The following is a 54770-nucleotide window of genomic DNA, read 5'->3' on the forward strand; positions in this document are numbered from 1 at the left end:
ATCGTGCGCGGCTTCATCGAGCCGATCGCCCGCGAGCTGCCGATGGAGTATGCGCTCGAGCTGAACCGCCTGATTGAACTGCAGATGGAAGGGTCCGTAGGTTAATGACTGAAATGACTGAGAAGGCACGCATTGGTGCCCCGTCAGCCGCGCCTGTGATCGACGGATTCACCGAAGAAGGCGAAAACCTCTCCCCGTTGACCGACAACTCGCATCGGGGGCCGTTGGCCGGCGACAGCGCCAAGGGCCACAGCCACGGCGGCGGCGTCGGTGTGCCGGACAGCTCGCGTGCCGGCCGGCTGACCTCCTACCGGCTGGCCGACTTCGCCCCGCTGACCGGGCGCGAAGAGGACTGGCGGTTCACCCCGCTCAAGCGGCTGCGCGGCCTGCACACGGACGCACTCACCGGCGCTGCCCCGACAGTGGCCGTGGCCGGGCCGGAGGGCACCGCGCTTCCGGCCGGCGTCCGCGTGGAGACCGTGGGCCGCGAGGACGGCCGCATCGGTGTCGCCGGCATCCCGGAGGACCGGGTCGCCGCCGCGGCTTGGGAGGCCTTCACCGAGGCCACCGTGATCACCATCCCGGCAGAGCTGCAGGCCGCTTCGGGCATCATCGTGTCGATCACCGGCGCCGGCCGCGAGGCCGCCGCCCAGCACACCGTGATCGTCGCGGAGAAGTTCTCCAAGGCCGTCGTCGTGCTGGACCACCGGGGTTCGGCGACGCTGGCGCAGAACGTCGAGGTGGACATCCAGGACGGCGCCGAACTGACGCTGGTGACGGTACAGGAATGGGACGACGACGCCGTGCACGCTTCGGCACAGGCGGCGAAGATCGGCCGCGATGCCAAGTTCAAGCACGTGGCCGTGAACCTGGGCGGGGACCTGGTCCGCATCACCCCGACCTCGAGGTTCACCCAGCCAGGCGGCGACGTGGAAATGTACGGCCTGTACTTCGCCGACGCCGGCCAGCACCTGGAGCAGCGCCTCTTCGTGGACCACGCCGTGCCCAACTGCAAGTCCCGCGTGCTGTACAAGGGCGCGCTGCAGGGCAAGGACGCGCACACCGTCTGGGTGGGCGACGTGCTGATCCGCAAGGAGGCCGAGGGCACCGATACCTACGAGGTCAACCGCAACCTGGTGCTCACCGACGGCGCGCGTGCCGATTCGGTGCCGAACCTGGAAATCGAGACCGGCCTGATCGAGGGCGCCGGCCATGCCAGTGCCACCGGCCGTTTCGACGACGAGCAGCTGTTCTACCTGATGGCCCGCGGTATTCCCGAAGAGACCGCGCGGCGCCTGGTGGTCCGCGGCTTCCTGCACGAGATCATCCAGCACGTCAAGGTGCCCGAACTCGAGGCGCGGCTGACCGACGCCGTCGAGCGCGAACTGGCGGCGGGCAACAACTGATGACCGCAACCCCGCAGGGCAGGCCGGTATGCGCCGCCGAGGACGTCAAGGTCAAGCACGCCGTCCGCGTGCTGGTCGATGACTACCCGGTAGCGGTGGTGCGCGATTCCGACGGCGAACTGCACGCGCTCGGCGATACCTGCTCGCACGAGGACTACTCCCTCGCCGAGGGAGACGTCGAAGACTGCACGATCGAGTGCTGGGGCCATGGCTCCCAGTTCGATCTGCGCAGCGGCGAGCCGCTGAGCCTGCCGGCCTTCGAGCCGGTCCCGGTTTTTGCCCTCGCGGTGCACGACGGGGAGGTCTACGTGGACATCTCCACCGTGCTCAACGGGGCGCCTGCCCCGGGCACCAACTAACACTTCACCAACTTCAAGGCGCGCACCGCCGGCCGCGGTTCGCAAAGGAGAAAGCAGACAGTATGTCGACTCTGGAAATCAAGGACCTGCACGTCAGCATCGAGACGGAGCAGGGTGCCAAGGAGATCCTCAAGGGCGTGTCCCTGACCATCAATACCGGCCAGATCCACGCGATCATGGGTCCCAACGGCTCGGGCAAGTCCACCCTCGCCTCCACCATCGCCGGCCACCCGCGCTACATCGTGGACTCCGGCTCGATCACCCTGGACGGCGAAGACGTGCTGGCGATGAGCGTGGACGAGCGCGCCCGTGCCGGTCTCTTCCTGGCGATGCAGTACCCGGTGGAGGTCCCCGGGGTGACCATGACCAACTTCCTGCGCACCGCCAAGACCGCCCTGGACGGCGAGGCTCCGAGCCTGCGGACCTGGACCAAGTCGGTCAAGGAAGCCATGGCCGAGCTGCGCATCGACGCCGACTTTGCCCAGCGCAATGTCAACGAAGGTTTCTCCGGCGGCGAAAAGAAGCGCGTGGAGATCCTGCAGCTCGAACTGTTCAAGCCGAGGTTCGCCATCATGGACGAAACCGACTCCGGCCTGGACGTCGACGCCCTCAAGGTCGTTTCCGAGGGCCACAACCGCGAGTTCTCCCGCGGTGCGATGGGTACCCTGCTCATCACCCACTACACCCGCATCCTGCGCTACATCAAGCCGGACTTCGTACACGTGTTCGTGGACGGCAAGATCGCCGAGGAGGGCGGGCCTGAGCTGGCCGACCGTCTGGAAGAAGAGGGCTACGACCGCTACCTGACTCCTGCAAAGGCATGAGCATGACTGAAACCAATGTTCCGCAGACGTCGCTGGAGGACGTCGAGGAAGCGCTCAAGGACGTCATCGATCCGGAACTGGGCGTCAATGTGGTGGACCTCGGCCTGCTGTACGGGCTGAGGTACGCCGAGGACGGCGCGTTGCTGATCGACATGACGCTGACGACCGCCGCCTGCCCGCTCACCGACGTGATCGAGGAGCAGACCGGCCAGGCGCTGGACGGGGTCGTGGACGAATGGCGGCTGAACTGGGTCTGGATGCCGCCGTGGGGTCCGGAGAAGATCACTGACGACGGCCGCGACCAGATGCGTGCCCTGGGCTTCAACATCTGACCAGCACGTTCCCGCCTCGGCTGCGCGGGTAAAAGAGCCGGCCACCGGAGACGGTGGCCGGCTCTTTCGTTGCCCCTCCTGTGCCGGCGAGGCACTAGCATCTGTCTATGAGCGAACCCCTGGCACCGGCCGCCGGCACCCGCCCCGCCGCGGGCCGCTACAACGAGATCTTCGTCGCGCGTCTGTTCCACGCGCTGACCGCGCTGGCGGCACTGGCCGGCCTGGTGCTGGAGGCGGTGGCCATGCTGGCCTCCCCGGTGTATGGGGCGGCCCCGGGGCATGCGTGGTGGAACTTCCTGAGTTATTTCAGTGTGCAGGCAGGTGTGCTGGTCTTTGCCGTGTCAGTGAGCCTGGCGGCGGACTCGGCACGTACCGGCGGCCGTTTCTGGCGGGCGGCGCGGCTGGCGGCTTTGGTGGCCGCCGTGCTGGTCTTCTGGCTGCAGTTCACGCCGTACCGCGGCCTGGCCGAATTTACCGGGCTCAATGCCGCCACCGTCTGGGGCGACCGGGTGCTTCACTATGCCCTGCCGGTCCTGGTCCTGGCCTGCTGGCTGATCTTTGGCCCGCGGCCCCGGATCCGGCCCGCGGCGGCGCTGTGGAGCCTGGCCTTTCCGGTGTTCTGGCTGCTTTGGACCATCATCCGCGGTGCCGTCACCGGCTGGTACCCGTATCCTCCGGTTGATGCCGCCGCCGGGACCGGACCTATGCTGGCCGGCGGGGTCTTCATCCTGCTGGGCTGGCTGGGCACCGCGTTCCTGTACTTGCTGCTGGACAGGCGGATGGGCCGGGAGCCGGACGGGTACCTGCCCGGTTTCGGTCCGGACGGCCGCTGAGCCTGACGCGTGGCTAGGGGTTGTTTAGGTCGCGTGAGCTGAACGTGTCGCATTGGGCAGGGTCGCCGGTGTTGTAGCCCTGGGCGAACCAGGCCTGCCGCTGGGCGCTGGTGCCGTGGGTGAAGGTATGCGGATTGGCATAGCCCCGGCTGGCTTCCTGGATGCGGTCATCGCCCACCGCGGCTGCCGCGGACAGCGCCACCTGCAGATCCCGGTCCGAGAACGGCTTCATGAACGGCTTTCCGGTGGATGGGTCTGCCTGGTCGGTGGCATTGCGCGCCCAGACTCCGGCATAGCAGTCTGCCTGGAGCTCAACCCGGACCGCACCTGATCCGGCGCCCTGAGGGTCCTGCTGGGAGTTGTTGATGGCACCGGTCAGGTTCTGGATGTGGTGGCCGAATTCATGGGCCACCACATATTCCTCCGCGAGCGGCCCCTCCGCGGCGCCGAGCTGGCCGGTGAGCTGGTCGAAGAAGCCCGTGTCGAAATAGGCCGTCCGGTCCACTGGACAGTAGAAGGGACCTACGGCGCTGGATGCCTGGCCGCAGCCGGTGCTGACCCCGCCGGCGAACAGGACGGTCTTGGGCACCGGGTACTGGATGTTGTACCGGGGCAGCTCGGCGGCCCAGTAGCGGTTGAGGCTGTTCACCGTGCCGACAATCCGGCAGTCGCGGCGGGCGTTGGCGTCCGCGCCGGTGCGGCATACCTGCGCGATGCTGCCGGTTCCCGAGGCTTCCTGCTCGGTGGACTGGTCGGTTCCGAGGCCCAGGCCCTGCAGCAGCTGAGGTGGAATGCCCAGCAGGCTGGCAATCAGCAGGATCAGCCCGGCCCCGCCGATGGCGATCTTCCCGCCGGTGCCGCCCCGCCGGTCCGAGACCTGCGAGGTGTCCAACTGCGAGCCCTCATTGAAACTCATGGTGCCAGAATAGCCTCCGACGGGCGCGCAGGCCCGGCAGCGTCGGGCCGGACGGACCGGCCCTGCACGTAGAATGGGCTGGTCCGGCGTGCCTGCGCCGGGGCCGGGCAGCAGGCCGGGCCGCAGCTGATGAGGACGTCGGAGGAAGAACGGATGCCCTTTGTGGACCGGTTGGTCGAATGGGCCGCCCGCTTTCCGGACCGCGATGCCGTGGTCATCGACGCACAGCGGCTCAGTTATGCGGAACTCGCCGGGCGGGCCGCACGGCTGCGCCTGCCGGACCCGGCGACTGCCGCCGGGGAACAACAGCTGGTGGCCCTCGACCTGGGCAGCACCCTTGACTTCATTGTGGCCCTCACCGCTGTCGTCGGCCGCGGCGGCATCGCCGCAGTGCTGGATCCTGCCTGGCCGGCCTCGGTCCGGACGGCGGCACTGGAGCAGCTGGAACCGGCCGCGGTTCTCACCGCCGATGCTGCAGCCCGGCCTGACGACGGCGGAGGCAGCCCGGCCGTACTGGCCGACGGCGGGCCCGACCGGATTTTCTACTGCGGCTTCACCTCCGGCACCACCCGGTTGCCGAAGGCCTTTGTCCGAACCGTGGGCTCCTGGCAGCGGTCCTTGGAACGCAGCACCTCATATTTCGGCACCGCCGCCGGGGATAAGGTGCTGGTTCCCGGCCCGCTGTCCGCGAGCCTGAGCCTGTATGCCCTGGCCGAGTGCCTCTATGCGGGTGCCACGTTCTACGGCCAGTCCGCCCCGGACACCGCTGCGGCCCTGGACCTGCTCGCCGACGGGGGAATCACGCAGTTGGTTGGCGTGCCGAGCCAGCTGCGGCTGCTCGCGCACCGGGCCCGGGACTCGTGGTCCACGGTGCGGACCATCGTGTCCGGCGGCGCCAAGCTGGGGGAGGAGGAAGCCGCTGCCTTGCACCGGGCTGCCCCGCGCGCGGCGGTCCACGAGTACTACGGCGCCTCCGAGCTCAGCTTCGTGGCGGCCCGGCTGGCGCATCCGGGGGCCGGACCGCACCTGGTCGGCCGGCCGTTCCCCGGGGTCGGCGTGCGGATCGGCTCCCCGGAAGACGGCGCCGGCAATGCTGGCGGTCCCGCCGCGGCGGGCACCATCTGGGTGCGCAGCGACATGGTGTGCGCGGGCTACCTCAGCGGCGATGACGGCCTCGCCTTCCGCCGGGAGGGGGAATGGGCCACCGTGGGGGACCGCGGCTGGCTGGATTCGGACGGAGGACTCCATCTGGCGGGCAGGTCCGCCGACATGATCGTCACCGGCGGGTTCAACGTCTATCCGCACGAGGTCGAGGAGGTGCTGCGGTCGCTCGGCTGCGAGGCCGTCGTCGTCGGGCTGCCGGACGGGCCGCGGGGCCGCTGCGTGGCGGCGGTGCTCCGCAGTGATGGGCCGCCGCCGCTGGCCGCGGGGGAGTTGCGCCGGCTCTGTGCCGAAGAGCTGGCTCCGTTCAAGGTGCCGCGGCGGTTCTACTGGGCACGGGAGTGGCCGCAGGGATACGGCGGCAAGACGGCGCGGCCGGTGCTGGTCCGAGCCATCGAGGCGGGAGAGGCCAGTGTCCATGTGCTCGGCTAGCCCCCATCCGGAGCGGGATCCCGTCGTCGTGCTGGGCCGGCGCAGTGCCTTCGGCCGGCTGAACGGGATCTGGGCCCGCACCACCGCCGGCGCGCTGCTCGCTCCGGTGCTGTCCGCCGTGGTCCGCGACGCCGGCCTGCCGCCGGCGGAGATCGACGACGTCGTTATTGGCAACGCCGTGGGCGGCGGCGGCAACGTGGCCCGGCTGGCCTTGCTGGACGCGGGGCTGCCGGAGACCGTCCCGGGCATGACGGTGGACCGCCAGTGCGGCTCGGGGCTCGATGCCGTTGTCCTGGCCTGCCGGCTGGTGGCTGCCGGCGCCGGGCAGCTGTACCTGGCTGGCGGGGTCGAAAGCTGCAGCACCGCGCCGCTGCGGGCCCACCGTCTGACCTCCACGCCCGGCGCCCCGGATTTCTACGGCAGGGCACCGTTTGCGCCGCAGTCCCTCGGGGATCCGGACATGGGCGTTGCCGCCGAGGCTGTGGCGGCACGCTGGAACGTCAGCCGGGCGGACCAGGATGCCTTCGCCCTGCGGAGCCACCAGCGGGCGCTGGCCGCCGCCGCGGAAGGGGCATTCGACGAGGAGATCGTGCCCGTCGGCGGTGCCGCCGTCGGGGACGAGGGTCCGCGGAAGACAATCGGACCCGCGCTGCTGGGCCGGTTCCCCGCGGCCTTTGTGCCCTCGGGAACGGTCACCGCCGGCAATTCCTGTGCGGACGCCGACGGTGCTGCGGTGGTCCTGGTGGCCAGCCGGGCAGCCGCCGGGCGGCTCGGCTTCGGCGGCGGGCTCGGGTTCCGGGGCGCTGCAACCGCCGGCACCGATCCGAACCTGCCCGGCATCGGAGGCGGCCGCGCGGGCGCCCGGCTGCTGGCGGAACAGGGGTTGCACGGCACGGATCTGGGCAGGGTGGAGTTCAACGAGGCTTTCGCCGCGCAGGCGCTGGCCTCGCTCCGGATGCTGGGAGTGGCACCGGAGCGGGCCAACCGTCAGGGCGGGGCGCTGGCCTTCGGGCACCCGTACGGAGCCTCCGGGGCGTTCCTGGTGCTGCGGTTGCTGCAGCAGGAACGCAGTGCGGACCGGGACCGGCGGCCTGCGCTGGCCGCAGCGAGCATCGCCGGCGGCATGGGCACCGCGGCCCTGTTCGGCTGGACGGATCCGCGCTAGTTCCGCGGGGGCGGGCCGCCGTCGTCCCTGTCACCCAGGCCGCGGGCGGCCAGCGCATCGCCGGTCTGCCGTGCATAGGCGACCGCATTGATCAGCACCGGCAGGACCACCGCGCGCGGATTCCGCTCCAGGCCCCTGGCCTTGGCCGCCTCCCGCACATCGCTGAACGAGCCGACCAGGAACGGGATGCTGCGCAGCATCAGTCCGACCGCCAGCGCGAAGCGTTCCGGATCGGCGCCAAAGCGCGTCAGCGGACGGACCGCTGCTGCCAGCGCGTCGAGCAGGCGCTGTACCGGTGTGGTGGCGAGCAGGATATTGGCTGCATAGACGCAGGCCAGCAGGCCGCAGAGGATCCGCCAGGCGGCCAGGGGGCCGTTCTGCCAGCTCTGGTAGGCCAGCAGAACCAGCACGAACAACCACATCGGCTTCAGCGCGGTCAGCAGCTGCCGGACACTTCCGCCGGCGGCAAAATGCAGGACCAGCACCACCACGAGTACCAGCGTGCGCACGGCAGCACCCTGGAACGCGAGGGCGGCCGCTCCCAGTCCCAGCAGCACGGGCAACTTGATCCGCAGCGGCGTCCGGTGCACCAGCGAGGATCCCGGACGGTAGGCGCCGACCAAGGAGGCGTGGCCTCTCATGGCGCACCGTTACCGGCCGGCAAGCTGCGGCCTGGCCGCTGCCCCGGGGCCGGCGGCCAGGCCGTATCGTCGGCACAGAGCTGGCGGTAGAAGGCGACGGCGTCGCCGGCGTTGCCGTCGAAGACGGCCTGCCCGGCGTGGATGACCAGGGCACGGTCGAACTCCGCGGCAAAGTCCAGGTCGTGGGTGGCCATGATCAGCTGCTGGCTTAGCGTTTCGAAGATCCTGTGCAGCAACTGCGTGTTGCGCAGGTCCAGGAGTGTGGACGGTTCGTCCAAGACGAGGATGGCGGGATTGACCGCCAGCACCGTGGCCAGGGCAGCGAGCTGGCGTTCCCCGCCGGAGAGCTCGTAGATGCTGTTGTCGGCCAGTGCTGCCAGGCCATAGGCCGCCAGGATCTCCTCGGCTGTCCGCCGCCGGTCGGCGGACCGGCGGTGGACACGGCGCAGCGAGAGCTCAACGTCTTCGCGGGGGGTGGGCATCACCAGCTGGGACAGCGGATCGGTGAAGACGAAGCCAACCTGCCGCCTGACCTTGCCGCCCTCGGTCGACGGATTCAGGCCGTTGACCCGGACCTGCCCGCTGGTCGGACGCGCGAGCCCGTTGACCAGGCGCAGCAGGGTGGATTTTCCGGAGCCGTTGCCGCCGATGACCGCCACCCGCTGTTCGGTCAGTTCCGCGCTGATCCCACGCAGGATGGACCGCGGCTGCGCACCTGCGTCAGGGTCCCGCCCCGGGGCGGGACCGGCTGCTGGCACGGACACTTCTACCTTGGTGAAACTGACCCGACCGGCCGATAGGGACATCACCGGGTGCGGCGCACCAGCACGTCGGGAAAAGCCCGGTGGACACTGAGGGCCACCAGGACGGCCAGCGCATTCTTGAGGATGTCGCCGGGGATGAACGGCAGGTCGGCAGCCAGCGCCGCCGGCAGTGCCAGTTGGCCGTTGACCATCATGCCGCCGATGCCCAGCAGGTGGGTAGTGGCCAGGCCGCCGAACGTCGCGGCGAAGAGCCAGATTCCGCGTCGCCTCAGGTTCCGGCGAAGCACCAGCTGGGCGAGGAGCCCGACGACGAGGGCCGCCAGCGGGAAGGAGAGGATGTAGCCGGCCGAACCGCCGGCCAGGACGCCCAGACCGCCGCGGAAGGCGCTGAAGATCGGCAGCCCGGCCAGGCCGACCAGCACGTAGAGGCCCATCGCAGCGGCTCCGCGGCCGGCGCCGAGCACCAGTCCTGCCAAGGTGACCACCGCGGTCTGGATGGTAATGGGCACCCCGAGGACGTTGCCGGCGGGAATCGGCGGAACGGCGATTGAGGCCGCCATCAGGGCCGCGAAGACCGCTATCAGGGAGATGTCGCGGCTGCCCCAGCCCATACGAGGCGGGCGGGATGCCGGCGGAACGGCCGGCGCGGAGGATGTGGTCCTGGGTGAATCCATGCTATCGAGGATAGTGGGGAGCACCACGGAAGCGGACATCCTGCGCAGGCTTCGGTAACATAGAGAGGTTGCCATTGCCGCAATCTTCCACTTTCCCCCTGTATTTGCCCCGCGAAAGGCGCCTCTCCAGTGATCTCCGTTAATAATCTCGAGTTGCGCGCCGGTGCCCGCCTGCTGATGGAGGCGGTCAACTTCCGCGTGGACAAGGGGGACAAGATCGGGCTGGTGGGCCGCAATGGTGCCGGCAAGACCACCCTGACCAAGGTGCTGGCCGGCGAGGGACTGCCTGCCGCCGGAGAGGTGCTGCGCAACGGAGAGGTCGGCTACCTGCCGCAGGACCCGCGGACTCCGGACATGGAACAGCTCGCCCGGGACCGGATCCTCTCCGCCCGCGGCCTCGACGTTGTCGTGGGCAGGCTGCGCAAGGCGCAGGTGGAGATGGCCAGCGAGGATCCGGACGTCCATGCCCGGGCGATGCGCCGCTATGACCGGCTGGAGGCGGAATTCCTCGCCGGCGGCGGCTATGCCGCCGAGGCGGAGGCCGCCGCGATCTCGTCGAACCTGGCGCTGCCCGAACGGATCCTGAACCAGCCGCTGAAGACGCTTTCCGGCGGCCAGCGGCGGCGCGTGGAACTGGCCCGGATCCTCTATTCGGGGGCCGAAACGATGCTCCTGGACGAGCCGACCAACCACTTGGACGCGGACTCGATCAGCTGGCTGCGCGACTTCCTGCAGAGCCATTCGGGTGGGCTGATCGTGATCAGCCACGACACCGACCTGCTGGAGGCCACCGTTAACAAGGTCTTCCACCTCGACGCCAACCGCGCCGTGGTGGACATCTACAACATGGGCTGGAAGCGGTACCTGCTCCAGCGCGAGACCGATGAGCGCGCCCGCCGGCGGGAGCGGGCCAATGCCGAGAAGAAGGCGCAGGTGCTGCTGGACCAGGCGAACAAGATGCGGGCCAAGGCCACCAAGGCCGTGGCGGCCCAGAATATGGCCAAGCGCGCCGAGCGCCTGCTCGGCGGGCTGGAATCCGTGCGGGCCCAGGACAAGGTGGCGGCGCTGCGTTTCCCGGATCCGGCACCCTGCGGCAAGACACCGATGACGGCGTCCGGCCTGAGCAAGTCCTACGGCTCGCTGGAAATCTTCACGGATGTCGACCTGGCCATCGACCGGGGTTCCCGGGTGGTGATCCTGGGCCTGAACGGCGCGGGCAAGACGACCCTGCTGCGGATGCTGGCCGGGGTGGACCAGCCGGACACCGGTGAAGTGGTGCCCGGACACGGGTTGAAGGTCGGCTACTACGCCCAGGAACACGACACACTGGATACGTCGCGGACCGTCCTGGAGAATATGCGCACCGCGGCCCCGGACCTGCGCGACACCGAGGTGCGCAACATCCTGGGTTCCTTCCTCTTTTCCGGCGACGACGTGGACAAGCCGGCCGGCGTGCTCTCCGGCGGGGAGAAGACGCGGCTGGCGCTGGCAACCATCGTGGCGTCTTCGGCGAATGTCCTGCTGCTGGACGAACCGACCAACAACCTGGATCCGGCCAGCCGCGCCGAGATCCTGGGTGCGCTGCGCAACTACAGCGGGGCAGTGGTGATGGTCAGCCACGACGAGGGCGCGGTGCAGGCGCTGAACCCGGAGCGGGTGGTATTGCTGCCGGACGGCGTCGAGGACCTGTGGAGCGAGGACTACCTGGACCTGGTCACCCTCGCCTGAGGCGGGGAGCTACTCGCGGCCGCCCATGAGCGTGCCGTCGGTGCGGAAGCCCTGGGCATCCAGCGCAGCGTCCTCTTCCTCCTCGGCCGTCGGCCGCTTGCGGGCCCGCTGCGGACGGGACGGCCGCGGCGCCGGGTTCGCCTCGTGGAACCCGCTGTCCTCCTCCTCGAGGGACGCCCCGAGTGCGTGCTGCCGGGCGGCGTAACCGTAGCCGACGAAGAGCAGCAGGCCGAAGGCGAACCACTGCATGGCATAGGACAGATGCGGCCCTTCGTCCAGGGCGGGCTTGGGCAGCGCCGCCGGGGCGGCCGCAGGCTCGGGGGATTCCGCCGCCATCAGGCCATAGCTGCCGGTCAGCAGCGGATAGTCGAGCTCGGCGGCATACTTGTCCAGTTCGATCGAGGCCAGCTGGCCCGCCGGGGCGCCGCGGTCCACGGCCGCCTCGCCCGGCTTGATCCGCGCGACCACGGTGACCTCGCCCTTGGGCGCCGCCGGAATCTCGTCCGGCCGCCCGGTCTCCTTGTTGCCGATGGGCAGCCAGCCACGGTCAATGATCACGGCCTCGCCGCCGGCCAGCCGCAGGGGCACCAGCACTTCATAGCCGGGCTGGCCGTTCAGCGGCCGGTTGCGCACAATCCGCTGCCCGGATGCGTCATAGGTACCGCGCAGCACTGTCGGCGTCCATTCGTCGCCCGCGTCGTAGCTGGCAAATGTGCCGCGCACCGACTCGAACGGGACGGGCTTGCGGTCATAGTTTGTCTCGACGGCGGAGACTGCTCCGCGCGCATGGTCGCGGCGGTCCAACTGCCAGTTGGCCAGCGCAACACAGACGGCGGCCCCGAGGACCGCCAGCAGGAACCAGCCGGTCCACTTGCTGCTGAGGAGGAACCGGTACATGCCTAGTTGTTTCCTTCCGTGCCGGCTCCATCAGCCAGGTCCGGGCAGGCGACCGTCTGGCGCCACAGACCGCGCAGCTTCAGGTAGTCCTCCAGCCATGCGCGGTGCTCGGCGCAGGCGAGCCAGATTTTCCGCCGTTCCGGGGTGTGGATGCGGGGATTGTTCCAGAGCAACTGCCAGGCGGCGGAGCTGCGGCAGCCTTTGCGGGAACAGATGCGGGCAGACGGATGGGGCTCTTCCGCGCGGGAGGGCCCGCCGGAGAGCTGGTCGAAAATACTCATGCGGCGGTCCGGCCGTCCTGTCCGCCGGGTGGATCCTGAGGCTGGTCCTCGTCCTCGACCACCTCGCCGGGGAGGATCTCCACCTCGTCCTGCCCGGGGATGGATTCGGCCGAGGGCAGTTCGTCCAGCGGAGCCTGGTCCAGCAGGGCGTCGCTGGCTTTGATCCGATTCTGGTCCGCGCCGCCGTTGGCAATGACCACGGCGATCCACGGCAGGAAGACGGCACCGGCCACGAACAGCCAGCGCGGCCAGCCCGGAATGAAGAAGAACAGCAGCAGGCAGGCCAAGCGGATGGACATGGCGATTGTGTACTTGACCATCCGGCGGTGCATCTCATCCGTATGGCTTTCGTGGGCGTCCGTAATATTCAGGACTTCCCCGTTGTTATCCGACCGCGCGCTCATCACTCTCCCAAGGACCTGATCAATTGTCCCATGTCCGGCAGGTGCTGCCAAAGCTGCCAGGCAGCGGCGAACGTTAGGATTCTCTAGAAGCACCGCTAGGAACCATGGAGGTATCAGTGCAGAACGAACAGCAGGGCCGCAGCGTCCTCGTGACCGGAGGGAACCGGGGGATCGGGCTGGCCATTGCCCGCGCCTTCGAGGCCAACGGCGACAAGGTGGCGGTTACCTACCGCAGCGGAGAGGCACCTGAGGGCCTGCTCGGGGTCAAGGCGGACGTCACCGATGCCGCGTCCGTGGACGCGGCCTTTACCGAGGTCGAGGCCGCCCACGGGCCGGTGGAAGTGCTGGTGGCCAATGCGGGCATCACCAAGGACACACTGCTGCTGCGCATGAGCGAGGAAGATTTCACCTCCGTGGTGGACACCAACCTCGCCGGCGCCTTCCGCGTGCTCAAGCGCGCTTCCAAGGGCATGATCCGGCTGCGGAAGGGCCGGGTGGTCCTGATCTCCTCGGTGGTGGGCCTCTACGGCTCGCCAGGCCAGATCAACTATGCCGCGTCCAAGGCCGGTCTGGTGGGCATCGCCCGGTCGCTGACCCGGGAACTGGGCTCGCGCGGCATTACCGCCAACGTGGTGGCCCCAGGCTTCATCAATACGGACATGACGGCGGCGCTGCCCGAGGAGACGCAGAAGAGCTACCTGGGCAGCATCCCGGCCGGCCGCTTCGCCGAGCCGGAGGAAGTGGCCAAGGTAGTCCGCTGGATTGCCAGCGACGAGGCCGCATACATTTCCGGCGCGGTAATTCCCGTGGACGGCGGGCTGGGCATGGGCCACTAGCGGGATTGTAGGTTAGCTACAACCGATCCGGCGCGACGCGCTGGCAAGATGGTTCCCGGAGCCGTTTTCGTTAAGCATTCCCTACAAGGGAGTGCGTTTCCCACTTGAAGGAGCAGCCATGGGCGTACTCGCCGGCAAGACAGCAATCGTGACGGGATCCTCCCGCGGCATTGGAGCCGAGGTGGCCAAGCTGCTGGCGGCGGAGGGTGCCGCCGTCGTCGTCAACTACCGTCAGAAGGCGCCGCGGGCCAACAAGGTGGTGGCCGGGATCGAGGCAGCCGGCGGCCGCGCGGTGGCTGTGGGCGCCGACCTGACCGCCGCGGAGGGGGCCCGCGCGCTGGTGGACGCCGCGACCGGGACTTTCGGCGGGCTGGACATCCTGGTGCTGAACGCCTCGGGCGGGATGGAATCCGGCCTGGGCGAGGACTATGCCATGCGGCTGAACCGGGACGCGCAGCTGAACATGCTCGAGGCTGCCGTCGAGGCCATGCCCGCCGGTTCCCGCGTGGTGTTCGTCACCAGCCACCAGGCGCACTTCATCGAGTCGGTGCCCACCATGCCCGAATACGAGCCCGTGGCCCGCAGCAAGCGCGCCGGCGAGGACGCCCTGCGCGCCCAACTGCCGGCCTTGGACGCCAAGGGGATTTCGCTGGTCGTCGTCTCCGGCGACATGATCGAGGGAACGGTCACCGCGACCCTGCTGGACCGTGCCCGCCCCGGCGCCATCGAGGCACGCCGGGTGGAGGCAGGCAAGCTGTACTCGGTGGAGGAGTTCGCCGCAGAGGTGGCCGGTATGGTCACCGCCGAAGTGCCCTCCGGCCACACCGAACTGGTCGGCGGGGCGGACAGCTTCCTGAAGCAGGCCCAACCCGAAGGCTGAGCCTGCTTCCGCGACCTGGCCAGGCGCGGTCAGACGCCGGCGAAGTACCGGGCCACGTCCAGGTACCCGATGGTGATGGCGGCGTCGGCCGCTTCGCGGACGGCCGGCTTGGCGTTGAAGGCAACGCCCAGGCCGGCCGCCGCGAGCATGTCCAGGTCGTTGGCGCCGTCGCCGATGGCAATGGTGTGGGCCAGGTCGATGCCCTCGGCCGCGGCCCACTCGCGCAGCGAGGCCTCCTTGACGGCCCGGTCCACCACCGCGCCGACGACGGTGCCGGTGAGCCTGCCGTCCTCGACGCCGAGCAGGTTTGCACGCCAGTAGGTCAGCTGCAGTCCCTCGGCCAGCGGGTCCAGGATCTGGGCGAAGCCGCCGGAGACCACTGCGACCGCGTGCCCCTTGGACAGGAAGGCCTCGACCAGTTCCGCGGCCCCATCGGTCAACTCCACCGCTCCGCGGACCTTGTCGATAACCTCGGCCGGCAACTGTTCGAGGGTGGCCACCCGGTCATGCAGGCTCTGGGCAAAATCCAGCTCGCCGCGCATTGCCGCCTCGGTCACAGCGGTAACCTCGGCGAGCTGGCCGGCATGCTCGGCCAGCAGCTCGATCACCTCCTGCTGGATCAGCGTGGAGTCCACATCCATGATCAGCAGCTTGCGTTCCGGTCCGGCCAGGGCAGCGGGCACGACGGCGGTGCCCACCTCGTCGCCGAAGCGTGCGGCCAACGCGGCCACCGCATCCCGCAGCCCGGACAGGCCGGCCTCCGCGGCGCCGTCGTAAGCCACCGGCAGTACCGCCACCTCGAACCGACCGTTGGCCGAACGCTCCGGCGCCTCCGCTGTGCCGCCGGCACCGGTGACGGCCAGCTGTACTGCGTCCAGGTAGCCGTCGGGCAGGGCACATCCGTAGGAAACGACGCGGAAGTGGGAAAGCATGTGGGGGTCCTTTGCAAGGTTTGGCCGGCCTGCCGGTCATTCATCCGGCATGCGGTGCAGCGTTTGGCGGATATTACACGTTTTAGCTTAGTGTCTATTGATATGAGTGAAGTTCTTGAATTTGCCGGGGTCAGCGTTGTCCGCGGGCATAAAATCCTGCTCGATGGCGTGGACTGGCAGGTCAGGGACGGGGAGCGCTGGGTCGTCCTCGGACCGAACGGCGCCGGCAAAACCACCCTGCTGCAAATTGCCGGAGCACGGCTGCATCCCACCCGTGGGGTGGCCGGCATCCTCGACGAGGTCATGGGCCGGGTGGACGTCTTCGAGTTGCGGCCCCGGATCGGCCTGGCCTCGGCCGCGCTGGTGAACCAGATTCCCGAACATGAAACAGTGCTCAACGTGGTGGTCACCGCTGCGTACGGAGTCACCGGGCGCTGGCGGGAGAAGTACGAACGGATGGATGAACGCCGGGCCTTCCGGCTGCTCGATGCCTGGGGCATGTCCACGTTCCTGAACCGCACCTTCGCCTCGCTGAGCGAGGGCGAACGCAAGCGGGTGCAGATTGCCCGGGCGCTGATGTCCGATCCGGAACTGCTGCTGCTGGATGAGCCCGGCGCCGGCCTGGACCTGGCCGGCCGCGAGGAACTGGTGCACAGCCTGAGCCAATTGGCCGCGGACGAAGAGGCACCGGCCCTGGTGCTGGTCACCCATCATCTGGAGGAAGTGCCGCCGGGCTTCACCCACGCCTTGCTGCTGCGTGACGGTGCCGTCGTTGCCCAGGGCCCGATCGCCGATGTGCTGACCGAGGAGCACCTCAGCGAGACCTTCGGACTGCCGCTGGAGGTCCGGTCCAGCGACGGCCGGTACACTGCCGTAGCCCGCCGCGCCTAGGCGCACCGGCCTGTGGAGCCGTTCAACGCTGCCCTCATCGCGCTCGGCGGTCTGTGGGCGGGAGCCATCAACAGCATCGTCGGCTCCGGCACGCTGGTCACCTTCCCGATCCTGGTGGCCCTGGGCTACCCTCCGGTGACGGCGACCATCTCCAATGCGATCGGCCTGATCGCAGGCAACGTCGGGGGAGTCTACGGCTTCCGCCGGGAACTGGCCGGGCTCAGGCGCACCCTGGCGGCGCTGTTACCGGCGTCCCTGCTGGGTGGTCTCACCGGTGCGTGGCTGCTGCTGCACCTGCCCGAAAGCGTTTTCGCTGTCGTGGCGCCGTTCCTGATCCTGGTGGCCCTGGGCTTCGTGGTCTTCCAGCCCCGGCTGCAGGCCTGGGTCCGCGACCGCCAGGCGGCGCAGGCCCGGGAGCGGCCCCACCCGTGGCTGCTGCTGGTGCTGGTGTACGGGGCGGGCGTCTACGGCGGCTACTTCGTCGCCGCCCAGGGGGTGCTCCTGCTGGGCATCCTCGGCGTCTTCCTGCACGGCAGCATGCAGCAGGCCAATGCCGTCAAGAACGTGCTGGTGCTGGGTGTGAACGTGATTGCCGCGGCGTCCTACATGCTGTTCGCCTTCGACCGGATCAACTGGCCGGTGGTGCTCGTGATCGCCGTCAGTTCGCTGGTCGGTGCGCTGGCCGGGTCGGCCGTCGGCCGCGGGCTGAAGCCGGTGGTGCTGCGCGGCATCATTGTGACGCTCGGGCTGGTGGCACTGTGGACCATGACCGCAAAACTGATAGGGGCGTGAAGCCGGTGAACCTGCAATACCTGACCGACGCCGCGGACCCGCGGGTGGCGGACTACACGCAGTTGACCGATACCGCCCTCCGCCGGCGGCGCGAACCTGCCGAGGGCCTGTACATTGCCGAAAGTTCCAAGGTGCTGCGCCGCGCCATCCGGGCCGGCCACCGGCCGCGGTCCTTCTTCCTGACAGAGAAGTGGCTGCCGGACCTGCAGGACGAGATTGCGCAGTTTCCCCAGGTGCCGGTCTTCGTCGGGACACCGGAAGTGCTCGAAGCCATCACCGGCTTCCACCTGCACCGCGGCGCACTGGCCGCCATGCACCGGCCCGAGCCGCTGCCGGTGGCCCAGGTGCTCGACGGCGCGCGGCGGGTGGCGGTGCTGGAGGACATCGTGGACCACACCAATGTGGGGGCGATCTTCCGTTCGGCGGCCGCGATGGGCATGGACGCCGTGCTGGTCAGTCCGCGCTGCGCCGATCCGCTCTACCGGCGCAGCATCCGGGTGAGCATGGGCACCGTTTTCCAGATTCCCTGGGCCCGGCTGGATGATTGGCCGGGGCAGATCGGGACCCTGCGGTCGGCGGGCTTCACCACGGCGGCGCTGGAACTGACCGAGGACGCCATCACCCTGGACGAGCTGGAACGGCGCAGCTTCGACCGGCTGGCACTGGTGCTGGGAACCGAAGGGGCGGGCATGCTGCCCGGGACCTTGGACCAGGTGGACCTGAAGGTGATGATTCCGATGCGCGAGGGCGTGGATTCGCTCAATGTGGCGGCGGCCAGCGCGGTGGCTTTCTGGGCCTGCCGCAGGCCCTGACCGGATTTCCGGGCGGTCGCGGGGATGCGGTAAAGTGATGTGCTGGCCCGTTGACGGGCCGGACCAACATTCCTTAATGCCGCTGGCAAAATCCAGTGGCGAGAATCAAAGGTGCAACTATGAAGTCTGACATCCACCCGGCGTACAACCCGGTTGTCTTCCGCGATCTGGCCTCCGGCGTTTCCTTCCTGACCCGGTCGACCGCTTCCTCCGACAAGACGGTCGAGTGGGAAGACGGCAACACCTACCCGCTGATCGAGGTTGAAATCTCCTCGGAATCGCACCCGTTCTACACCGGCAAGCAGCGCATCCTGGACAGCGCCGGCCGGGTGGAGCGCTTCAACGCCCGCTTCAAGGGCTTCGGCAAGAAGTAGCCTGCCGTCCCGCACGCAAGTGCCCGCACCATTCGGTGCGGGCACTTGCGTTTAACTTGGGGTCCGCGCCTCTGCCTGCGAGGCACCGCCGGGCGGCGCCAGGCAATGAAAAGGCCGGCAACTTCGGGAAAGTTGGGGGGAATTACCCGAAGTTGCCGGCCATCGCCGGTAGCCAGCCGGCTATTCTTCACTCGCACCTTTATGAGGTGATTTAGACATTAGTGGCGCAGGCTGGGCACAGCCTCCGGATAACCTGAGAAAATGCTGGGATTGTGGAAGCGGCCTTGCCGGGTCCCCGTTCAGCAGGTGCACCCGGCGGCGTGATAGTACTGGAAACGGGCCAGGTTTCCGGCCCGGACGAGGCCGGTAAGGAGCATGAATGACCGCACATCACCACGGTGAATACAAGGTGCACGGCGGCAAGCTGGTGGTGGCGGACCTGGAGGTGGCCGACGGCCGCCTCGGCCAGGTTTCCATCAGCGGGGACTTCTTCCTCGAACCGGATGAGGCACTGGAGTACATCAACTCCGCCCTGGAGGGCATGTCCGCCGACAGCACCCATGCGCAGTTCTCCGCCGCCATCGCGCAGACCCTGCCGGCGGATGCGGTCCTCTTCGGGTTTTCGCCGGAGGCCGTGGCGGTGGCCGTGCGCCGTGCCCTGGCCAAGGCCACCGGCTGGCTGGATCACAACTGGCAGATCATCCCGCCCACCCCGCTGCCCACGCACATGCACGTGGCGATGGACGAGGTGCTCGCGCGCGAAGTGGGGGCCGGGCGCCGGCCACCGACCTTGCGCTTCTGGGACTGGGAAGCACCCTCGGTAGTGATCGGCAGCTTCCAGTCGCTGCGGAACGAGGTGGACCCGGAAGGGGTCAAGCGTCACGGAATTACCGTAGTGCGCCGGATCAGCGGCGGCGGCGCCATGTTCATGGAGCACGGCAACGCGATCACCTATTCGCTCTACCTGCCGCAGACCCTCGTCGACGGCCTGACCTTCGAGGCGTCCTATGCCTTCCTGGATACCTGGGTGATGGCTTCGCTCGAGAAGCTGGGGATCAAGGCTTTCTACCAGCCGCTGAACGACATCGCCACGCCCGAGGGCAAGATCGGCGGTGCAGCCCAGAAGCGTCTGGCCAATGGTGGCATGCTCCACCACGTGACCATGTCCTACGACATCGATGCGGACAAGATGATGGACGTGCTGCGGATCGGCAAGGAGAAGATCTCCGACAAGGGCATCGCCAGCGCCAAGAAGCGGGTGGATCCGCTGCGGCGGCAGACCGGGCGCACCCGCGAGGAAATCATCGAGGTCATGATGGAGACCTTCAAGGACCGCTACGGTGCGGTGGAGGCGGGGTTCAGCCCGGCCGAACTGGCGGCTGCGCGGCAGCTGGTGGTGACCAAGTTCGCCACGGAACAGTGGCAGCACCGGGTTCCGTAGCGGTTTCCGGCGCCCGGCGGAAGAGGGTAACAAATCGATAACGGAGCGGCTATAGTAGGTGGGCACTAGGGGAGCGCCCAGGAGGTAGACAGTGTCCCGCAACCAGACAATCCGAATCCTTGCCACGCTGGCTTTGGCCGGCACATCCGCCTTCGCCGGCACCGGCGCCGCCGTCGCCGTGACCCCGGCCGAGCCCGCGCCGGCCGAAAACCTGCAGGCGGACATCGCGACGGCGCAGGCCGCCACCAACACGTACTGGGCAACCCACTGGAACGAGTTCTTCGACGGCAGCTATACGCCGCCGACCGTCGTGGGCCTCTATGACGGGACCAATCCGGCCACCGCGCCCGTCTGCGGCGGCCAGCCGCTCGGCCCGGGCAATGCCTACTATTGCCCGGAGGGCGATTATGTCGCCTGGGACGCCGGACTGATGACCAATGGCTATCAGTCCGGGGATGCCTGGCCGTATCTGGTCGTGGCGCATGAGTGGGGCCACGCGATCCAGAACCGGCTGCCCCAGTCGCTGATCACCCCGGCACCCGAGCTGCAGGCCGACTGCCTGGCCGGTGCGGCCCTGTTCGGGGCGGCAGCGGACGGGACGCTGGTGTTCGAAGACGGGGACCAGCAGGAACTGGTAGCGGCCCTGAGCGCGCTGGCCGACCAGACCCCGTGGACCAAGTCCGGCGACCACGGGGACGCCCTCGAGCGCGTCAACGCCTTCTCCAGCGGCCGCCAGGGTGGCGTCGAGGCCTGCCTGCCCCAGGAACAGTAGCGGTCGGGCGCTGCCGCTACTTCCGGCCGGCCGCCTGCGCGGTGAGGGCCCGGACCAGATGGTCGCGCTGCTCGACGACGATCCGCCGCAGCGCAGCCGGTGACTGCCGGTGCGCCTCGAGCCACTGGTCGGTGCGCACGACGACGTCCTGCTCCGCCGGGTCCAGACCCTGCGGCAGGTCCTGGGCCTGCGGGTAGAGGCCGCGGGCGATCCGGGTAGCCAGTTCGATGCTCCGCCCGGCCCAAACCTGCTCCAGGCATTGGAAATAGGGGTCGATATACGGCGCGAGCAACTGCTCGGTGCCCAGCTGGAAACCGTCGATGGCGGCGTCCAGCAACTGGTTGGACAGCTGGGAGCCGGCCACCGCGTCCTGCCAGATGCGCGCCTTGGCCTCGGGATCCGGCCGGGCAGCCATCGCCGACAGGTGCCGGGCACGGCCGGCGGCGGTCAGGTCCCGGGCGAGTTCCTCATCAAGCTGGTCCGGGGTGGCGGACCCGGTGGCGGCCAGAGCCTGCCAGCAGCGCCAGCGCAAGTCCGGATCCAGGACCAAACCCGGCACCGTGGCGGAGCCGTCCAGCAGACCGGCCAGGAAACCGGCGGCGCTGCCGCTGCGGCGGGCCAGTGCGGCGAGGGCCCGGGCCCAGGTCAGCTGGAGGTCGCTGCCGGGCTGGGCCAGGCCGAGTTCATGCCGGACAGAGGCCAGCAGCCCTTCCCGCAGGTCGGACCGGGCCTCCGCGGGGCAGTAGTGCTCCACCGCGAAGCCGGCGTTGTCCAGCAGGACTTGGAGCACCCCGGGATCCGTTTCTGCGGCTGCGAAACGTTGGACTGCCGCCACGTAGCGTGATGCCGGCAGTTCGGCGTCCCGGGCCATGTCCCACAGCACCGACCAGCACAGGGCTCGCGCCAGCGGGTCTGCGATCCGGTCCAGCGCGGTGAGTACCGTGTCCAGCGACCGGGCGTCCAGCCGGACCTTGGCGTAGCTGTGGTCGGAATCGTTGGGCAGCAGCAGTGCGGGCACCGGCAGCCCGGCCAGTTCCGGCATGTCGGTGCCGGCACCGGCCACGTCCAGCCCGGGCGACGCCGTGCGTACCAGCGCCCCGCCGTCGGCCTGGAAATCGTAGAAGCCCAGCTGCAGCCGGTGCGGGCGCAGCACGCCCTGGCCGGATACCGGATCCGTGGACGACTGCCGGACGCGCACCCCGGCCAGCCGTCCGCCGTCGTACGCCGGCTCCGCCGCCAGCGAGGAAATTCCCGCGGTCTGCAGCCACAGCCGGGCCCAATCCTGCATGTCCCGGCCCGATGCCGCGCCGAGCACGGCCAGGAAGTCCGCCAGCGTGGTGTTGCCGTAGGCATTGTCCCGGAAGTAGCGGCGGGTGGCGTCGAGGAATGCGTCGAAGCCCACATAGGCGACCAGCTGCTTGAGCACCGAGGCGCCCTTGGCGTAGGTGATGCCGTCGAAGTTCTGCTTTGCGGCCTCCAGGTCCGGGATATCGGCGACCACCGGATGCGTGGTGGGCAGCTGGTCCTGCACGTACGCCCAGGCCTTGCGCCGGTTGGCGAAGGTCACCCAGGCTTCCGTGTACTCGGTGGCCTCGGCCAGGGCGAGCGATCCCATGTAGTCAGCGAAGGACTCCTTGAGCCACAGGTCGTCCCACCAGGACATGGTGACCAAGTCCCCGAACCAGATGTGGGCCATTTCGTGCAGGATCGTCGTGGCGCGGTGCTGGTACTGGGCGCGGGTGGCCCGGGAACGGAAGACATAGTCCTCGGTGAAGGTGACCAGCCCGGGGTTCTCCATCGCACCGAGGTTGTACTCCGGGACAAAGGCCTGGTCATACTTGCCGAACGGATAGGGGAAGTCGAAGAGGTCATGGAAGAAATCCAGGCCCTGCTTGGTCACCGCGAAGATCCGGTCCGCGTCGAAGAACTCCGCCAGCGAGGCCCGGCAGTAGGCGCCCAGCGGAATCCGGAGCACCGAACCGTCCGCGAGGGTGCGCTGCCAGGCATCCTCGGCACGGTGGTAGGGGCCGGCCAATACTGCGGTGATGTAGGTGGAGATCCGCCGGGTGGGCGCGAAGCGCCAGACCGAACAGCCCGGAGTGCTGACCATCGGGTCACGGACCACCTCCGCACCGTTGGAGGCCACCTGCCACTGGGCCGGAGCGGCGATGTGGAAGGTGAAGACCGCCTTCAAGTCCGGCTGCTCGAAGTTGGCGAAGACCCGACAGGCGTCGGCCGGCTCAAACTGCGTGTAGAGGTAGGTTTCGCCGTCGGCCGGGTCCACGAACCGGTGCAGGCCCTCACCGCTGCGGCTGTACCGGGCTGTCCCGGCGATAATAGCCTCGTTATCCGCCGCGAGGTCCGCCAGCCGGATCCGGGAGCCATCGACGGCGGTGGCAGGATCCACCGGCCGGCCATTGAGCGTGATCGAGTGGACGCCGGCATGGATGAAGTCCACGAAGACGGCGGCTCCCGGTTCGCTGCACCTGAAGCTGATGACCGTCCGGGACACAAAACCCTCGGCTTCCGGATCGCGGGCGTCGCGCAGGTCCAGCGAAACATCGTAACTGTCCACCGTGATGGTGCGCGAGCGCTGGGCGGCTTCGTCCCGGCCGAGGTTTTCGTTGTTCATCCGGCCCATTTAACCATCGCGCCCAGCTATTGCGCTGCGCGGCGTGATCAGCTGCCGGCCAGGAAGGCTGCGGCGAGGCCCAGGGCGGCGATCAGCAGCCAGGCGAGCAGGGCCGTGGCCACCGCCGGCCGGGAGGATCCGGCCAGTTCGCGCAGCCGGACGGACGCACCGAGCGCGAACAGGGCCGCCGCCAGCAGGATGTCCTGGAGCAGCCCGAGCACTTCCAGCACCTGCTGCGGCAGCCAGCCGGTACTGCGCAGCAGCACCATCACCAGGAAGCCGGCCAGGAACACCGGGACGATCGGCGGCCGGGCCCCGGTGTCCGGCCCGGCGGCCCGGCGCCGGCCATGCAGGGTCACCGCGGCGACCATCGGCGCGAGCATGGCCACGCGCACGAGCTTGACGACGACGGCGACCGCCAGTGCCGCCGGGCCCGCGGTCTGCGCCGCCGCGACCACCTGGCCGACGTCGTGCACGGAGGCCCCTACCCAGAAGCCAAAGGTCTCCACCGGCAGGTGCGCCAGCCGGCCCAGGGCGGGCAGCACGGCGATGGCCAGCGTGCCGCACAGGGTCACCAGCGCCACCGGGGTGGCGGCATCCCGGTACCGGCTGCCGCGGGCCGCCGCGACCGCGGCAATGGCCGAGGCGCCGCAGATCGAGAAGCCGGCGGCCAGCAGCAGCGGCTGCGCGCCGGGCAGCCGGAAGGCCTTGGCCAGCAGGTAGGTGCCGGCGAAGGCGGCCAGCACCATCAGCACCGTCAGCAGCACTGCCCGCCAGCCGAGTCCGGCCAGCTGATCCAGCGAGAGCTTGGCGCCAAGCAGCACAATGCCGGTGCGCATCAGGGTCCTGGCCGAGAACTTTAGCCCCGGCGCCAGGCTGCCCCCGACGACCCGGGCGGAGCCGGGCAGGTTGGCGGTGAGGATGCCGAGGCCGACGGCGAAGCTCATCACCGGGACGGCCGGCCACAACCGGTGCGCTGCGAACGCCAGCAGCACCCCCAGGGCGGCAGCGGCCAGCCCGGGCAGCAGGCGCAGCACCGCCGTCCGGCCGGGCAGGCGCGGGCGCCGGAGCCAGAGGGCGGCGGTCTTCGGCACGCGCGGGACCCCTTCCGAGGTGTGTGCGGGGAGCATCCGGGCTGGTCCGGATCTGGCTCCCTATCCTAGGGCAGCGGACGTTGCGGCTGCGAAACATGCCGGAAACATGCCGACTATGTAAAAGGGCCATTTACATGAAAACCTTTTGGCATGTCAGACCTCTTCCAGGACTACGCCGAAGCGGCAGCACGCAGCGCCGCCTATGACGAGATGTTCGGCCCCGGCCAGATTCCCCGCGCGGAGTACGCACACGTGGCTGCCGCGCTCGGGGCGCAAACGCTCGCGGACGTGACCGGGCGTGCGGATTCGATGGCGCGTACCTTCCTGGACCGCGGGGTCACCTTCGACTTCGCCGGCGAGGAACGTCCGTTCCCGCTCGACATCGTGCCGCGCGTCATTTCCAGCGCCGACTGGAGCGTCCTGGAGCGCGGCGTGGCCCAGCGCGTGCGGGCGCTGGAGGCCTTCCTGGCGGATGTCTACGGCAAGATGAACGTCGTCAGCGACGGCGTCATCCCGCGCCGGCTGGTCACTTCCAGCACGCATTTCCACCGCGAGGTCTCCGGCTTCGATCCCGCCGGCGGGGTGCGGGTGCATGTCTCCGGAATCGACGTGGTGCGCGACGACGCCGGAACCTTCCGGGTGCTCGAGGACAACGTCCGCGTGCCCAGCGGTGTCAGCTACGTGCTGGAGAACCGGCGCGCCATGGCCAAGGGGCTGCCCGAGGCGTTTGCCCAGTCCAGTGTGCGCCCGGTGGAGGAGTACCCGCGCCGGCTGCTGTCGGCGCTGCGCAAGACCGCGCCGCCGAGCGTGGCGGATCCTACCGTCGTGGTGCTCACCCCGGGCGTCTTCAACAGCGCGTACTTCGAGCACACGCTGCTGGCCGGCCTGATGGGCGTGGAGCTGGTCGAGGGCCGGGACCTGATCTGCCGCGGCAACCGCGTCTACATGCGGACCACCGCCGGTGAGCAGCGCGTGGACGTGATCTACAAGCGGATCGACGACGACTTCCTGGACCCGCTGCAGTTCCGCTCGGACTCCGTGCTGGGCTGCCCGGGCATCGTCAACGCGGCGCGTGCCGGCAACGTGACCATCGCCAACGCGGTGGGCAACGGCGTGGCCGATGACAAGCTGGTCTACACCTACGTGCCGGACATGATCCGCTACTACCTGGCCGAGGAGCCGATCGTGCCGAACGTGGACACTTTCCGGCTGGAAGAGCCTGCGGCGCGCGAGGAGGTCCTGGACCGGCTGGACGAGCTGGTAGTCAAGCCGGTCGGCGGATCCGGCGGCAAGGGCCTGGTGATCGGGCCCGATGCCTCCAAGGAGGAGCTCGAGGAGCTGCGGGCGAAGGTGCTGGAAGATCCGCGCGGCTGGATCGCCCAGCCGGTGCTGCAGCTGTCCACGGTGCCGACCATGGCCGGCGGGCGGTTCGGTCCCCGGCACGTGGACCTGCGTCCGTTCGCCATCAACGACGGCGACGATGTGTGGGTGCTGCCCGGCGGGCTGACCCGGGTGGCGCTGAAGGAAGGCTCCCTGATCGTGAATTCGAGCCAGGGCGGAGGTTCCAAGGACACCTGGGTGCTCGGCGGCGAACCGTCCCCGGCCTCGGCGGCGTCGGCCGCTCCGGGTGCGGTGCGGGAGCGCACCAGCGTGTGGCCGATCGCCTCCAACTGGCAGGACAGCCAGGATCAGTGAGCCGTTGTCCGACCGGCACGTGCCGTAGCTACCAACCAAGCTGTATTCAAGCAATAAGACAAGGGGGCTGGCCCACATGCTGAGCCGAATTGCCGAATCCCTGTTCTGGATCGGGCGCTATGTCGAGCGCGCGGACGGGACCGCCCGGATTCTGGACGTGAACCTCGAGCGGCTGAACCAGCTGCCGGCGGCGGAGCAGCGCGAAGTATCGCGCCAGCTGCTGGGCATTATGGGCTCGCGCCCGGAGGCAGGGAAGCAGGAGGAGTTCGGCCTGACCGAGCTGCTGAACCGGCTTGCCTATGACCGCAGCAGTCCCACCTCGATCTCCGGGTCGCTGGGCGCTGCCCGGGAGAACGCCCGGCGGGCCCGGGAAACCGTTTCCTCGGCACTGTGGGAATGCCTCAACACCACCTGGTACGGGCTCAGCCAGCACCGCAAGGACGTGGTGGGCACCTACCGGTTCTGCCACTGGGTGCTCGAACGCACAGCGATGGTCAAGGGCCTGGCCGACACCACCATGAGCCACGATGAGAGCTGGCAGTTCATGCTGCTGGGCCGCAGCCTGGAGCGGGCGGACATGACCGCGCGGATGCTGCAGACCCCGGACGTCTTTTCCGCCGGGCTGTCCTGGGTAAACATGCTGCGCTGCGCCGGTGCCTACGAGTCGTTCCTGCGCACCCGGCGGGCGGCCTTCGGCGACGAGCACGCTGCCGAGTTCCTGCTGCTGGACCGGCTGTTCCCGCGCTCGATCGTCTACGCGCTCAGCGACGCAGAGCAGGCGCTGGAGCGGCTGGACCCGTCCTACCAGCGGGTGGGATTCATCAACGATGCCCGCCGGATCGTGGGCCAGGCCCGCACCTTCCTGGAATTCCACCAGACCTCCAACCTGGTCGCCGAGCTGCCCGAACATATGGAGCGGGTGCAGAGGGCCTGCGCCCAGGCATCCGACGCCATTACCCGTAAGTACTTTGCACAGGCAGTGGATCTGTCCTGGGTGGGAGAGGTTTCATGACACGCCTGCGGATCGAGCACCGGACCGGCTATACCTACGACCGCACGGTCACGCTGTCCTACAACGAGGCACGGATGACCCCGGTGACCGATTCGCAGCAGGTTGTGCTCGAATCGACGGTGAAGGTCAGTCCCGCGGGCGCCGTGCTGAGCAGTTACCGCGACTACTGGGGCACCCGGGTGACGGCCTTCGAAATGCAGATCCCGCACGATTTCCTCGAGGTCACCGCGGAGGCCACCGTGGAGGTGCACCGCAGTGACCGTGTGCCGGCCGAGGTGGAGGTCGTCGGCTGGGATGACCTGGCCGGCGAATCCGTGCTCAACGAGTTCTCCGACTGGCTGCCGCAGACCCGGCTGAGCGAACCCGGGGAGGAAGTGCGCAAGCTGGCCGGCGGGCTGGCCGAGGGCCGCAACGCGCACGAGGCGGCCCATGCGGTGATGGCGTGGATCAAGGCCGAGATGCAGTACGTCCCGGGAGTCACCGGCGTGCAGTCCAACTCCGAGGAAGTCTGGAACCACCGCAAGGGCGTTTGCCAGGATCTGGCGCATCTGGGCATCGGCGCGCTGCGCAGCCTGGGCATACCCGCCCGCTACGTATCCGGCTACCTGCATCCGCGCCCGTCGGCGGCGGTGGGGGAGACCGTGGCCGGGCAGTCGCATGCCTGGCTGGAGTGGTGGGACGGCCAGTGGCGGCCCTGGGACCCCACCAACGTCGGCCCGGTAGGCGACTTCCACGTCTCGGTCACCCGCGGACGCGACTACCGGGACGTACCGCCGCTGAAGGGGATCCTGTCCGGCGGCGGGGGATCGCACCTGACCGTCAAGGTGGACGTCACCCGGATCGCCTGACAAGCCTGCAGGGCTGTTTTGAGGGTTACCAGTCTGAAGGCTTGTAATCCTTGAGGAAGCATCCATAAAGGTCCACACCGGCCTCGCCCTGGACAATCGGGTCGTAGACCCGGGCTGCTCCGTCCACCAAGTCCAGCGGTGCATGGAAGCCCTCTTCGGCAAGCCGGATCTTGGTGTGGTGCGGGCGTTCGTCGGTGATCCACCCGGTATCCACCGCGGACATGAGGATGCCGTCCTGCTCGAACATCTCGCCGGCACTGGTGCGGGTGAGCATGTTCAGCGAGGCCTTGGCCATGTTGGTATGCGGGTGTCCCGGGCCCTTGTAGCGGCGGCCGAACTGGCCTTCCATGGCCGAGACGTTGACGATGTATTTGCGCCGGGCGGTCGAGGCGGCCAAGGCCGGCCGCAGCTTGCTGACCAGCAGGAACGGCGCGGTGACATTGCACAGCTGGACCTCGAGCATTTCCAGCGGATCCACCTCGTGCACCGACTGGGTCCAGCTGTTGATGCCGGTAATATCCGGCACCAGACCGCCGGCGTCCACGGCCGTACCGGCGGCGATGCGGGCGGGGGTGGCGGATTTGGCGGCCAGGGCCAGGGCCGTCAGTTCGTCGGCAGCCAGTTCCGGCCGGCTGGCAACGGATCCGGCCAAGGCAATCGGATGGCGGTCGTGCGCATGGCCGAAGGTGGCCAGTTCGGGGACCGCGCCGGCGGGCAGCGGCTGCAGTTCGGCATCGACCAGCGGCCGGTAGGCGCCGGCCGACCGGCGGACGGTCTGGGCCGCGTTGTTGATGAGGATATCCAGCGGGCCGGCCGCAGCCACTGATTCGGCCAGCGATAGCACCTGGGCGGGATCCCGCAGGTCGATGCCGACAATCTTCAGGCGGTGGATCCAGTCGACGCTGTCGGGGACCGCCATGAAACGCCGCGCCGCGTCCTTCGGAAACCGCGTGGTAATGGTGGTGTGCGCCCCGTCCCGGAGCAGGCGCAGCGCAATGTACATGCCGATCTTCGCCCGGCCGCCGGTCAGCAGCGCGCGGCGGCCGGCCAGGTCGGCCGAGGCTTCCCGCTTGCCGTGGCTGAAGGCCGCGCACTCCGGGCAGAGCTGGTGGTAGAAGGCGTCCACCTGCGTGTAGGGCTGCTTGCACATGTAGCAGTTGCGCGGCCGGATCAGATGTCCGGCCACCGCGCCGCGGGCGGAGGAGGTCAGCTCGATGCCCGCCGTCTCGTCGTCGATCCGGTCCTCGGAGGCGGTCGCCGTGCGTGCCATGACGGCGCGGTCGGCAGCGGCAATCGCGTCACGCTTCGCGTTCTTCCGGTGCCGTTTCACCGCCTTGAACATCTTGCCGGTGGCCTGGCGGACGGCCACGAAATCGGGGTGGTCGTCCGCCAGGGTATGGATCCGGCCGAGCACCTCGACGCAGGTGGCGATGTCCTCCGGTGTCAGGTGCGCGGCGTCGGCAGTGCTCAATGGGGCAGCGGTCATGGGATGGTACGAACTCCAGGCGAGGGCTGCGGGACCGATCGGTGCCCGCCGGACAGGTGCCCTCCGATTTTACTGCGCCCGGGGAACCGATTCCGCCGCCAGGACCTCCTGGCCCTTCCGCAGCACGGTCAGGCCCGAGTCCGTCACGGTGAACCCGCGGGCCTTGTCCTGCTCCGCGTCCACGCCGATGCTGGCCCCGGCCGGCACCTGGACGTTCTTGTCCAGGATGGCCCGCCGGATGACCGCACCTTCCCCGATACGCACGTTGTCCATCAGCACGCACCCATCCACCCGGGCGTTCTCGGAGACGTAGACGTTGTTGGCCAGCACCGAATGGCGCACCTCGCCGCCGCTGACCACGACGCCGGAGGCGAGGATGGAGTCATGGGCCGCCCCGTCCCGGCCGCTGGTCCCGCGTACCAGCTTGGCCGGCGGGAACACGTTGTGGCGGGTGTAGATGGGCCATTCCAGGTTGTACAGGTTGAAGGCGGGCAGGGGCCGGATCAGGTCCATGTGCGCGTCATAGTAGGAGTCCAAGGTGCCAACGTCCCGCCAGTACTGCCGGTCGGCGTCATTCGAGCCGGGGACGTCGTTGGCGGTGAAGTCATAGACCGCAGCCTCGCCGCGTTCGACGAAGTAGGGGATGATGTCCCCGCCCATGTCGTGGTTGGTGTCCAGCCGCTCCGCATCCACGTCCAGGGCTTTCAGCAGCGCGTCGGTGTTGAAGACATAGTTGCCCATCGACGCCAGGAAGTTCTCCGGGTCGTCCGGCAGCCCGGGGGTGGTCGCCGGCTTCTCCACGAAGGCGGCGATCTTCCCGGGATCCGACGAATCCGTTTCGATCACGCCGAACTGGTCCGCCAGGTACAGCGGCTGGCGGACGGCGGCCACGCTGACCGCCGCACCGCTGGCCACGTGGGCATCCACCATCTGCTGGAAGTCCATCCGGTACACGTGGTCCGCACCGATCACGACGACGATGTCCGGCTTCTCGTCATAGATCAGGTTCAGCGACTGGTAGATGGCGTTGGCGCTGCCCAGGAACCAGCTCTTGCCGCGGCGCTGCTGCGCCGGCACCGACGCCACGTAGTTGCCCAACGCCGAACTGAGGCGCCAGGTCTCGGAAATGTGCCGGTCCAGGCTGTGGGACTTGTACTGCGTCAGCACCACGATTTTCAGGTAGTGCGAATTGACCAGGTTCGACAGCGCAAAGTCGATCAACCGATAGCTGCCCGCGAACGGCACAGCGGGCTTGGCCCGGTCAGCTGTCAGCGGCATCAAGCGCTTGCCTTCACCGCCGGCCAGCACCACTGCCAAAACCTTTTTCTGCGGCATGAACACGACCCCGTTTCTGTTCCCCAAAGCCACTGTGGCCAACTGTGAAGTTGTACTTTTTTCAGACTAGGTGAGAAGTGCCTGCTGCACTACGTTAGATTTCGTGCGGATCGATATTGTGACAAAGGAATTCCCTCCGGAAATCTACGGCGGTGCCGGCGTGCACGTGGCCGAGTTGAGCCGGGTGCTGGCCGACAAGGTGGACCTGAACGTCCACGCCTTCGGCGCGCCGCGCCCGGAGGACTACCATGGGGCCCGGGTGCGCAGCTACGCGGTGCCGGAGGCGCTGCGGGAGGCCAACCCGGCGGTGCAGACGCTCGGTGTCGACCTGGAGATGCTGGCGGCGATGCAGGGGGCGGACCTGGTGCATTCGCATACCTGGTACGCGAACATGGCCGGCCACCTCGGCTCCCTGCTGCACGGCATCCCGCATGTGCTCAGCGCGCATTCGCTCGAACCGCTAAGGCCGTGGAAGGCCGAGCAGCTCGGCGGCGGCTACCGGGTGTCCTCCTGGGTGGAGAAGACCGCCTACGAAGCGGCGGCGGCGATCATCGCCGTCTCCGCCGGCATGCGCGCCGACATCCTGCGCTGCTACCCGGAGGTGGACCCGGCCAAGGTCAAGGTGGTGCACAACGGGATCGACGTGGAGCTGTGGCAGCGGGACGGGAACGACGACGCGGTGCGCGCCCTCGGCATCGACCCGGACCGGCCGTCGGTGGTGTTCGTGGGCCGGAACACGAGGCAGAAGGGCGTTCCGTACCTGCTGCGGGCGGCGGACCAGCTGCCGCCGGAGGTCCAGCTGGTGCTCTGCCTGGGCGCCGCCGACACGCCCGAACTGGCCGCCGAGACCGCCGTCCTGATCGACGGACTGAAGTCCCGGCGCGATGGCGTGGTGCTGATCGAGCGGATGCTCCCGCGCCGCGAGCTGATCCAGGTGCTCAGCCACGCTACGGCCTTCGCCTGCCCGTCCATCTACGAGCCGCTGGGCATCGTCAACCTCGAAGCCATGGCCTGCGGTGCCGCCGTCGTCGCCAGCGCCACCGGAGGCATTCCCGAGGTGGTCGAGGACGGCGTCACCGGGACCCTGGTGCCGCTGGAGCAGGTGACCGACGGTACCGGCACGCCGCTGGAGCCGGAAAAGTTCGTCAACGACTTTGCCGCCGCGCTGACGGCCACGGTGTCCGATCCGCAGCTGGCCCGGCGCCAGGGCGAGGCGGGCCGCCGGCGGGCCGAAGAGCACTTCTCCTGGCATTCGATCGCGGACAGCACCCTCGAGGTCTACCGCGGCGTGCTCGGCAGCTGACGCCGCCGGGCCGGATCAGCCGACCCGCAGGACTGCGGCGCCGGTGATCCGGTCCGCGGCCAGGTCGATCAGCGCCTGGTCCGCCGCCTGAAGCGGGTACGGCACGGTGGTCGGCCGCAGCGGGATGTCCGCTGCCAAGGCCAGGAACTCCTCGCCGTCGCTGCGGGTGTTGGCGGTGACGCTGCACAGCTGCCGCTCCTGGAACAGGTCCGTGTCGTAGTGCAGCGGCGGAATGTCGCTGAGGTGGATGCCCGCCACGGCCAGCGTGCCGCCGCGGTCCAGGGCGCGCAGCGCAGGCGGTACCAGCGTGCCGGCCGGGGCGAACAGAATCGCCGAATCCAGCGGTTTGGGCGGCGCTTCGTCCGCGTCGCCGGCAAAGACCGCCCCGAGGTCCAGGGCGAGCCGGCGGGCGGCTTCGGACCGCGTCATGACATAGACCTCGGCGCCGCGGTACATGGCCACCTGGGCAGCCAGATGGGCCGAACCGCCGAACCCGTAGATGCCCAGCCGCCCGCCCGGCGGCAGCTGGGCCCGCTCGAGCGCGCGGTAGCCGATGATGCCCGCGCACAGCAGCGGCGCGGCGGACTCGTCATCGAAGGCCGCGGGAAGGAAGTAGGCGTAGGCCTCGGCCACCGTGAGCAGTTCGGCGTAGCCGCCGTCGTGGTGCCAGCCGGTGAATTCCGGGGCCACGCACAGGTTCTCCCGGTGGCGCAGGCAGAACCGGCAGCGTCCGCAGGTGGAGCCGAGCCAGGCCACGCCCACCCGGTCCCCGACGCGGAAGCGGCGGCAGCCCGGCCCCAGCCCGACCACCTCGCCGACGACCTCGTGGCCGGGTATGACGCCGGGGCGCCGCGGCGGCAGGTCCCCCTCGGCCAGGTGCAGGTCCGTGCGGCATACGCCGCAGACCCGGACGGCAACCAGGACCTCGCCCGGACCGGGTTCGGGGTCCGGGCGCTCCTCCCAGCGCAGGGGATGTCCGGCGGCCGGGCCCGGCGTCCCGACGCTCCAGGCGCGCACGGATCAGCCCCGGCTGATGTTCACTTTTCCGGTGCCGGCCGGCGGCTCCTGGGGTACCGGGATGCGGACCTCCAGCACGCCGTCGCGGTAGGTGGCGGTGACATCCTCCTGCCGGCAGCCCGGCGGCAGCGTGACATTGCGGGAAAACGAACCGTACCGGAATTCGGAGCGGTAGCCGCTCTTGGTTTTCTCCTCGGTCCGTTCCCGCCGTTCGGCGCGGATGTGGAGCGTGCCCTCGCGGACCGTAATATCCACGTCCTGGTCCGGATCCACCCCGGGCAGTTCGGCCCGCACCACCATGGTGGGGCCGTCCCGGAATTCCTCGACCCGGAGCCAGGAGGCATCCCACTCTCCCTCGAAGAACCGCCGGAACGGCTCCGGCATGTCAAAGCGGTCCCTGCGCATTCCGACCATGATCCACGTCTCCTCTTGCCGATCCGGCACTGGCCAGCACCAGAATAGCCGTGCCGCCCAATGCCCGGAAGGTGGGGTGGTCAGACGTGGGCCTGGGGCTGCTGCTCCGGCACCGGGGCACTGCCGCGGGCACGGCGGGCATAGGCGATGGCCTCCTGCTGGCGAAGACCTTCGGCCCCGGTCGCGATGGCGGCACGCAGCTGCCCGGGACCGTAGCCGAAGGCGTCCACCAGGTCCTGCGCATGCGGACGCAGCCGGTGCAGCAGCCGGTTCACATAAGGGCCCACGGTGCGGGCGCGCTGGGCCGAAAGCCTGCCGTTCATCAGGTACCAGCCCAGGTTCTTCTCCACCAGGCCGAGGCCGAAGAGGTCCCGCAGCCGGGTCAGCACTGCGAGCGTGCCTGGTTCCTTGATGCCGGCCAGCGCCCGGCTGAAGGCCTCCCACTGCAGCAGTTCCGCGTGCGCCCGGGCAGCCTCGATCAGCTGGTGCTGGTGGCGGTTGAAGACTTTGGCCGCTTCGGCCGGCGGCAGCTTGGCCGCTCCGCGCAGCGACCCGGCCAGCGCGGCGACCATGGCGCCGACGCGGTCGGTGAGCAGCGCCCGCTGGCTGGCCTCGTCCTTGAGGTAGTTGGCCGCCTTCTTTTCCGATCCGCTGTCCGCGACCGTCTGGACCATTTGGCGCAGGCCGGTGCGGTGCCAGGTGGCGTCCGCGGCCTGTGCGGCCACCCAACGGGCCAGCACACCAAAGTCCGCTTTGCGGAACTCGGCGGCGTAGTCCGACAGCAGCCGCTTGGCCACCAGCTGCAGCAGCACGTTGTTGTCCCCCTCGAAGGTCGCATAGACATCGAGGTCGGCGCGGAGCAAGGCCAGCCGGTTCTCGGCCAGGAAGCCGGCGCCGCCGCAGGCCTCGCGGCACTCCTGCAGCGTCTCCAGCGCGTGCCAGGTGCTCAGCGGCTTCAGCGCGGCGGCCAGGGTTTCCAGATCCTGCCGGTCCGCGTCCGTGTCGCGGGCACCGGAGAAGACCTCGTGGAAGCCGGCCAGCAGTTCTTCATGGGCGAACGACGCCGCGTACGTGGTGGCCAGCCGGGTCAGCAGGCGGCGCTGGTGCAGCTGGTAGTCCAGCAGTTTCTGTTCCTCGGCATCCGGGGTGGCCCTGAACTGGCGCCGCTCGTTGGCGTACCTGACGGCAATGGCCAGGGCCGCCTTGCTGGCGGCTACGGCGGCCCCGTCCAGGGAGACCCTGCCCTGGACCAGGGTGCCCAGCATGGTGAAGAAGCGGCGCCCCGGGCTGGCGATGGGGGAGGAGTAGGTTCCGTCCGGTGCCACGTCCCCGTAGCGGTTGAGCAGGTTGGTGCGGGGGATGCGGACGTGGTCGAAGTGCAGCCTGCCGTTGTCGATGCCGTTCAGTCCGCCTTTGAGGCCATCGTCATCCCCGCCGACGCCCGGCAGGAAGGCGCCGCCGTCGTCGCGGATCGGGACGACGAAGGCGTGCACGCCGTGCCGGACGGCACGCGGCCCGCCGCCGGTGATGAGCTGGGCGAAAACGACGGCGGCCTTGCCGTCCCGGGCTGCGTTGCCCAGGTAGTCCTTCCAAGCGGCCCGGAACGGGGTATGGAGCACGAATTCGTCCGTCGCCGGATCGAAGGTGGCGGTGGTGGCGATGGCGGAGACATCGGAGCCGTGGCCGGTTTCGGTCATCGCGAACGCCCCGGGCAGCCGCAGGCTCATGACGTCCGGCAGCCACCGGTCGTGGTGCGCGGCAGTGCCCAGGTGCAGGATGGCTGAGCCGAACAGGCCCCACTGCACGCCGGCCTTGATCTGCAGGGACGGATCGGCGAGCACCAGCTCCTCGAAGCCGGCGATGTTTCCGCCCGGATCGTCCGCGCCGCCAAGCCGGGACGGAAAGGCCCGGTGCACCGAGCCGCGTTCCACCAGCAGCTGCAGCTGGGCGGTGACGCGGCGGCGATGCTCGGCCATCGGCAGTCCGTCGATCCGGTGCAGGTCCGGATCCGCGGTAAGGTCGCGTGCCGCCCGGCGGACGCCGGCCCAGCGGCCGAGCAGGTAGCTGCCCAGCGCCTCAACGTCGATCCGGGGGCCCGCGGCGGATTCGCCGGGGCCGGCGGGCTGAGCGGACAGTGCGGTGTGCTGGGTCATCGGGACTCCTTCGAGGGCAGGGCGGCGGCCAGCGGCTGCGGGCGGACAGCGGCCGGCGGCCCGGCGAACTGCCCGGCAAGGCCGGTCAGCAGCCACGCGGTCAGTTGATCGGTCATGTCTTCGCGGCTGGGCTTGCCGGGCCCCTCGGCGCTGCCCAGCCACAGTTCGCCGGCCGCCCGGACCATGCCAATGGCCGCGGTGGGCCAGTACTGCAGCCCGCGCCCGTCCGCGGCGGTTCCGCCGGCGGCCTGCAGCTGGTACTGGATGGCCGTTTCCATCATCCGGGTGATGGCGGCGAAGAAGTGGCTCAGCGCGTCCGGTTCCCCACTGCCCGGGGACACTGCTGCCGGGGCATCCAGGGCCCCGGGCCGGGTCACGAAAGCGTAGACGTTGGGCGAGGTCTCGGCCATCTGCAGGTAGGCGGCGACCATGGCCCGCAGTCCTTCGTGCGGCGTGCCGGCCGCGGCGGCCGCCTCCTGCAGCCGCTCCTGCATTTTGCCGATCACGACTTCGCCGACGGCACGCTGCAGCCCGGCCTTGTCCCCGAAGTACCGGTAGAACACCGGTTTGGACGTGCCGGCCGCGGCGGCGATCTCTTCCATCGAGGCGGCAGGGCCAAGCAGGTGCACGGCCTGGCGTGCAGCACGGATCAGCTCCTGGCGGCGGTCGGCCCGGTGCCGGTCCCAGCGGGCGGACCGCCCGTCGCCCGCGGCGGGGGAGGATGTGGCGTTATTCACGTTACCGAGCGTATCAGTTACGCTTGGTAACGGTAACCACCACCCACCGGCCCGCCGGAGCGACTCCAGGAGCGATCTCGATGGCAACAGCACCCCAGTCCCAGCCGATCCGCGATGCCGTGGTGATCGGCGGCAACCGCATTCCCTTTGCCCGCGCCAACAGCGCCTATACCGGGGCAAGCAACCAGGACATGCTCACGGCCGCCCTGGATGGACTGGTGGCCCGCTTCGGGCTGCAGGACGAGCGGATCGGCGAAGTGGCGGCCGGCGCGGTGCTCAAGCACTCGCGCGACTTCAACCTGACCCGGGAAGCGGTGCTGGGCTCGGCCCTGTCCCCGGAAACGCCCGTCTATGACCTCCAGCAGGCCTGCGCCACCGGACTGGAAACGGTCATCGGACTGGCGAACAAGATCAAGCTGGGCCAGATCGAATCCGCCGTGGCCGGCGGGGTCGATTCCGCCTCGGACGCCCCGATCGCGGTCAGCGAGGGCCTGCGTACCGTGCTGCTGGAACTGGGCCGGGCCCGCAGCACCAAGCAGAAGCTGGCCGCGTTGGCGCGGCTGCGGCCGCGGGATCTGGCGCCGCACGCCCCCAGCACGGCTGAGCCGCGGACCGGCCTGTCCATGGGGGAGCATCAGGCACTGACTACTGCCGCCTGGAAGATCACCCGCGAGGCCCAGGACGAGCTCGCGCTGGCCAGCCATGCCAATTTGGCCGCCGCCTACGGGCGCGGCTTCTTCGACGACCTCATCACCCCGTACCGCGGCCAGCTCCGGGACGGGAACCTGCGGCCGGACACCTCGCTGGAGAAACTGGCGAAGCTGCAGCCGGTGTTCGGCAAGTCCCTCGGCGAAGAGGCCACCATGACCGCAGGCAATTCCACCCCGCTGACCGACGGCGCCTCCGCGGTGCTGCTCGGCTCCGAAGACTACGCCCGGCGCAACGACCTGCCCATGCTCGCCCGGGTGGTGGATGCCGAGGCCGCTGCGGTGGACTTCGTCCATGGCCGGGAGGGCCTGCTGATGGCTCCGGCCTACGCGGTCCCGCGGCTGCTGGAGCGCAACGGGCTGAGCCTGCCGGACTTCGACTTTGTCGAAATCCACGAGGCGTTCGCTGGCACCGTCCTGTGCCATCTGGCGGCCTGGGAGAGCGAGGAGTTCTGCCGCAACAAGCTCGGACTGGATTCGCCGCTGGGCAGCGTGGACCGCAACCGGCTCAATGTCGCCGGCTCCTCGCTGGCGGCAGGGCATCCCTTTGCCGCCACCGGCGGACGGATCGTGGCCACCCTCGCCAAGCTGCTCCACGAGCAGGCCGGCGCCGAGGGCCGCCGCGGACGCGGCTTGATTTCCATCTGCGCCGCCGGCGGCCAGGGTGTGGCGGCCATCCTGGAGGCGTGCTGAGCGATGGCAACGGCACAGGACAGCTATCTGAACCTGGTTTCGCACCCGGTGGCGCGGGAAATCGCCGGCCGATTCGGGCTGCCGCGTCCGGCAGTACTGCGCCGCTACCGTCCCGGCGAGCCGCTGCTGCCCGGCCCGGTCCTGGTGCTGGGCGGCAGCGGCGCCGACGCCCTGGCCGGCCCACTGCCGGACCTGGGCCTGCAGATCCGCCGCCAGGCCGCGCACGGGGAACGGCTGGGCGCCATCGTGGCGGTGCTGGATGAGGTGGCCGGACCCGCGGACCTGGCAGCTTCGGCGCTGGCCGTCGGGGCGGCCCTGCGGGAGCTGGCGCCCGGCGGGCGGATCGTGACGGTCTCCCGCCAGGCCTGCGAGACACTGCCGCCGGCGGCCGCTGCGGCCCGGCAGGGCGTGGAGGGCCTGCTGCGCTCCCTCGCCCGCGAATTGCGCGGCGGGGCCACCGGCAACGGCATCCTGCTCGGCGACGGCGTGGACGTGGACGCACCGGGCGTTACCGGCGCGCTGCGTTTCCTGCTCTCGGCCCGCAGCGCGTATGTGGACGGCCAGTTCCTGCTGGTCGGCTCCACCGACGGCCAGCCCGCGGCGGAGCCGGAACGTCCACTGGCCGGCCACACGGCCGTGGTGACCGGGGCGGCACGGGGCATCGGAGCCGCCATCGCCGAGGTGCTGCGGCGTGACGGCGCCGATGTCGTCGTGGTCGATGTGCCGGCGGCCGGGGAACAGTTGGCGGCCGTCGCCAACCGGATCGGTGGCACCGCCCTGCAGTTGGATATCACGCGCCCGGACGCCGGGGCCCGGATCATCGAGCAAGCGGGCCGGCACGGCCGGATCGATATCGTGGTGCACAACGCCGGCATTACCCGGGACAAGCTGCTGGCGAACATGGATGCGGAGCGCTGGGACGCCGTGCTGGAGGTCAACCTCGCCGCCCCGCTGCGCCTAAACGAGGCCCTCCTGGCCTCCAACCTGCTCGGCCCCGCCCCGCGGATCGTTTGCCTGGCCTCCACCAGCGGGATCGCCGGCAACCGCGGCCAGACCAACTATGCCGCCTCCAAAGCCGGGATCATCGGCATGGTCAGGTCCTCGGCGCCGCTGCTGGCCGCCCGCGGCGGGACGATCAACGCCGTCGCGCCCGGATTCATCGAAACCGAGATGACTGCGCGGATGCCGGCCGCCGCGCGCCAGGTGGCCCGGCGCCTGCTGCCCTCGCTGCAGCAGGGCGGCCTGCCGCGGGACGTGGCCGAGGCGGTGGCCTTCCTGTCCGGCGGCGCCGCGGCCGGCATCAACGGACAGACGCTGCGGGTCTGCGGCCAGAGCCTGGTGGGCGCATGAGCCCGGCGGCCGGCACGGCCGGATTCCGGGAAGTGCGGCTGCCCGAGCTGCCTTCCGTCCCCAGGCTGCTGGCCCAAGCCGCCGCGACGGCGGCACGGGAGCGGATTACCGGCGGCGCGCGCCCGGACGGACTGCCGGCGGTCCGGCACACCGTGGCCGATGTCCAGGTGGATCTTGAGCAGCTGACCAGGTTCCAGCATTTGGTGGGCGGCACGGTGCGCGACACGCTGCCCTCGGCCTTCCTGCACACCGCCGCTTTCCCGGTGGCGATGAGCGTGCTGGCGCGTGGCGATTTCCCGCTGCCGCTGCCGGGACTGGTGCACCTGGCCAACCGGGTCAGCCAGCGCCGGCCGGTGCATTTCATCGAGCCGCTGGCGTTCTCGGCCTGGGTGGAGAACCTCCGCGGCCACCATGCCGGCACCCGGGTGGATGTGCGCACCGAGGTGTCCGCCGCAGGCGGGACGGTCTGGGAGGGCCGCTCCGAATACCTGGCCAAGGGAGTGTTCCGGCCCGGCCTGGACAGCACGGAGCGACCGCCCCGGGAAGATTTCCGTCCACCGGTACCGACCGCGCGCTGGTGGCTGGGACCGGAGGCCGGCCGCGACTACGCGGCGGTGTCCGGCGACTTCAACCCGATCCACCTCAGCACCCTCTCGGCACGGCTGCTCGGGATGAAGCGGTCCATCGCCCACGGCATGTACCTGGCCGCGCGGGTGCTGGCGGACCTGGAGGCTGCAGCCGGCGGCAGCCATGAATGGGAGATCCGGTTCGCCGCGCCGGTGTACCTGCCGGCCGCGGTTGCCCTGCGGATCGAGGATCTGGCCGGCAACGGCCACTGGACCGGCTCGCGCTTCACCGGCTGGGGCGAACACAGCCGGCGGCTGCATTTCACCGGCACGGTCAGCGCACTGGCGTAGCCGTATGCTGGCCGCATGAGCGCATACGATGAACTGCTTGGCCGTTCCCGGCAGCTCGACGGCAAGGATCCGCTGGCCGGCTACCGGCAGCTGTTCGTGGGCGCCGACGATCCGCAGGTGCCGGCCTACCTGGACGGGAACTCGCTGGGCCGGCCGCTTCAGGCCTCGGTCGAACGGGTCCGGGACCTGATGGTCCAAGGTTGGGGCGGCCGGCTGATCCGCGGCTGGGATGAGGGCTGGCTGGACCTGCCGCAGCAGCTGGGGGATGAACTCGGGCGTGTGGCCCTGGGTGCCGGTCCCGGCCAGTGCATTGTGGCGGACTCCACCACCGTGCTGCTCTACAAGCTGGCACGGGCTGCCGTTGCCGCCCGGCCCGGCCGGCACCGCGTGCTGGTGGACCGGGACAACTTTCCCACCGACCGGTACGTGCTTGAGGGGATTGCCGCCGAATGCGGTCTGGAACTGGACTGGCTCCAGGTGCCGTACGACGGCGGGGCGGAGCCGAAGTCCGTGCGTGCCGCCGTCGGCCCGGACACCGCGCTGGTGGTGCTCAGCCATGTCGCCTACCGCTCCGGCCATCTGGCCGACATGCGCGCGATCACCGAGGTGGTCCAGGCCTCCGGCGCCCTGATGCTGTGGGACCTGTGCCATTCGGCCGGCGCCGTGCCGGTGGAACTCGATGCCTGGGGCGTGGACCTGGCCGTCGGCTGCAGTTACAAGTACCTCAACGGCGGACCGGGCGCGCCGGCCTGGGCCTACGTGCGTTCCACGCACCAGCAGCTGGCCCAGCCGATCCAGGGCTGGATCGGCAGCCGGGACCCGTTCGGCATGGAGCAGGGCTACCAGCCGGCCGAGGGCATCCGCCGATTTGCCAGCGGGACGCCGCCGATCATCGGGATGGCCGCGATGCAGGACATGATCGCGCTGATCGGCCGGGCAGGCATCGGCGCTATCCGGGAAAAATCGATCGCACTGACCAGCTACGCCCTTGACGTGGTGGACACGCTGCTGGCCGGCACCGGCGCGGTGGCTACGTCCCCGCGCGAGCCGGAGCGGCGCGGCAGCCACGTCACCATCGACCACCCGGGAGCCAGGACCGCGACGGTCAGGCTCTGGGAGCGGGGCATCATCCCCGACTATCGGAACCCGTGCGGTATCCGGCTGGGCCTGTCCCCGCTGTCCACCAGTTTCGAGGAGGTCCTGCGCGGCGTCGCGGCGATTGCTGCGGAGCTGGCCGGGAGTGCGCCCAGGGCGTGACAGCCGGAGCGGCCGCTGTTAGGTTGAAGTGGCGGCGGCACAGTGGGCACGGTCACAGCCACGACGCCGCCGGGGATGGACAGGACCTAGAGGATTCCGGCATGCCCCAGGCGTGCCGGTACCGATGCCAGGAGGAAGCCATGGCCACCTGCGATATGTGCGGCAACGAGTACGACAAGACCTTTACCGTCACCCGCAGCGGGGAGACCCGTACCTTCGACAGTTTCGAATGCGCGATCCACATGATGGCCCCGGCCTGCGCCCATTGCGGCTGCCGGATCCTCGGCCACGGGGTGGAAGGCGGCGAAGGCATCTACTGCTGCGCCAACTGCGCCCGGGAGGCCGGGCACAATGACCTGGTCGACCGGGCCAGGCAGACACCGTCCGGTTAACCGGCACCTGCCGTCTTGCCGCCGCCGGGACTGGTTTCGGCGGCGGGAAGGCATCAGGCGATCTGCCGGCCGGCGCGGAAATGGTCGACGGCGTGCTGGTAGCTGTGCGCCGTCAGTGCCGCAGTCTGCTCCCAGCCGAAGGCGGCGGCATGGATGGCCGCATTGGCGCCCAGCCGCCGGCGGAACTGAGGGTACTCATACAGCTCGGCCAAGGCCGCAGCCCAGTCCTGTGCCCCGTGGCCGTCCACCAGCAGGCCGGTGGCCCCGTGGCTGACGGCCGAGGGCAGGCCGCCCACGTTGGTGGCCACCACCGGGATGCCGCAGGCCTGCGCCTCCAGGGCCACCAGCCCGAAGGACTCGCTGTAGGACGGCACTGCCACGACGTCGGCACTGCGGAACCAGGCGGCCAGCTGGCCGGCGGGCACCGGTGGTGCGAGCTTGACCCTGCCGGCGAGCCCGTGGCGGTGGATCAGCGGGGCAAGATCCAGCCGGGTCGCTCCGCTTGGTTCACCGACAATGGAGATGCGTAGTTTCATTTCCGGATGGGCCTGGCGCAGCAGCTCCGCCGCGGCCAGCAGTATCTGGGGGCCCTTGAGCACCTGGATCCGGCCGGCAAAAAGGATATGGAATTCGTCCTCGCCGATGCCGGCCGTGCGCCGCGCGCTGCTGCGCCCGCCGGGGTGGAACGTTGTCAGGTCGACGCCGGGTGGGACGACGTCGATCTTGCCCGGCGCCGCGCCGTAGAGGTCGGTCAGTTCCGTCGCTTCGGTGCGGGTGTTCGCGATCAGCCGGGCGCATCCGGCCGCAATCTGCTGTTCGCCCTGGACCCGGATGCGGGGCTCCGGAGCCTCGCCGGGCAGCAGGTGCTGGTTCTTGACCTTGGCCATGGTGTGCATGGAATGGACCAGCGGCACTCGCCAATCCTGCTGCAGCGCCAGGCCGACCCTGCCGGAGAGCCAGTAGTGCGAGTGGATCACGTCGTAACGGCTGCCGTCGGACGCCGCGAACAGCCGCAGCTGGCGCTCCAGCTCCGGTAGCCGCGAGGGCAGTTCCTCCTTGGGAACTTCGTCCGACGGCGCGCCCGGCAGATGGACCAGGCGGGCACCGGGGCGCGGATACTCCACCGGTTCCAGGTCGCGGGAGGTCATCCGGGTAAAAACGTCCACTTCGGCACCCATCGCCACCAGCTCACGGGAGAGGAAACGGACGTAGACATTCATTCCGCCGGCATCACCGCCCCCCGGCACGGCCAGCGGGGAAGTATGAAGCGACAGGACCGCAATGCGGCGCAGTGGGCGCATGGTTCCCCTTCGTTGGCTGCTGATCCTTATGCCACTTTAGCTGCGGGCGGACGGCGTCGGAAAACCAATTCAACCAGCGTCCCGGGCAGTCCTCGGGCGGTTTCCGGGAGCAACCTGCGCTCAGCTCATGGTGAAGCGGCGGGCCACCGCCTGGCCCGCACCAGGCAGGCCGAGTGCGGTCCGGATCAGCGCGGTGCGCAGGGCGAAGACCCGGGGCGGCAGCGGCCGGCCCAGCGCCATATTCAGGTGCGCCTGCGCGGCGGCAACCCGGGCCGCCCGGCGGCGGGAGCGCTCGAAGCAGCGTAGCCGCCGCGCCACCGGCTCGCCACGTAGCCCGGCGGCGATCAGCGGGGCCAGCTCCGCGGCATCCAGCCAGCCCAGGTTCATGCCCTGGCCCCCGATCGGGCTGATCTCGTGGGCGGCGTCCCCGGCTAGCACGATCCGGCCGCAGACCAGCCGCCGGGCCAGCGTGGACCGGACGTCGAAAGCGCTGAGCATCGAGTTGCCGCCCGCATCCAGTACGACGCCGGTACGTTCCCGTACCATGCCGGCCAGTTGGGCGGCCGAGGGTGCCGGCACCAGGGCCGAGGTACGGACAACCCAGCGCCGCAGCCCGCCGGGCAGCGGAAAGGACTCGACGATGCCGTCCGGTTCGAGGTACAGCACGCCCAGCCCGGCGTCGGCAGTCCCGTCGGGAAAGTCACCCATCAGGTAGCAGTCGGGGTAACGGCGAGCGGCAACCTTGATCCCCAGGTCCGTGCGGATCGGGGAGCGGGCGCCGTCGGCGGCCACCGCCAGCCGGGACCGGTACACAGTGCCGTCCTCGGCCCGGACGGCGACGCCGCCGCCGTCGTCGTGTACTTGGCGCACGCGCATCCCGGTGCGCAGGGCCTCCGGGGCCGCTGCCTGCAGCTGCCGGGCCAGGATGCGTTCGGTGACGCTCTGGGGCACCGTCAGGACGTAGGGGAAACGCTGCGACACCCCGCTGAAGGACAAGGCAGCGACATCGGCGCCGCAGCTGCGGGCGATGCCGCGGCGGATCGGCAGCCCCGCTGCCACCAGTTCGGCGGCAGTGCCAGCCTCGTCCAGGACCTCCAGCGCCGGCGGATGGATGCCGATGGCGCGCGAATGCCCGCTGCGCTGCGACCGCTGCTCCAGCACCACCGTGTCCAGTCCCCGCCGGGCCAGCAGGATGCCCAGGAACATGCCCACTGGCCCGCCGCCCACGATCACCACGTCATGCACCGCCGGCTCCCGGCGGCTCGAAGACCAGATGGAGACGGAAGACCGAATCCTGCCGCACGTCCCACTCCGGCGGGACGGCGCGGCGCAATTCCCGGGCTGTGTAGCTGCGGCGGATGGACGTCAGGCCGTCCCGGCGGATGTAGGAGCGATGGAAGAACGGCAAGGTGCCGGCGGCAAAAAGCAGATACGCCGGCCGGCTCCGGGCAATGTCGCTGTGCAGGGCAAGGCTGCGGCCCAGCGCCTGGGAATCGGCCAGCAGCGCGTGCAGTTCCGCCGGTGCCAGATGGTGCAGGATATGGTTGGAGATGACCAGATCGAAGCGGAAACCTTCGGCGACCAATTCGGAGCTGAATGCCTGGCGGAAGGTCAGGCCGGGCACGGCAGGACGCGAGGCCGCGTAAGCGTAGGCGCGCGGATCCGGGTCGACGGCGGTGATCTCCACCGGCAGTCCGTCCGCCGCAGCCCAGCGGGCCAGGCTGCGGGCCACGTCGCCTGCCCCGCAGCCGATGTCGAGCACGGTGGCCGCGCGCGGTTCGGCATCGGGCGCTCCGGCCGCCGCTGCCGCCAGGCGCGGCCGCAGCTGCCTCAGATAGGTACGGCGCCAGCCTGAAACCGCCCGGTTGATGAGTGCGAACTGCCTGTAGGTTCGCTGCAGCGTGGACGGGTCGCAGTCCGGCCGGTCCATCTCCTCCACGGCATCGGCCGCCCGCCGGGACAGGAAGGGCACGGCGGCCTCAGGCGGTGCCGCCGGTCTTGGTCAGCAGCCCGGTCTCCACCGTCAGCCCGGGGCCGAAAGCCATCGCGCAGACCCGTTCCCGCCCGCCGGCGAAGGGCTGGTCCAGAATATGCTTGAGCACGAACAGCACGGTCGCGCTGCTCATATTCCCGTAATCGCGCAGGGTGTCGCGTGCCGGCACCAGTTGTTTCGCGGTCAGTTCGAGCTTGGCCTCCACCTTGTCCAGGATGCTGCGGCCGCCGGGGTGGATGGCCCAGTGCTCGAGCTGCCGGTACGGCTGGTCCCAGCCTTCGTGCGCCAGCAGGGGTGCCAGCGCGCCGACAATATGCTCGTCGATAATGTGTGGAACATAGGTGCCCAGGACCATCTCGAATCCCTCATCGCCGATGTTCCAGGCCATGGACTCCTCGCCCACGGGCGTCAGAATGGTTTCGAAGTGGTCCAGTTCCAAGTAGGGCCGCCGCGCGGGAAGGTCCCGGGCGGTGACCACGGCGGCCGCTGCGCCGTCGGCGAACAGCGACGAGCCCATGATGGTGTCCGGATCATTGGAGGAGCGCACATGCAGCGTGCACAGCTCCGCGGATACCACCAGGACCACGGCGTCCGGCTCGGCTTCGCAGAAGGACTTGGCCGCCCGCAGCGCGGGAAAGGCGGCGTAGCAGCCCATGAAGCCAAGATGGTAGCGCCGTACCGACGGGCGCAGTCCCAGCGCGCGGACAATCTTGTAGTCCGGACCCGGGTTGAAGAAGCCGGTGCAGGAAACAGTGACCAAATGGGTAATGTCCGCGGCCTCGATCCCGTCTGCGGATCCGAGTGCTTTACGGGCGGCCGCCACGAACAATTCGGTGCCCTGCTCGGCAAAGATGTCGTTGCGGACCTTCGTGCTGGGCGAGAGGATCAGCCTGCTTGCCGCGTCGAAAAACACCGGGTTCTCGCTTTGGCGTTCCAGCGTGAGTTCCTCAAGCACCGTGTACCGGCGCTCGATCCCGGAATGGTCGAAGGACGCGCCTACCAGCCGGCTGCCCAGGCGGGTCAGGCCGGGCTGCCCGGCAAACACGTCCCGGACCTGGTCCTGCACCAGGACGGTGGCGGGGACTGCTGTTTCGAGGGACCTCAGGGTGACCGTCATGGTCCATTCTTAGGTGCTCAGTGTCCGGAAAACAATGCCCCGTCCTGCTGAACCATCCCGGCTCCTGCCGCGTCTTGACCAGTGTGGACTATGAATTCAACGGACTGCCGCTGCACGTGCTGCTGGTGCACGCCACCGTAGTCATGGTCCCGCTGGCCGCGCTGTGCACGGTGCTGAGCCTGCTGTGGCCGGCCGCCCGCCGGCGCCTGGGCATCGCCACCCCGCTGGCTGCCCTGGCCGCCCTGGTCCTGGTCCCGCTGACCCAGCAGGCCGGCCAATGGCTGCTGGCCCGCATCAATCCCACACCGGAGGTTCAGGCCCATGTTGGGCTGGGCCTGAACCTCCTGCCGTGGACTGCCGCGCTCTTTGCCGTGACGCTGGCCCAGTGGCTCTGGTTCCGGTACGGAACTCAGGCATCGCTCCGGATCCGCTCCGCCGTCGGCGCCGGCGGCAGGCGGGCGCTGGCCGCCGTCGCCGCCGTTCTGGTGGTTGGCCTCGCCGCCGGCACCACGGCGACGGTAGTCCAGGTGGGGGAGTCCGGTTCCCGGGCGGTCTGGGAAGGGCGTTTCAGCCAGGAACCGGTGCTGCCCTGAGCGCTGCAGGGTTTGCCGCACCTGGATGCCTAAGTACGCTTAGCATCGGGGCATGAAGGCACTGGCAGGCCTGATTTGCCGCCGTCCGTGCAGCGATCCGAATGACCGGAGGAGTACGATCCATGGCCACCGTAGAAGAATCCATCGATGTCGCAGTGCCGGTCGGCACGGCCTACAACCAATGGACACAGTTCGAGTCCTTCCCCCGCTTCATGGCCGGCGTGGAATCCGTTACGCAGCTGACCGATACCACCAACCGCTGGCGGATGAAGGTCGGCACCGTCGAGCGGGAGTTCGAAACCGAAATCGTCGAGCAGCAGCCTGACCGGAAGGTGGCCTGGCGCAGCGTGGACGGCACCACGCATGCCGGGGCGGTGACCTTTGAGCGGCTCGGCGAGGAGGACACCCGGGTGAATGTCAGGCTGCAATGGGACACGGAGACGCTGACGGAAAAGGCCGGGGCCGCGCTCGGGTTCGACAGCCTGCAGGTAAAGTCCGACCTGCGCCGGTTCAAGGAGTTCGTCGAAGGCCGCGGCAGCGAAACGGGAGCCTGGCGCGGCAGCGTGCACGATACACCTGCCGGCGGTAGCTTCGAAGCAGCGGCACCCGCTGCCGGTACCGCCGGCCCGGCAGGCCCTCCGGCGCAGGAGACGGCGCCCTACAGCGCGCAGACGGGATCTCATGGGGCGCAGGAGGCGGCGCTTGGACCCGACCTGCCGTCGGCCTATGAGGCGTTCCTGGCCCGGGCCACACCCCAGGAGGCAGCCACTGTGCGGCCGGTCATGCAGCAGTCCGCGGCAGAGCGGCTGTACGGCGTCCATGTCAGGGTCATGCCCAGCGAGTTACAGGCAATGATCTCCGAAGAAGTCCCTTATGGCCAGGTGCGCATCGAAGACAACACGTGAAGCCGGATGCTGAAAGGAAAGGACTGGAAATGACAACAGCACGGGAGATCATGACCGGCGGCGCCGAATGCGTCGGCGAGAACGAGACGCTGGCGGCGGCCGCCAAGAAAATGCAGGAGTTCGATGTGGGCTCGCTGCCGATCTGCGGGGATGACCAGCGGCTCAAGGGCATGATCACCGACCGTGACATCGTGATCAAATGCATTGCCGCCGGCGGCGATCCGCGCAGCGTCAAGGCGGGTGAGCTGGCCCAGGGCAAGCCGGTCACGATTGGGGCCGATGACAGCATCGACGAAGCTGTCGAGACGATGAAGAGCCACAAGGTGCGCCGGCTTCCGGTTATTGACGGGCACAACCTCATCGGCATGATCAGCCAGGGAGATATTGCGCGCAACTATCCGGAGGACCGGGTGGGGGAGCTTGTGGAGTTCATCTCCTCCTGACCGCACCTGCACAGGAGGTGATCCCGCTGGGGCGGGCCCGGCCGCCGGGCCCGCCCCAGCGGCGGCTTAGCCGAGGAAGTACCCGCCGTCGCCCACCGCCAGGTGCTCGGGCTGCGCACCGCACAGATCGAGCACGCGCGAGGTCGCGGCGCAGTCCCGTGCAGTGTTGATGGCTGCGATCGCCGCAGCCTTGTCCTCATGTTCCGCGGAGACGGCCACGATGGCGCCGTTGTCGTCGAGTATGCGGAACCTGAACTTGGCATCACCATCGCGGTACAGTTCGAAAACGCCCATCGACCGTTCCTTCTTTCGGCTTCCCCTGCTGGTGTGCGAGTTGGCGTCGGGCCCTTTGCGGCGGGGATGCCCCTTACGGCGTCGGCATGCCGCCGTTCACGTTGAGCGTTTCGCCGATCACATAGCTGGATTCCGGCGATGCCAGGAAAACATAGGCTGGTGCCAGTTCCGTGGGCTGGCCGGCCCGGCCGATCGGTGTGCTCTTGCCGAAATCCGGCAGCGCTTCCTTCGGCTGCCCGTCGGAAACCTGCAGCGGCGTCCAGAACGGCCCGGGGGCTACCGCATTGACCCGCACTCCCTTCGGTGCCAGCTGCTGGGCCAGGCCCTTGGTGAAGTTGTTGATCGCCGCCTTGGTGGACGCATAGTCAATCAGCGTCGGAGAGGGGCTGTAGGCCTGCACGGAGGTGGTGTTGATGATGGCCGAGCCCGCGGGCAAATGCCGCAGGGCCGCCTTGGTCACCAGGAAGATGGCCCGAATATTCGTTTCATAGGTGCGGGTCCACTGGTCCTCGGACAGTTCCTCGAGCGTTTCGACGGCGATCTGGCGGCCGGCGTTGTTGACCACGATATCCAGGCCGCCGAGACTCTCGGCAGCCTGGTCCACCAGTTCGGCGCAGAAACCGGCGTTGGTCAGGTCGCCCGGCAGCGGGACGGCCTTACGGCCGGCGTCTTCGATAAGGCGGCAGACCTTCTCGGCATCAGCCTGCTCCTCGGGTAGGTAGTTCAGCGCCACATCGGCCCCCTCGCGGGCAAAGCCAATGGCCACCGCGGCACCGATCCCCGAGTCGGCACCCGTAATGAGCGCCTTGCGCCCTTCAAGCCGGCCGGTGCCGCGGTAGGAATATTCGCCCCGGTCGGTTTCCGGCTCCAGATCGCGGTCAAGACCAGGCTCCGGCTGGTCCTGCTTTGGCGGGCTGATCGAAGGGTACCGGGTGACCGGATTCTGGAAGGTCAGTTGGTCCGTCCGCGTGCTGTCCCCATCGTGGCTGCTCATGCGTTCCTCTCCAAGCCCCGCGGCATGCCTGCCGGTGACCGTAGTAGCGGTTCAACTATTGCTCTTCCCCGGGCGCCCGCGCCTGACGCCCGCAGGTCAGCTGGCCTCCTGGTGCTGGCCCGTGCCTGCCTGCGGGTACCCCGGATTCCGCACCCTGAGCCGTCCGCCCTTCATGATGCGTGGTGCCGGGACCGCGAAGAACAGCACTTCATGGACGCCTTGGGAGTCCACGCATTTGATGGTCAGGCTGCGGATGCCCTCGGGGACCGTCGGTTCGAAATACTGCAGGTGCCTGGCGCCGAGGCTGACGGACCCCCTACGGGTGTAGACGGTGCCTAAATGGTCCTCCAGCACAATGCCAGGCCGCTTGAATTCCGGACCCGCAGCCGAACGCACCTGCATGTTCACGATGATCCCCGTGGTCCAAATTTCGACCGACAGGATGCTGAACTCGGCGCTGTCCGTGTTGTGGCGCCCGAAACTGCGCGGCACCAGAACGTGCAGCAGGCTTCCGGCAAGTGTTGGATCGTCCATGATTCTTCCCCCACTTAGGACCAGCAATGGAGCTTCCATTGTAATAAGTGGTCTTACTAAAAGCGCCGGAAGGAGGTGCTGATATTCCCGGACGGCATGATTTTCTGGCAGGAAGACAGCCCGGAGCAGCCCACCGCCGGTGCACCGCGGCGGCGGGCACGGGCTTGCATCGGAGGCAGGGGTGTGGCACAACTGATCTAGGAAGCATGCTTAGAGTTTCGTCCGACGGCACCCGGAAGGAGCCGAACGAAAACAGGTAGGTTTTGCCGTTGCGGTTGGTTCGGCAATCTCCGGGCCGGCCGTCGCTGGAACCTGCTGCAGGCTAATGCCTGACCTATGTTGCCGTTGAAAGGAGCAGTCATGGGAATCATTGCGTGGATCATTCTTGGCCTGATCGTTGGTGCGATCGTCAAGGCAGTCCTGCCTGGACGGGTCGGAGGCGGCTGGCTCACCAGCCTGGCGCTGGGCGTCGTCGGCGCTATTGTCGGCGGCTGGATCGGCAGCGTTCTGTTTGGGGCCGGCGTCCAGGGATTCTTCGACCTTGGCACCTGGATCCTTGCCATCATCGGCGGCCTGCTCGTTGCCGGCATCGTCGGCATGGTGACCGGCCGGTCCCACGGCCACACCCACGCCTGACGACCCTCCGGGCCGGCTCACGGCCGGCCCGGAAGACTCCGCGGCCCCGGCAGCAATGCCGGGGCCGCTTCGCGTCTGCCCGGACAGCAAAGCAGTGGGCCCGCCCGAATTTCCGCTGCGAGTGGCACTATCGACGCTGGAATGTTGCCTAGGTCACATATTCGCAACTACGATGGGGCGGACAAGCAGCGGAAGTCATGAAGGAAGTGCCATGGTCCAAAAGCTTCGCGTCATCGTCCGGGTGGATTTGGACACTGGGTCGGCCAGCATCAAAGTCTTGGGAAAGCTTGATGGCCATACTCTGATCGGCCTGTACTCGCTCATCCGGCGAACCAGTTCCATTACCCCTGGCCTGACCGTCGAAGTGGATCTGCGGAGGGCCGCAGCCGAACCAGCCGCACTTGCGGACCTTCACGAAACTTGCGCAGCAGGCCATCTGCCCGCTCGCGTGGATCCGCGTCTGTCCGACTGCCGGCTGCTGGTGCTGGAACCGAACCTGGACGGCAGCGCAGTCCAGTTGTCCGCTTGATCCACCGTCTTATCCCGCCGTCGGGGACGCGGGGTGCATCCAAGGAGGAAGATTGGCATTGACAGCTTCCGGGCCTGAGGCCCGGGCCGGGGCCGGAGCCCCACCGCGGCCGTCCGAGCAGCTTTGCTGCCGGGACTGCGGCAGCGCGGACTATCTGGTGTTCGACGACTTTGTGCCGGCGCGGCTGCTGGATGAGAGCCAATGGACGGCGGCCAGCGCCAGCTATAGCTGCAGCCAGTGCGGCGGAAATGGCGGCCGGGAAGTTCCTCCGGACTGGGTGCCGCCAGGCTGGTTCTGGTACCAGTAGGCGACGTGTGGTGACCCTTTAGCGCCGCGCCCTGCCCAGCCGGTGGATGCTGTATTCATCCGCCGGTACGGCGCGGCGCGCGTTTCGCCCCTGCTCCCGGATCCAGAGCATGCCCAGACCAGGCGCCGTGGCGTGGACGCGGCCGCGGTAGTACGCGGTGCCGCCGCGGCGGGCCTCTACCTCATCGCCCCGGTGCAGCAGGGACAGGTCGACGATCGGTGCGGTCTGCTGATCGGTGTGCATGGTGTCCTCCAATAGAAGTTCTTGCTGGAGTCTTCCTTGACCCTCTCCATGCTCCCGCGCCCAGATTGCGGGCCTGTTACACCGGTGTTGTTTTCCTGCAAATCCGTCCGCCGGATCCGGAGCGGCAGGCCGCCGCTGCCTCAACGATGGGAGGTTGTCACCGACTCGTCCAACGGGCTTCCCAAGCTGTCGAACCATGCCGGGCTGGTGCCGGCCAGTCCCAGCACCCCCACCGCGATCACCGCCACCACCGGAAGTGAGCGAAGATGCGCCGACGCCAGCGGAAAACCGCGCGGCCTGCTGTCGTCACGGAACAGCACGACGGCGGCCAGCAGCGTTGCCAGCTCCAGGACGGCGGCCGCCGCGTCCGGCAACCCGGGCGCCTCGGGCGCGCCTGCCGCCGGACCGAACGGCAGCCCGAAGGTCCGGGACCACAGCCACACGGCCAGCGGCGCGATCGAAACCGCGATGATGGCAGGAAGCATGGCCCGGCCTGGCCAGCCGACGATCACCAGGACGCCGACTGCAACTTCCTCCGCGGCGAGAAGGATGAAGAACGCCCCCGCGGCCGCCCACTCGCCCAGATGTCCCGGCACGACGGCGGCGTGAATGGCCGCGCAGCCGAACAGTGCTGCGGACAGCAAGAGCCGCCGATGTTCGATCCGGCCGGCGCGGGCCGCGCGGCCTCGTGGCCGGCCGGGATCCAGCCGGCCACCACGGATGGCCACCGCCCAGCCGACCACGGCGAGGTTGGAGACCAGGAGGATGCCGGCACCGTAGCCGATCGCGCCAAGCTGCAGCCCAAGCGATGCCTGGCCTTGAAGCGGCAGGGCGCCTTCGGCAGTGGTGTGCTGGGTCGCTACCAGGAGCTGAAGCTGCAGTTGGTAGTCGCGGGCGGAACTGGCGGCCGTTTCGGCGATGCCTGCCAATGTGCCCGCTGCCGCGACGAGCAGGCCGGTCGCCACGACCATCCGCGGTCGGGAGCACACCGGTCCGAACCAGCGCAGTGCCAGCGTAAACGCCGCGATTACCGCCAGCACGAACACCGGAAGAAGGGTGGTTGATTCGCGCAGCCAGTCCGCGAACGGCTCCGGCGTCCGTTCAATGGAGCCGACGGCGCCCCGCAGCGAAATGATCCAGAAACCGTCGGCATACGCCATCAGGACCGCCAGCGACACCACGGTCCACCAGGGGACTGCGGGGGCGGCGCAGGTGCGTACATCGGTAGTCATGGCGTGATTTCCCAGCCGAACATCATGGCATGGTCCTCGTGGGCCAGATTGTGGCAGTGCGCCACGTACGGGCCGACAAAGTCCCGGAAGCCCCGGTAGACGATCACCGACTCGCCCGGGTCGAGCGCCACCAGATCCTCCTTGGAAAGGTCGTCCGGGTGGGTGGGATCACCGCGGGTCACATCCTTGTTGTTCCGCATGACCGTGCGGTGTTCCTCCATGTGCAGGTGGAAGGGATGCACCCATCCGCCGCCGCCGTTGCGGACCTCCCAGAGATTGAAACTGTTCTTCTTCTGCCGGGCCAGCGGTGTGCGGCCTGCCGGGTTCTTCAGGCTCCTCGACACCGACGCGGGCTCGAAGGGCTTGCCGTTGATGAGCCACTCGACCTCGCCGCCGGCGCTGCCGCGCTGGACCTCGAAGACCAGGCGGTTGTCCAGAAGATTCTTCCAGTTGCCCGGCAGCGGCGGAAGCGGACGCATCGCCGTCGGGATCTGGCTGTCGTCCGGCGCGCTGTCGCCGATGACGAACTTGAGCACCGGTACCTTGTAGTCCGGATCGGGGGAGAAGCGTGACGAGTTTGCCCACATCCGTCCGTTGGGCATCTTCATCACGTTGGTCAGATAGATGACATCGCCCTTGGTGGTCGGCGTGCCGTCCTGGTAACGCGTGAAATCGATGATCACCTCACGCCGCTTCGCCGGCCACAGCTCGAACGAGTCCCGGGTGATCGGAAATGGCAGGAGCCCGCCGTCCGAGGCGATCTGGGTGAACCTCATGCACTGCTGTGCGTCGGGGATGCGGTACTGTCCCTGGAGTTCATCGCCTTGGTAGCCGAGCGAGGCCGCCGATCTGGGACCCTTGGTGGAGCTCATCAGCTTGAACTCGTAGATCCTGGCGACCGAGGCGTCAAGGAACCGGAAGCGGTACTTGCGCCGTTTGACCTCCATCACCGGGTTGGCCGTGCCATTGACGGTGAAGATGTCGCCGACGAAACCGTGGTTCGGGAAGTGCTTGAAGAATGTCTTCCCCCACCACTCCGGATGCGTGGCCGGGTTCCTGGCGCCCGGGAACTCGCCCATTCCGTCGTGGACGTCCTTGTGCACCGTGACGCCGTCGTCGAGCCGGCAGTCGTAGAAAGCCAGCGGGACGTCATATTCGACATCGAAGGAGCCATCCGAATTGTCCTTGCGGACGCCGGGCAGCCGAAGGCCCCGCCGCTCGTCGCCCATGTCCATGCCGTTTTTCGGGTCGTAGATGGGGTAGAGGCCCACCATGCCCTTGTAGACGTTGGAACCGGTGTGGTCCATCCGGTGGTCGTGGAACCAGAAGAAGCTCTGCTTCTCCCGGTCGTCGCCGCCGGCCGGCCAGTTAAGGTACAGGTTGTCGACGAACATTTGCGGCAGGTAGCCCATGCTCCTGGGGCCGTACAGCATCGAATAGTGGGGGTTCCCGTCGCTCTCCGGCGCGGTATGGCCGTTGTGCAGGTGGGTCAGGAAGGACCAGTCCGGGGAACCAAAGTCCTGCCGGTCGAGATTGAGTGGGTTCTCATCCAGATGGTTTTCAAAGCGGACCAGCACCGGCTTGCCGTACTCGGCGTTGATCATCGGCCCGGGGAAGGTGCCATTGAAGCCGTAGATCGTGCTCAAGGGCAGGCTCCGGGCGGTGCCCGCCGCATAGGTCTTGCCTGCCGCATCAAACGAGACCGCCGGACGTCCTTTGGAATTGATGGGCAGCACCTTCGAGGTGGTGAACGCATGGTTCCGGAGCAGCAGATCGATCTTGTAGACGATCGGATCCGGGCCGCCGGGCACCGGTGACCAGGTCTGATGCCGCTCATTGCGCAGCGAATTCTGCTGGTCCGGCCCTGGGCCCGGTGGATAAGCCCACTGGCTGAATTCCGACTTCGATACCGGTGCCAGTGCCTTGGGAATCGGCAGGCGGTCTTTGAACGGCTCGATGATCAGCGGACTCGTCGGAAAGGCCTCGGTATAGAAGAACAGGTCGCCAAGCGCGGTGGACGACGCGGCGAACGCGCCGTCGACCGAGAGCAGACCCCGCTG

General features: G+C 68.9%; 58 protein-coding genes (2 of these 58 cut by a window edge). 32 read left to right on the forward strand and 26 right to left on the reverse strand.

The genetic code is table 11. The features are described from left to right. From sufB to LVY72_RS09110, 6 genes are all read left to right on the forward strand, one after another. Positions 1-105, forward strand: the final stretch of a protein-coding gene (gene sufB / locus LVY72_RS09085) for a Fe-S cluster assembly protein SufB (RefSeq protein WP_237820019.1). The gene continues 1380 nt to the left of window position 1, outside the view; only the last 105 of its 1485 coding nucleotides appear in the window; its start codon lies off the left edge, out of view; its stop codon occupies positions 103-105. Continuing rightward, positions 105-1406, forward strand: a complete 1302-nt coding sequence (gene sufD, locus LVY72_RS09090; protein WP_237820021.1) for a Fe-S cluster assembly protein SufD — start codon at positions 105-107, stop codon at positions 1404-1406. Before sufB ends, sufD begins: the two co-directional genes overlap by 1 nt. Then, positions 1406-1765, forward strand: coding sequence for a non-heme iron oxygenase ferredoxin subunit (locus LVY72_RS09095; protein ID WP_237820023.1), 360 nt, complete (start codon positions 1406-1408; stop codon positions 1763-1765). The genes sufD and LVY72_RS09095 overlap by 1 nt, the downstream gene beginning before the upstream one ends. A 62-nt stretch (positions 1766-1827) precedes the next feature. After that, on the forward strand, positions 1828-2589 hold the full coding sequence (sufC, locus tag LVY72_RS09100; RefSeq protein WP_237820025.1) for a Fe-S cluster assembly ATPase SufC: 762 nt from the start codon (positions 1828-1830) through the stop codon (positions 2587-2589). Between the two features lie 2 nt (positions 2590-2591). After that, on the forward strand, positions 2592-2921 hold the full coding sequence (locus tag LVY72_RS09105; RefSeq protein ID WP_237820027.1) for a metal-sulfur cluster assembly factor: 330 nt from the start codon (positions 2592-2594) through the stop codon (positions 2919-2921). A gap of 107 nt (positions 2922-3028) precedes the next feature. After that, positions 3029-3754 carry a Pr6Pr family membrane protein gene (locus LVY72_RS09110; RefSeq protein WP_237820029.1) on the forward strand — a complete coding sequence of 242 codons (726 nt, stop codon included), beginning with the start codon at positions 3029-3031 and terminating at the stop codon, positions 3752-3754. A 13-nt stretch (positions 3755-3767) separates the two neighbouring features. On the opposite strand, the gene ypfJ is transcribed toward LVY72_RS09110, so the two are convergent. Beyond that, the gene (gene ypfJ / locus LVY72_RS09115; protein ID WP_237820031.1) at positions 3768-4670 is read right to left on the reverse strand and encodes a KPN_02809 family neutral zinc metallopeptidase; all 903 of its coding nucleotides are present in this window, start codon (positions 4668-4670) and stop codon (positions 3768-3770) included. A gap of 153 nt (positions 4671-4823) precedes the next feature. Between ypfJ and LVY72_RS09120 the strand changes: the two genes are divergently transcribed. Together LVY72_RS09120 and LVY72_RS09125 are read left to right on the forward strand one after the other, a co-directional pair. Beyond that, positions 4824-6263 (forward strand): class I adenylate-forming enzyme family protein, encoded by a 1440-nt coding sequence (locus LVY72_RS09120; protein ID WP_237820033.1) that lies wholly within the window; start codon positions 4824-4826, stop codon positions 6261-6263. Further along, positions 6250-7428 (forward strand): thiolase family protein, encoded by a 1179-nt coding sequence (locus LVY72_RS09125; RefSeq protein ID WP_237820035.1) that lies wholly within the window; start codon positions 6250-6252, stop codon positions 7426-7428. The genes LVY72_RS09120 and LVY72_RS09125 overlap by 14 nt, the downstream gene beginning before the upstream one ends. Here LVY72_RS09125 and LVY72_RS09130 read toward each other — a convergent pair. From LVY72_RS09130 to LVY72_RS09140, 3 genes are read right to left on the reverse strand one after another with little or no spacing between them, the layout of a single operon-like run. Then, entirely contained in the window at positions 7425-8069 is a 645-nt protein-coding gene (locus LVY72_RS09130) for an energy-coupling factor transporter transmembrane component T family protein (RefSeq protein WP_237820037.1), read from the reverse strand. The genes LVY72_RS09125 and LVY72_RS09130 overlap by 4 nt on opposite strands. Beyond that, positions 8066-8827: an energy-coupling factor ABC transporter ATP-binding protein gene (locus LVY72_RS09135; RefSeq protein WP_237820039.1), complete on the reverse strand. Its 762-nt coding sequence runs from the start codon at positions 8825-8827 to the stop codon at positions 8066-8068. The genes LVY72_RS09130 and LVY72_RS09135 overlap by 4 nt, the downstream gene beginning before the upstream one ends. 47 nt (positions 8828-8874) lie before the next feature. Continuing rightward, positions 8875-9507 carry a biotin transporter BioY gene (locus tag LVY72_RS09140; RefSeq protein ID WP_237820041.1) on the reverse strand — a complete coding sequence of 211 codons (633 nt, stop codon included), beginning with the start codon at positions 9505-9507 and terminating at the stop codon, positions 8875-8877. 129 nt (positions 9508-9636) lie between these two features. Here LVY72_RS09140 and LVY72_RS09145 point away from each other — a divergent pair, with 129 nt between their 5' ends. Then, on the forward strand, positions 9637-11235 hold the full coding sequence (locus LVY72_RS09145) for an ABC-F family ATP-binding cassette domain-containing protein (RefSeq protein ID WP_237820043.1): 1599 nt from the start codon (positions 9637-9639) through the stop codon (positions 11233-11235). 9 nt (positions 11236-11244) lie between these two features. Here LVY72_RS09145 and LVY72_RS09150 read toward each other — a convergent pair whose 3' ends face one another. From LVY72_RS09150 to LVY72_RS09160, 3 genes are read right to left on the reverse strand one after another with little or no spacing between them, the layout of a single operon-like run. After that, positions 11245-12132 carry an SURF1 family cytochrome oxidase biogenesis protein gene (locus LVY72_RS09150; protein ID WP_237820045.1) on the reverse strand — a complete coding sequence of 296 codons (888 nt, stop codon included), beginning with the start codon at positions 12130-12132 and terminating at the stop codon, positions 11245-11247. Between the two features lie 2 nt (positions 12133-12134). Next, entirely contained in the window at positions 12135-12413 is a 279-nt protein-coding gene (locus LVY72_RS09155) for a hypothetical protein (RefSeq protein ID WP_237820047.1), read from the reverse strand. After that, entirely contained in the window at positions 12410-12817 is a 408-nt protein-coding gene (locus LVY72_RS09160; RefSeq protein WP_237820049.1) for a DUF3099 domain-containing protein, read from the reverse strand. Before LVY72_RS09160 ends, LVY72_RS09155 begins: the two co-directional genes overlap by 4 nt. A gap of 104 nt (positions 12818-12921) precedes the next feature. On the opposite strand from LVY72_RS09160, the gene LVY72_RS09165 reads away from it, so the two are divergent. After that, positions 12922-13653 (forward strand): beta-ketoacyl-ACP reductase, encoded by a 732-nt coding sequence (locus LVY72_RS09165; protein WP_237820051.1) that lies wholly within the window; start codon positions 12922-12924, stop codon positions 13651-13653. Between the two features lie 118 nt (positions 13654-13771). Further along, on the forward strand, positions 13772-14533 hold the full coding sequence (locus LVY72_RS09170) for an SDR family oxidoreductase (RefSeq protein WP_237820053.1): 762 nt from the start codon (positions 13772-13774) through the stop codon (positions 14531-14533). Between the two features lie 29 nt (positions 14534-14562). On the opposite strand, the gene serB is transcribed toward LVY72_RS09170, so the two are convergent. Then, positions 14563-15465 carry a phosphoserine phosphatase SerB gene (gene serB, locus LVY72_RS09175; RefSeq protein ID WP_237820055.1) on the reverse strand — a complete coding sequence of 301 codons (903 nt, stop codon included), beginning with the start codon at positions 15463-15465 and terminating at the stop codon, positions 14563-14565. 102 nt (positions 15466-15567) lie between these two features. Between serB and LVY72_RS09180 the strand changes: the two genes are divergently transcribed. The 6 genes from LVY72_RS09180 to LVY72_RS09205 all read left to right on the forward strand — a co-directional run bounded on the left by LVY72_RS09180 (position 15568) and on the right by LVY72_RS09205 (position 20547). Further along, positions 15568-16356, forward strand: a complete 789-nt coding sequence (locus LVY72_RS09180; RefSeq protein WP_237820058.1) for an ABC transporter ATP-binding protein — start codon at positions 15568-15570, stop codon at positions 16354-16356. 12 nt (positions 16357-16368) lie between these two features. Further along, positions 16369-17148 (forward strand): sulfite exporter TauE/SafE family protein, encoded by a 780-nt coding sequence (locus LVY72_RS09185; protein WP_237820059.1) that lies wholly within the window; start codon positions 16369-16371, stop codon positions 17146-17148. 5 nt (positions 17149-17153) lie between these two features. Further along, a complete protein-coding gene (locus tag LVY72_RS09190) occupies positions 17154-17960 on the forward strand; it encodes a TrmH family RNA methyltransferase (RefSeq protein WP_237820359.1) in 807 nt (268 codons plus the stop codon). A 119-nt stretch (positions 17961-18079) separates the two neighbouring features. Further along, a complete protein-coding gene (locus LVY72_RS09195) occupies positions 18080-18334 on the forward strand; it encodes a type B 50S ribosomal protein L31 (RefSeq protein ID WP_237820061.1) in 255 nt (84 codons plus the stop codon). A gap of 379 nt (positions 18335-18713) precedes the next feature. Next, positions 18714-19775, forward strand: coding sequence for a lipoate-protein ligase LplAB (gene lplAB, locus LVY72_RS09200; protein ID WP_237820063.1), 1062 nt, complete (start codon positions 18714-18716; stop codon positions 19773-19775). Between the two features lie 91 nt (positions 19776-19866). Then, positions 19867-20547, forward strand: a complete 681-nt coding sequence (locus LVY72_RS09205; RefSeq protein WP_237820065.1) for a neutral zinc metallopeptidase — start codon at positions 19867-19869, stop codon at positions 20545-20547. A gap of 16 nt (positions 20548-20563) precedes the next feature. On the opposite strand, the gene pepN is transcribed toward LVY72_RS09205, so the two are convergent. Both pepN and LVY72_RS09215 read right to left on the reverse strand, forming a co-directional pair. Then, positions 20564-23179, reverse strand: coding sequence for an aminopeptidase N (pepN, locus tag LVY72_RS09210; RefSeq protein WP_237820067.1), 2616 nt, complete (start codon positions 23177-23179; stop codon positions 20564-20566). A 47-nt stretch (positions 23180-23226) separates the two neighbouring features. After that, on the reverse strand, positions 23227-24234 hold the full coding sequence (locus LVY72_RS09215; protein ID WP_372463693.1) for a YeiH family protein: 1008 nt from the start codon (positions 24232-24234) through the stop codon (positions 23227-23229). Positions 24235-24423: 189 nt separating this feature from the next. On the opposite strand from LVY72_RS09215, the gene LVY72_RS09220 reads away from it, so the two are divergent. The 3 genes from LVY72_RS09220 (at position 24424) to LVY72_RS09230 (ending at position 27828) form a co-directional block, all read left to right on the forward strand. Continuing rightward, positions 24424-25968, forward strand: coding sequence for a circularly permuted type 2 ATP-grasp protein (locus LVY72_RS09220; protein WP_237820071.1), 1545 nt, complete (start codon positions 24424-24426; stop codon positions 25966-25968). 76 nt (positions 25969-26044) lie between these two features. Next, positions 26045-26980, forward strand: coding sequence for an alpha-E domain-containing protein (locus LVY72_RS09225; RefSeq protein ID WP_237820073.1), 936 nt, complete (start codon positions 26045-26047; stop codon positions 26978-26980). Beyond that, positions 26977-27828 (forward strand): transglutaminase family protein, encoded by an 852-nt coding sequence (locus LVY72_RS09230; protein WP_237820076.1) that lies wholly within the window; start codon positions 26977-26979, stop codon positions 27826-27828. The genes LVY72_RS09225 and LVY72_RS09230 overlap by 4 nt, the downstream gene beginning before the upstream one ends. A gap of 25 nt (positions 27829-27853) precedes the next feature. On the opposite strand, the gene LVY72_RS09235 is transcribed toward LVY72_RS09230, so the two are convergent. Both LVY72_RS09235 and glgC read right to left on the reverse strand, forming a co-directional pair. After that, a complete protein-coding gene (locus LVY72_RS09235; RefSeq protein ID WP_372463688.1) occupies positions 27854-29314 on the reverse strand; it encodes an SDR family NAD(P)-dependent oxidoreductase in 1461 nt (486 codons plus the stop codon). Between the two features lie 69 nt (positions 29315-29383). Then, positions 29384-30655, reverse strand: a complete 1272-nt coding sequence (gene glgC, locus LVY72_RS09240; RefSeq protein ID WP_308190729.1) for a glucose-1-phosphate adenylyltransferase — start codon at positions 30653-30655, stop codon at positions 29384-29386. Between the two features lie 97 nt (positions 30656-30752). On the opposite strand from glgC, the gene glgA reads away from it, so the two are divergent. Then, a complete protein-coding gene (gene glgA / locus LVY72_RS09245) occupies positions 30753-31952 on the forward strand; it encodes a glycogen synthase (protein WP_237820078.1) in 1200 nt (399 codons plus the stop codon). Positions 31953-31967: 15 nt separating this feature from the next. Here glgA and LVY72_RS09250 read toward each other — a convergent pair whose 3' ends face one another. The 4 genes from LVY72_RS09250 to LVY72_RS09265 all read right to left on the reverse strand — a co-directional run bounded on the left by LVY72_RS09250 (position 31968) and on the right by LVY72_RS09265 (position 36273). Further along, positions 31968-32969 carry a zinc-dependent alcohol dehydrogenase family protein gene (locus LVY72_RS09250; RefSeq protein WP_237820080.1) on the reverse strand — a complete coding sequence of 334 codons (1002 nt, stop codon included), beginning with the start codon at positions 32967-32969 and terminating at the stop codon, positions 31968-31970. A gap of 3 nt (positions 32970-32972) precedes the next feature. Beyond that, positions 32973-33383, reverse strand: a complete 411-nt coding sequence (locus LVY72_RS09255) for an Hsp20/alpha crystallin family protein (protein ID WP_372463689.1) — start codon at positions 33381-33383, stop codon at positions 32973-32975. 80 nt (positions 33384-33463) lie between these two features. After that, positions 33464-35536: an acyl-CoA dehydrogenase family protein gene (locus LVY72_RS09260; protein WP_237820082.1), complete on the reverse strand. Its 2073-nt coding sequence runs from the start codon at positions 35534-35536 to the stop codon at positions 33464-33466. Beyond that, positions 35533-36273, reverse strand: a complete 741-nt coding sequence (locus LVY72_RS09265) for a TetR/AcrR family transcriptional regulator (protein WP_237820084.1) — start codon at positions 36271-36273, stop codon at positions 35533-35535. Before LVY72_RS09265 ends, LVY72_RS09260 begins: the two co-directional genes overlap by 4 nt. A gap of 80 nt (positions 36274-36353) precedes the next feature. Here LVY72_RS09265 and LVY72_RS09270 point away from each other — a divergent pair, with 80 nt between their 5' ends. The 5 genes from LVY72_RS09270 to LVY72_RS09290 all read left to right on the forward strand — a co-directional run bounded on the left by LVY72_RS09270 (position 36354) and on the right by LVY72_RS09290 (position 41589). Beyond that, positions 36354-37673, forward strand: coding sequence for an acetyl-CoA C-acetyltransferase (locus LVY72_RS09270; RefSeq protein WP_237820086.1), 1320 nt, complete (start codon positions 36354-36356; stop codon positions 37671-37673). A 3-nt stretch (positions 37674-37676) separates the two neighbouring features. Next, positions 37677-39023 carry a 3-oxoacyl-ACP reductase gene (locus tag LVY72_RS09275; RefSeq protein WP_237820088.1) on the forward strand — a complete coding sequence of 449 codons (1347 nt, stop codon included), beginning with the start codon at positions 37677-37679 and terminating at the stop codon, positions 39021-39023. Then, positions 39020-39940, forward strand: a complete 921-nt coding sequence (locus tag LVY72_RS09280) for a MaoC/PaaZ C-terminal domain-containing protein (protein WP_237820090.1) — start codon at positions 39020-39022, stop codon at positions 39938-39940. The genes LVY72_RS09275 and LVY72_RS09280 overlap by 4 nt, the downstream gene beginning before the upstream one ends. 15 nt (positions 39941-39955) lie before the next feature. After that, entirely contained in the window at positions 39956-41197 is a 1242-nt protein-coding gene (locus LVY72_RS09285; protein ID WP_237820092.1) for a kynureninase, read from the forward strand. A 140-nt stretch (positions 41198-41337) separates the two neighbouring features. Next, on the forward strand, positions 41338-41589 hold the full coding sequence (locus LVY72_RS09290; protein ID WP_237820094.1) for a metallothionein: 252 nt from the start codon (positions 41338-41340) through the stop codon (positions 41587-41589). Between the two features lie 53 nt (positions 41590-41642). Here LVY72_RS09290 and mshA read toward each other — a convergent pair whose 3' ends face one another. The 4 genes from mshA to LVY72_RS09310 all read right to left on the reverse strand — a co-directional run bounded on the left by mshA (position 41643) and on the right by LVY72_RS09310 (position 46000). Further along, entirely contained in the window at positions 41643-42890 is a 1248-nt protein-coding gene (gene mshA, locus LVY72_RS09295; RefSeq protein WP_237820096.1) for a D-inositol-3-phosphate glycosyltransferase, read from the reverse strand. 120 nt (positions 42891-43010) lie between these two features. Further along, positions 43011-44135, reverse strand: a complete 1125-nt coding sequence (locus tag LVY72_RS09300) for an FAD-dependent oxidoreductase (RefSeq protein WP_237820098.1) — start codon at positions 44133-44135, stop codon at positions 43011-43013. Continuing rightward, positions 44128-44862, reverse strand: a complete 735-nt coding sequence (locus LVY72_RS09305; RefSeq protein WP_372463690.1) for a class I SAM-dependent methyltransferase — start codon at positions 44860-44862, stop codon at positions 44128-44130. The genes LVY72_RS09300 and LVY72_RS09305 overlap by 8 nt, the downstream gene beginning before the upstream one ends. Positions 44863-44869: 7 nt before the next feature. Continuing rightward, positions 44870-46000 carry a type III polyketide synthase gene (locus LVY72_RS09310; RefSeq protein WP_237820101.1) on the reverse strand — a complete coding sequence of 377 codons (1131 nt, stop codon included), beginning with the start codon at positions 45998-46000 and terminating at the stop codon, positions 44870-44872. 20 nt (positions 46001-46020) lie between these two features. Between LVY72_RS09310 and LVY72_RS09315 the strand changes: the two genes are divergently transcribed. The 3 genes from LVY72_RS09315 (at position 46021) to LVY72_RS09325 (ending at position 47941) form a co-directional block, all read left to right on the forward strand. Beyond that, positions 46021-46593 carry a DUF2231 domain-containing protein gene (locus LVY72_RS09315; RefSeq protein ID WP_237820103.1) on the forward strand — a complete coding sequence of 191 codons (573 nt, stop codon included), beginning with the start codon at positions 46021-46023 and terminating at the stop codon, positions 46591-46593. A 122-nt stretch (positions 46594-46715) separates the two neighbouring features. Further along, the gene (locus tag LVY72_RS24620) at positions 46716-47498 is read left to right on the forward strand and encodes an SRPBCC family protein (RefSeq protein ID WP_308190730.1); all 783 of its coding nucleotides are present in this window, start codon (positions 46716-46718) and stop codon (positions 47496-47498) included. 29 nt (positions 47499-47527) lie between these two features. After that, positions 47528-47941: a CBS domain-containing protein gene (locus LVY72_RS09325; protein WP_237820105.1), complete on the forward strand. Its 414-nt coding sequence runs from the start codon at positions 47528-47530 to the stop codon at positions 47939-47941. Between the two features lie 66 nt (positions 47942-48007). On the opposite strand, the gene LVY72_RS09330 is transcribed toward LVY72_RS09325, so the two are convergent. The 3 genes from LVY72_RS09330 to LVY72_RS09340 all read right to left on the reverse strand — a co-directional run bounded on the left by LVY72_RS09330 (position 48008) and on the right by LVY72_RS09340 (position 49763). Further along, positions 48008-48235, reverse strand: coding sequence for a YegP family protein (locus tag LVY72_RS09330; protein ID WP_237820107.1), 228 nt, complete (start codon positions 48233-48235; stop codon positions 48008-48010). 73 nt (positions 48236-48308) lie between these two features. Next, positions 48309-49229, reverse strand: coding sequence for an SDR family oxidoreductase (locus LVY72_RS09335; RefSeq protein WP_237820109.1), 921 nt, complete (start codon positions 49227-49229; stop codon positions 48309-48311). A gap of 96 nt (positions 49230-49325) precedes the next feature. Beyond that, positions 49326-49763 carry a hypothetical protein gene (locus LVY72_RS09340; RefSeq protein ID WP_237820111.1) on the reverse strand — a complete coding sequence of 146 codons (438 nt, stop codon included), beginning with the start codon at positions 49761-49763 and terminating at the stop codon, positions 49326-49328. Positions 49764-50123: 360 nt separating this feature from the next. Here LVY72_RS09340 and LVY72_RS09345 point away from each other — a divergent pair, with 360 nt between their 5' ends. From LVY72_RS09345 to LVY72_RS09355, 3 genes are all read left to right on the forward strand, one after another. Beyond that, entirely contained in the window at positions 50124-50399 is a 276-nt protein-coding gene (locus tag LVY72_RS09345; RefSeq protein ID WP_237820113.1) for a GlsB/YeaQ/YmgE family stress response membrane protein, read from the forward strand. 211 nt (positions 50400-50610) lie between these two features. Next, positions 50611-50928 carry a hypothetical protein gene (locus LVY72_RS09350; RefSeq protein ID WP_237820115.1) on the forward strand — a complete coding sequence of 106 codons (318 nt, stop codon included), beginning with the start codon at positions 50611-50613 and terminating at the stop codon, positions 50926-50928. 52 nt (positions 50929-50980) lie between these two features. Next, positions 50981-51235 carry a hypothetical protein gene (locus tag LVY72_RS09355; RefSeq protein WP_237820117.1) on the forward strand — a complete coding sequence of 85 codons (255 nt, stop codon included), beginning with the start codon at positions 50981-50983 and terminating at the stop codon, positions 51233-51235. A gap of 18 nt (positions 51236-51253) precedes the next feature. Here the strand turns inward: LVY72_RS09355 and LVY72_RS09360 are convergent, their stop codons facing one another. From LVY72_RS09360 to LVY72_RS09370, 3 genes are all read right to left on the reverse strand, one after another. Continuing rightward, the gene (locus LVY72_RS09360; RefSeq protein ID WP_237820119.1) at positions 51254-51478 is read right to left on the reverse strand and encodes a hypothetical protein; all 225 of its coding nucleotides are present in this window, start codon (positions 51476-51478) and stop codon (positions 51254-51256) included. A gap of 140 nt (positions 51479-51618) precedes the next feature. Further along, entirely contained in the window at positions 51619-52710 is a 1092-nt protein-coding gene (locus tag LVY72_RS09365; protein ID WP_237820121.1) for a hypothetical protein, read from the reverse strand. Next, a protein-coding gene (locus LVY72_RS09370; RefSeq protein ID WP_237820123.1) for a multicopper oxidase family protein crosses the window boundary here: on the reverse strand, positions 52707-54770 show its 3' portion. Its footprint extends 123 nt past the window's final position; only the last 2064 of its 2187 coding nucleotides appear in the window; its start codon lies off the right edge, out of view; it ends in the stop codon at positions 52707-52709. The genes LVY72_RS09365 and LVY72_RS09370 overlap by 4 nt, the downstream gene beginning before the upstream one ends.

Origin of the sequence: Arthrobacter hankyongi (assembly GCF_022012395.1) — a bacterium.
In the GTDB taxonomy this organism is placed as follows: Bacteria; Actinomycetota; Actinomycetes; order Actinomycetales; family Micrococcaceae; genus Crystallibacter; species Crystallibacter hankyongi.

Coding starts and splice junctions, on each gene's coding strand:
- LVY72_RS09180 (WP_237820058.1), top strand. CDS start 15,568: ATGAGTGAAGTTCTTGAATTTGCCGGGGTCAGCGTTGTCCGCGGGCAT.
- LVY72_RS09140 (WP_237820041.1), bottom strand. CDS start 9,507: ATGGATTCACCCAGGACCACATCCTCCGCGCCGGCCGTTCCGCCGGCA.
- LVY72_RS09270 (WP_237820086.1), top strand. CDS start 36,354: ATGGCAACAGCACCCCAGTCCCAGCCGATCCGCGATGCCGTGGTGATC.
- pepN (WP_237820067.1), bottom strand. CDS start 23,179: ATGAACAACGAAAACCTCGGCCGGGACGAAGCCGCCCAGCGCTCGCGC.
- LVY72_RS09225 (WP_237820073.1), top strand. CDS start 26,045: ATGCTGAGCCGAATTGCCGAATCCCTGTTCTGGATCGGGCGCTATGTC.
- LVY72_RS09255 (WP_372463689.1), bottom strand. CDS start 33,383: ATGGTCGGAATGCGCAGGGACCGCTTTGACATGCCGGAGCCGTTCCGG.
- LVY72_RS24620 (WP_308190730.1), top strand. CDS start 46,716: ATGGCCACCGTAGAAGAATCCATCGATGTCGCAGTGCCGGTCGGCACG.
- LVY72_RS09350 (WP_237820115.1), top strand. CDS start 50,611: ATGGTCCAAAAGCTTCGCGTCATCGTCCGGGTGGATTTGGACACTGGG.
- LVY72_RS09325 (WP_237820105.1), top strand. CDS start 47,528: ATGACAACAGCACGGGAGATCATGACCGGCGGCGCCGAATGCGTCGGC.
- LVY72_RS09130 (WP_237820037.1), bottom strand. CDS start 8,069: ATGAGAGGCCACGCCTCCTTGGTCGGCGCCTACCGTCCGGGATCCTCG.
- LVY72_RS09330 (WP_237820107.1), bottom strand. CDS start 48,235: ATGGGCGTTTTCGAACTGTACCGCGATGGTGATGCCAAGTTCAGGTTC.
- ypfJ (WP_237820031.1), bottom strand. CDS start 4,670: ATGAGTTTCAATGAGGGCTCGCAGTTGGACACCTCGCAGGTCTCGGAC.
- sufC (WP_237820025.1), top strand. CDS start 1,828: ATGTCGACTCTGGAAATCAAGGACCTGCACGTCAGCATCGAGACGGAG.
- LVY72_RS09235 (WP_372463688.1), bottom strand. CDS start 29,314: ATGACCGCTGCCCCATTGAGCACTGCCGACGCCGCGCACCTGACACCG.
- LVY72_RS09335 (WP_237820109.1), bottom strand. CDS start 49,229: ATGAGCAGCCACGATGGGGACAGCACGCGGACGGACCAACTGACCTTC.
- serB (WP_237820055.1), bottom strand. CDS start 15,465: ATGCTTTCCCACTTCCGCGTCGTTTCCTACGGATGTGCCCTGCCCGAC.
- LVY72_RS09345 (WP_237820113.1), top strand. CDS start 50,124: ATGGGAATCATTGCGTGGATCATTCTTGGCCTGATCGTTGGTGCGATC.
- LVY72_RS09195 (WP_237820061.1), top strand. CDS start 18,080: ATGAAGTCTGACATCCACCCGGCGTACAACCCGGTTGTCTTCCGCGAT.
- LVY72_RS09120 (WP_237820033.1), top strand. CDS start 4,824: ATGCCCTTTGTGGACCGGTTGGTCGAATGGGCCGCCCGCTTTCCGGAC.
- LVY72_RS09365 (WP_237820121.1), bottom strand. CDS start 52,710: ATGACTACCGATGTACGCACCTGCGCCGCCCCCGCAGTCCCCTGGTGG.
- LVY72_RS09150 (WP_237820045.1), bottom strand. CDS start 12,132: ATGTACCGGTTCCTCCTCAGCAGCAAGTGGACCGGCTGGTTCCTGCTG.
- LVY72_RS09230 (WP_237820076.1), top strand. CDS start 26,977: ATGACACGCCTGCGGATCGAGCACCGGACCGGCTATACCTACGACCGC.
- LVY72_RS09285 (WP_237820092.1), top strand. CDS start 39,956: ATGAGCGCATACGATGAACTGCTTGGCCGTTCCCGGCAGCTCGACGGC.
- LVY72_RS09160 (WP_237820049.1), bottom strand. CDS start 12,817: ATGAGCGCGCGGTCGGATAACAACGGGGAAGTCCTGAATATTACGGAC.
- LVY72_RS09165 (WP_237820051.1), top strand. CDS start 12,922: ATGGAGGTATCAGTGCAGAACGAACAGCAGGGCCGCAGCGTCCTCGTG.
- LVY72_RS09360 (WP_237820119.1), bottom strand. CDS start 51,478: ATGCACACCGATCAGCAGACCGCACCGATCGTCGACCTGTCCCTGCTG.
- LVY72_RS09155 (WP_237820047.1), bottom strand. CDS start 12,413: ATGAGTATTTTCGACCAGCTCTCCGGCGGGCCCTCCCGCGCGGAAGAG.
- mshA (WP_237820096.1), bottom strand. CDS start 42,890: ATGCGCCCACTGCGCCGCATTGCGGTCCTGTCGCTTCATACTTCCCCG.
- LVY72_RS09275 (WP_237820088.1), top strand. CDS start 37,677: ATGGCAACGGCACAGGACAGCTATCTGAACCTGGTTTCGCACCCGGTG.
- LVY72_RS09125 (WP_237820035.1), top strand. CDS start 6,250: ATGTGCTCGGCTAGCCCCCATCCGGAGCGGGATCCCGTCGTCGTGCTG.
- LVY72_RS09095 (WP_237820023.1), top strand. CDS start 1,406: ATGACCGCAACCCCGCAGGGCAGGCCGGTATGCGCCGCCGAGGACGTC.
- LVY72_RS09290 (WP_237820094.1), top strand. CDS start 41,338: ATGGCCACCTGCGATATGTGCGGCAACGAGTACGACAAGACCTTTACC.
- LVY72_RS09105 (WP_237820027.1), top strand. CDS start 2,592: ATGACTGAAACCAATGTTCCGCAGACGTCGCTGGAGGACGTCGAGGAA.
- lplAB (WP_237820063.1), top strand. CDS start 18,714: ATGACCGCACATCACCACGGTGAATACAAGGTGCACGGCGGCAAGCTG.
- LVY72_RS09340 (WP_237820111.1), bottom strand. CDS start 49,763: ATGGACGATCCAACACTTGCCGGAAGCCTGCTGCACGTTCTGGTGCCG.
- LVY72_RS09310 (WP_237820101.1), bottom strand. CDS start 46,000: ATGACGGTCACCCTGAGGTCCCTCGAAACAGCAGTCCCCGCCACCGTC.
- LVY72_RS09110 (WP_237820029.1), top strand. CDS start 3,029: ATGAGCGAACCCCTGGCACCGGCCGCCGGCACCCGCCCCGCCGCGGGC.
- LVY72_RS09260 (WP_237820082.1), bottom strand. CDS start 35,536: ATGACCCAGCACACCGCACTGTCCGCTCAGCCCGCCGGCCCCGGCGAA.
- LVY72_RS09280 (WP_237820090.1), top strand. CDS start 39,020: ATGAGCCCGGCGGCCGGCACGGCCGGATTCCGGGAAGTGCGGCTGCCC.
- LVY72_RS09170 (WP_237820053.1), top strand. CDS start 13,772: ATGGGCGTACTCGCCGGCAAGACAGCAATCGTGACGGGATCCTCCCGC.
- sufD (WP_237820021.1), top strand. CDS start 105: ATGACTGAAATGACTGAGAAGGCACGCATTGGTGCCCCGTCAGCCGCG.
- LVY72_RS09220 (WP_237820071.1), top strand. CDS start 24,424: ATGTCAGACCTCTTCCAGGACTACGCCGAAGCGGCAGCACGCAGCGCC.